We start from the raw sequence: 57,671 nt of genomic DNA on the forward strand, positions 1-57,671 counted from the left end.
TCATGCTGGTGGGTTCATGGTACATAACACACATCGTGTCAACCCGAAGGGAACGACGCGATTGATATTTCAAGGCTGAAATCACGGATCGGGCTTCTGATTTACGCAATCACAAACCCATATCTTGCCGAAAGGCACGGAACGAGACGTTCCCGACAGCCCATTTTCTTACGGTGACCGACCCTTCGGGCGGCCACACCAACATCACAGAGTCAGGTTGTGCACATGAGCAAGATCATCATCACGGTAATCGGAAAAGACCGGCCCGGCATCGTCTCATCGGTGGCCCGGGTTCTTCTGCAGCTGGACTGCAACATAGAAAATGTCAGCCAGACCATCCTTCAGTCCGAATTTGCGGGTCTTTACATTGTCTCCATGCCGGCGGGTACCGATCTGGAAGCCGTCACCGAGGCATTCAACGGCGCCTTTCAGGAAGATGGCCTCCAGGTCCACATCAGCCCTCTGGACGTTAACGCCCCCCAGGTCGAGTGTGAAGGCGAGCACTTCATCATCACCACCATCGGCCCGGACAGCAAGGGGCTGGTGTACGACATCTCCAATGTCATCGCTGAAGCGGGCGTCAACATCATCAACCTGACGGCCGTGTTCGAAGGCGGGGACAACCCGGAGCGAAACATCATGGTCTATGAGATCCTGGTCCCTGATACCGTGGACCGGCACATTCTCTCCGCCACCCTCAAAGAGAAGGCCGCCAGCCTCAACCTGGCCCTCACCTTCCAGCACAAGAACATCTTCGACACGGTGAACCGCATTTGAGTGTGAACCACCGCCGTCTTTACCAATGAAGCAAAAAAACATGTCAGGAACAGACCATGCTTAGCGATAACGAACTGATATCCACCGTGGAGATGCTCAAATACGAGCACCTCGACGTCCGTACCGTGACCCTCGGGATCAACCTCTTTGACTGCGCCAGCCACGACCTGGAGACCTTCAAGTCCAACCTGCGTAAAAAAATCACCCGCCTTGCCGGCCCCCTTGTGGCCACCTGCAACGCCATCGGAGACAAATACGGCATCGAGGTGGTGAACAAACGTATCTCCATCAGCCCCATCGCCGTAGTGGCCGCCCCCTTCAACGCCGACCAGATGGTTGAGATCGCCAAGACCTTGAACGACATTGCCGTGGAAGTGGGCGTGGACTTCATCGGCGGCTTCTCCGCCCTGGTAGAAAAAGGCATGGCCAACGGAGACCGGGCTCTCATCGAAGCCATCCCCGAGGCCCTCACCCAGACCGAGCGCATCTGTGCCTCGGTGAACGTGGGCTCCACCCGGGCAGGCATCAACATGGACGCCGTGCTCCTCATGGCCCAGGCCATCAAGCGCGGGGCCGCCCTCACCGCCGACAAAGACGGCCTTGCCGTGGCCAAACTCTGCGTCTTCTGCAACATCCCCCAGGACGTGCCCTTCATGGCCGGGGCCTACCTCGGCACCGGCGAAGCCGACGCCGTCATCAACGTGGGGGTCAGCGGCCCCGGCGTGGTGAAGCGTGCCATCGACCGAGCCGTGGAAGCCAAACCCAACCTGGGCTTGGGCGACATCGCCGAGATCATCAAACGCACGGCCTGCAAGGTCACCCGCGTGGGCGAGCTCATCGGCCGCGAAGTGGCCCAGACCCTCGACATCCCCTTCGGCGTGGTGGACCTCTCCCTGGCCCCCACCCCCACCGTGGGAGACAGCGTGGGCGAAATTTTCCAGAGCCTGGGCCTCATCAGCATCGGCGCACCGGGCAGCACCGCCGCCCTTGCCATGCTCAACGACGCCGTGAAAAAAGGCGGCGCCTTTGCAAGCTCCCACGTGGGCGGCCTCTCCGGCGCCTTTATCCCTGTGAGCGAGGACCTGAACATCGAAGAGGCCTGCCAGAAGGGCTTCCTCAACATCGAAAAGCTCGAAGCCATGACCTGCGTCTGCTCCGTGGGCCTGGACATGGTGGCCATCCCTGGTGCCACCTCCGAGGAGACCATCGCTGGGATCATCGCCGACGAGATGGCCATCGGCATGATCAACAACAAGACCACCGCCTGCCGCCTCATCCCCGTGCCCGGCAAAGTGGCCGGAGAGAGCGCCCACTACGGGGGCCTCCTGGGTCACGCCACCATCATCGACGTGAAAAACTGCCAGGGCCGCAACGACTTTGTTCTCCACGGGGGTCGCATCCCGGCGCCCATCCACAGCCTGAAAAACTAAGGGATGGTATAAAAATTTGGCCTCCGGCGGCCCTGCCGGAGGCCAAACGTTTAATCCGTCTTCGCCTGCAAAGACGGTTGCCCCATGTCATACATCACGCGAATGCCCCGAGAACGATGGCATAATGGCTGCCTCCATGCATTCGCCATAGGGTTTCCAGGTGCCCCCACCTGGCCGCCGGAGGCTGCTTTTTCGTCAATCGGTGCGCACGGCGCCCCCTACCATTCCCCCGCAGCAACCCTGGCTACTGATCCGTAGAGTGCGCCCCCTGCACCGCCTTCGCCGCGCAAATCCCCGGCACCCTCTCCCCCAAATAAAAAACGGGCACCCCGAAGGGTACCCGTTTGTTTGTTTCACAGTCGTTCGAGTGGTTCTATGCCGTATAATTGGCCCACTTCGAATCGATCATGCCCTGCATCTCTTCGATCACCGCATCGGAGAGGGAGCTGAAGCGACGCTGGGTCTGGAAGTACTCGGTGACGGGGGTACGTTCTTTGCCCACGCGCTTGGCGGACTCACCGGTAAGGGAGAACTCGCCCTTGACGATCTCGTAGAGGTCGAACAGGCCGGTGGTGACCCCCAGCTTGCCGATCTTCACGGTGTTGCGGGTGGGAAAGCCCCAGCCCGAGGGGCATGGGGTGTGGACGTGGATGTAGCGGGTCCCGCCCTTCATGGAGGCGGCCTTTTTCACCTTGTCGTAGAGATCCAGGGGGTAGGCGGCCGAGGCCGTGGCCACGTAATCGATCCCATGGGCAGCGATGATGCTCGGCACGTCTTTTTTGTGCTGGAGCTTGCCCTTGATGGGGGTGGTGGTGGTCATGACGCCCTTGGGGGTGGTGCCGGAACGCTGCACACCGGTGTTCATGTAGGCTTCGTTGTCGTAGCAGATGTAGATGATGTCCTCACCGCGCTCGCAGGCGCCGGAGAGGGCCTGGATGCCGATGTCCCCGGTGCCGCCGTCGCCGGCAAAGGCCACAACATTCAAATGATCACGCCCGGTGGCGCGCAGGGCTGCCCGCACGCCGGTGGCGGCCGCGGCCGTGGAGGCAAAGGTGACGTTCACGCAAGGAAGCTTGGTGGAGGCCACGGGGTAGAGCCCCTGGAGAACAGTCAGACAGCTGGGGGGAACGGCCAACACCGTATCCTTGCCCAGGGCTTTCAGGGCGGTGCGGTACACGATGCCCAGGCCGCAGCCGGAGCAGGCGCGGTTGCCCGGATTCATGATCTCTTCATCCGTCAGGCTCAAAATCGTTGTTTTCTTCTCTTTATCCATGGCAGCCACCCTCTACAGCTTCAGGCCGATCCACCGGGGTTCATCCCCGACGGCGGCTTCTTTGTTGATGGATTCGGTCAGGGCGTCGTACAGGTGCTGGGTCTTGATCTCCCGGCCCCCAAGGCCCACGATGTAGTTGTGCACGAACGGCCGGGTCTCAGCGCTGTAGAGCGCGGACTTGACGTCTGCATAGAGAGCGCCCTGGTTGCCGTAGGAGAGAGCCTTTTCAAGCACGATGACGCCCTTAAACGCGGAAAGGGCCTCGCGCACGGCGGCGTCGGGGAAGGGCCGGTAGACCTTCAGGCCCATGACACCCACCTTGATTCCCTCCTCCCGCATGGCATCCACTACGTCGCGGAGCTGGTAGGAGAGAGATCCCATGCAGAAAGCCACGTAGTCGGCATCCTCACAGCGGTAGGGCTCCAGGAAGGGCTCGCCGCCACGGCCGAAGATCTCGCCGAACTCCCCGTCGATCTTTTCGATCTCGGAAAGGGCCGCGCGCAGGTCCGTGTGCAGGGTCTTGCGGATCTCCATGTAACCGGGGGCCGTGTTGCCGTGGAGGTCGGGCCGCACGTCCGGCAGGGTCACGGTGTTGAAGTTCCGGGGCTTTTCCGGGTTCAGGAAATGGGTGGGCTCAAAGCCGGGCAGAAAGGCGTCCACCTTCTCCTGCTCGGGCACGTCAAAGGGCATGTAGGTATGGGACAGAAGGTAGCCGTCGTAGCACACCATAACGGGGATGCTCACGGTTTCGGCCAGTTTGAAGGCCTTAAGCACCGTGTCGTGAATCTGCTGGTGGTCGGCGCAGTAGAGCTGAATCCAGCCCAGGTCCCGCTGGCTCACCGTGTCCTGATGGTCGTTCCAAACGGTCCAGGGCGCGCCCACGCCGCGGTTGGCCACACACATGACGATGGGAAGACGGGCCCCTGCCGCCCAGTGGAGCTGCTCGTTCATGTAGAGCAGGCCGTTGGCGCTGGTGGCGGTAAAGGAGCGGGCCCCTGCGGTAGAGGAGGCGATGCACACGGCCATGGCGCTGTGCTCGCTCTCCACGGGGATGTATTCGGCAGGGAGGTCACCGGACTCGACGAACTCGGACAATTTTTCCGTCAGAGGGGTCTGCGGCGTGATGGGGTAGGCGGCGATTACCTGGGTCCTCGCCAGTTTGACCCCAGTTGCGGCAGCCACGTTGCCTGATTCAATCACATGCATGGTCTATTTCTCCTCCTTGGTAAAGCTCGCCTCGGGCACCATGGAGATGGCCCCGGCGGGACACTCCTCGGCGCAGATGCCGCACCCCTTGCAGTAGGTATAATCAATGGTGGGCGGAATGGTCTTGGTGACCACCGCGTCAGGGCAGTAGAGCCAGCAGTTGAAACACGACGGCTTCCCGGTTTTGGCGGGGATGCACTTCTCCGTATCGATGACGGGACGAACCACCCGCCAGGATCCGGTGTTGCCCCCGTCCCCGGGGCCCGGTTCACTGACAGAGATCATGTTGCAGAATGCGTCTTTGGACATCAGGCACCTCCGATGACTGTGCGATCATAAGTAAGGGCGGCCGCCCGGGCGTTCTCCTCGGGCTTCATGACGGAAAACTCGTTGAGGATGGCTTCCCTCAAAAGGTCACGGCTCACCAGACCGGTGGCCTTGGCAAAGGCACCGATGATCCCGGTGTTGACGATGCCGGGGGCCAGGCCGGCCTCCAGGGCATGGGATGTCACATCGGAGATGGAGAGTTTGTGGGCGCCGAAGTCGTAGGTGTCTATGGCTTTCGGGGTGTTGAGGATAATCTGCCCCCCGTCCTTCAGGCCATGGGTGACGTCCACTTCATCAAGGAGGGTGTGGTCCAGAACCACAACCATATCGGGGGTTTCAATGGGAGAGAGATCGTAGATTTTCTCCCGGGAGATCTTCAGGGACGTGAAAACGGGGGCTCCCCTGCGCTCCGTTCCGAAGGTGGGGGCCATAACCACACCTTTGTAGCCTGCCTTGAACACGGCGTTGGCCACAACCTTGGCGGCTGTGATGGCACCCTGACCTCCCCGGCCGTGCCAACGGATTTCAATGATGTCCTGTCTCATGTTTCACCACTTTCAGCACGTGATGTGCCTTGATCATGCCTGGCACCTGCCCGATAGCGCCCGGGAAGGTGCAGAATATCCAAAGATATCCGACCCGGAATCATTCCGGGCCAGGGAGATACGATACCACCTGCGCCGTCCTTCCGTCTACCCTCGGAAAAGCGTGCTGAATCAGGGAGCTGCCGTATCCTTTCACATTGCTTGGGCTGCCTTTCACTTGACGTTAACGTCAAGATCAATCAAGAAGCAATATCGCAAACCAAATTCCCTTGTCAAGCCCCTTTGCGCAAGTTGGTCCGTCCCAGGCCGAAAACTTTGTTAATATGCGTTTTTCAAGGACATTGGGCACATTCTTCTTGATTTACCCCTCGGATACCGCTATCTAAATTTTAAAACCTGTGCGCACTTGCCGCTCAAGGCGTCACCATGCCGAGACCGATTCGACACCCAGCCGTTTGGTCCTCTACCCCGGCCCATGGCCAGAGCCTGTCCGTTCTGCGCATCCGAAAACATATTGAGGCACCCGGCAAAGACATTGCGTGACGAGCCGTCCCTGAAAATCATCAATTTTCAAGGACATGATTCAAAATCCGATACGGCTTACCTGTCACTGCAACCCTTGCCCTGCCCCCGACACACGGTTCACTCTGCATGGCGTTTCGCCATACTGATATATCAACCTTCAATGGCCGCGCATGTCACAGCCATTGCCATGACTTTTTTGAGGTCTTCCATGGATATCACCATCAACAAAATCGACACGCCCAAGGCACACCCCGATGAATCCAACCTGGGATTCGGGACCATCTTCACCGACCACATGTTCTGCATGGACTACACCGAAGGCATCGGATGGCACGACGCCCGCATCGTACCCTACGGTCCCTTTGAAGTGAGCCCCGCCACCATGGTCCTCCACTACGGCCAGACCATCTTCGAAGGCCTGAAGGTCTACAAGAAGGAAGACGGCTCCGCCCAGCTCTTCCGTCCCCGTGACAACTTCGAGCGCCTCAACCGTTCCGCCCACGCCCTCTGCATCCCCGAGATCAACGTGGACGACTGCCTGGAGGCCCTCCAGGCCCTCCTCAGCATGGAAAAGGGCTGGATCCCTTCTGCTCCCGGCACCTCGCTGTATGTCCGTCCCTTCATCATCGCCATGGACCCCTACATCGGCTTGAAGTCCTCCCCCACCCACCGGTTCATGATCATCCTCTCCCCGGTGGGCGCGTACTACCCCGAAGGGTTCAATCCGGTAAAAATCTGGGTCTCCCCGGAACACGTCCGTGCCGTCCGCGGCGGCCTCGGCGCAGCCAAAACCGGCGCCAACTACGCGGCCAGCCTCTACGCCACCGAGATCGCCCAGGCCGAAGGCTACACCCAGGTTCTCTGGCTCGACGGCGTGGAGCGCAAATACGTCGAAGAGGTGGGCTCCATGAACATCTTCTTTGTCATCGACGACGAGATCGTCACCCCCGAGCTCAACGGCAGCATCCTGGCAGGCATCACCCGGGACTCCGTGCTCAAGCTGGCCCGCCACCAGGGCAAAAAAGTCGCGGAAAAACGCATCTCCATTGACGAGGTGTTCAAGGCCCACGAAGAAGGCCGCCTCCAGGAGGTCTTCGGCTCCGGTACCGCAGCGGTCATCTCCCCGGTCAACAAGATCAAGTACGGTGACCGCGAAATCACCGTGGGCGACGGCGGCGCAGGACCCATCTCCTCCGGCATCTTCAACGACCTCATGGACATCCAGTTCGGTCGTTCCGAAGATCCCCTGAACTGGATCGTTCCCGTGGCATAGCCCCCCCTGACTGAGGCAGACGCCACCCATACGACATAAAAAAGACGGTATCCGATGATTCGGATACCGCCTTTTTTTTTGGGCAACGATTCAATTGCCTCCGGCGGCCCTGCCGGGGGCTAAACGTTTAAAAAGTTTAACAAACAGCTTTAAAAATCAGGCCAATCAAAGGCGAATGTAATTTTCCCCGAGGAACGAGAGGGAAAGCGCATTCGCATTAAGGTTTCCAGGTGCCCCCACCTGGCCGCCGGAGGCAGTGCGGTTACATCGATAATGGACACGTGGCAACAACGTATCCTGTGACTTCGAAGCGTGTGAGCCAGCCCGCACAAACTATTAGCGTTTCTGTCGGGCGAAGCCCGAGCCGAAGGCCATTGCACTTTGCCCTGAGGAACGAAGGGCAAAGTGCAATGGCAATACGCTTTCGAGGTGGCTCACCTCGCCGCCGGAGGCCTGCTTTTTCCACTCACTTTAACCATGGAAGGCTGTTGTTTTGAGTGCGTTACGCAAACAGTTCCACCAGGGTGCTGCTCCCGACATCCACGAGGCCCTTGTCTGTAAGCTTCAGGGCCGGGCTCACCGGCAGGGTAAGGGTGGCAAAGGACATCAGCGGGTTGGGATGGACAAAGCCGAGTTCTTCCATGGCCTGCTGGATCCGGGCGACCCGTGCGGCAATCTCGGGCATGGGGTCTTCGGAGAGGAGACCTGCCACGGGAAGGGCCAGGGAGGCCACCACCTCCCCTTTTCGCACCACGCAGATCCCGCCCTGGTTGCGGACCACCCAGGATGCGGCCATCTTCATGTCCGAGGCCCGGTCCCCGGCCACCAGCAGGTTGTGGCTGTCGTGGGCATAGGAGGTGGCCACGGCGCCCCCTTGAAAGATGCACCCGGTCATGATCCCCTTGCCTGCCCCGGCCTTTCCGGTGTGGCGCTCAATGACAAGGGCCAGGTTGCAGGGCGCCTCTTCCCAACACACCCTGCCCTCTTCCACAGGTAGCGTGAGTCGCCCTTCACGGGTGTAGGTGGTGAGATTGTTCTTCTCCATGGTGCGGCAGAAAACCGCCCCTACGCCCTCCGGGGCCTCCAGCTCAAACAGGGTGTCCGGGAGTTCCTCGGGCAGGCGGATGCTTTGGTAGAAATCCTCGGGAAAGGTTTCACCACAGCCAACCTCTGCCGTTTGGCACCAGGACACGGGGACTCCGCCTTTAAAGACCTCCTCCACGGTAAAATCTGCTGACCGGTCGGCCAGGAGCACGGCATCGGCGACCTTGCCCGGTGCAATGGCTCCCCTGTCCCGGAACCCCATGCGGCGGGCCGGGGACCAGGTGGCGGCGATGACGGCTTTTTCCAGGGGCATGCCCGCCTCAAGGGCCTTTCTCACCACATGGTCGAGGTGCCCTTTTTCCACCAGAACGTTGGGGGGCACATCATCGGTGACAAAGCAGAAAAGACCGTCGGTATCGTGGGCCAGAAGACAGTCGACAATCTCCGGGGTCACAGCTTTTTCCTGGATTTCCACAAACATGCCGTTTGCCAGACGCTGCTCCAGCCCCTCGGGGTCCTGGAGGCAATGGTCCGAGTCCACGCCCATGTAGAGCACCTTGGCAAGGTCCAGCCCCTTGTAGGAGGGGCAGTGCCCCTCCACGGCGGCAAAGGGCTGCTCCCTTCGCATGTAGTCGATGAACTCTGCGGCACGGGACGGGCCCATGGCAATGAGCTCCGGGCAGTTCATCACTTCCCCCAGGCAGATGACCTTCGGTTCGTCCCGAAAAAGCCGGTCCAGCTCCTCCAGGCCCACCACGCCCCCGGAGGTCTCCAGATCAGATGAGGTGGCGGGTACGGAGCTGGGAACCCCGTAGTAAACATCCGCCGCCACCCCTTCAGAGGCGCGGATCATCTCCTGGATGCCCCGAATCCCGAAGACGTTGGCGATCTCATGGGGCTCGGATACCACGGTGGTCACCCCCCGCTCCGCAACGGCCCGGGCAAAGGGCACCGGGGTGCACAGGGTGCTTTCGATGTGCAGGTGGATGTCGATGAGTCCCGGAATCAGGGGCTTTCCTCCACAGTCCCGAATCTCTTCAGGCTCAAAGCCCATGCCCTCCACCTTGCCGACATACAAAAAGCGCCCCCGGTGAATCACCACGTCGCAGCGGTCCCACCGCTTGAGAAAAACGTTGAACACCAGGGCATCTTTTAACAGGGCATCCACAACCATGGTGTCCGCCTCCTTTTTCTTATCATTTTCAACGATTCAGCCCCACATGTCTCCTGCGGCCCTGCCGGGGGCCAACCTTTTGAAAAGTTTAGCAAACAGGTCTTAAACCATCATTTCAAGGCTCCGCCGGAGGCGCGCTGAATGGTTACATCATTTTCATATCAGTGAGTTGCGATGATCCTGAAATAGTAGATCATGAGAAGGGCGATGGCGTAAACCGACCAGTGGGCATCCCGGGCCGCTCCTGTGACAAGCTTCAAAAAGGCATACACCACCAGGGCCGCTGCGATGCCGTTGCCCGCGTTAAATGAGAAAATGGTCACCGTCACGCAGACAAAGGCGGGGATGTACTCCGTCATGTCGCTGTAGTCGATTTTTCGCATGGAGCCCAGCATGGAGATACCGATATACATCAGCACCGGAGAGGTGGCGCAGGACGGAATCATCAGGGCAATGGGCGAAAAAAAGAGGGTCAGCAGGAAAAAGAAGGAGGCGGTCACGGTGGTCAGGCCGGTTCGACCCCCTGCCTCCACCCCGGCGGAGGACTCCAGATAGGTGGTGAGCACCGGGCAGGAAAAAAAGGACCCGAAGGCGGTGGCGCCGGAGTCCACATAAAAACATTTGTCGATACCCGGCATGTCCCCTTTCTCGTCCAAGTACCCGGCCTGTGCCCCCACGGCAAGGAGGGTCCCCAGGGTGGAGAAGAAATCAGGGATGAAGAACGCCAGGAGATAGGGAAGATACTTCGGGCTCAGGGCCCCTGTGATGTCGAGGTTGAACATCATGGAATCGATGCCCGACGGCATGGACACTAGGCTCTCAGGAAGCCGGGTCACCCCGAAGGGGATGCCCGCCAGGGTGGTGAGGAGCACGGCAAAGATGATGCCCCCCTTGACCTTGCGGGCAGTAAAGAAAAGCACCAGGAAAAAACCCAAAATAGACAGGAGGGCCTTGGCCGAGGTGAGGTCGCCAAAGACCAGGACGTTCTTGCCCGGATTGGCCACGATGATCCCCGCATGCTTGAACCCCAAAAGCGCGATGAACAGGCCAATCCCTGCCCCCACGGCCACCTTCACACTCGGAGGAATCACCGTCACGATAAACTCCCGGACTCCGAAGACCGAAACGAGGATAAAGATCACCCCGCTGATAAAGACGATGCCCGATGCGATGCTTAAAGGGACGCCCCCTTTGAGCAGGGTAAAGGAGAAAATGGCCACGCTGCCAAGCCCCGGCCCCAGCATAAAGGGCCGGTTCGTGTAGAGCCCCATGACAAGAGAGGCCAGCACCGTCATCACCACGGTGACCGTAAAGGCCTCCCCCTTGGGCACCCCGCCCGAGCTGAGCATGCCGGGCACCACCGCGATGATGTACGCCATGGTCGCAAAGGTGGTAAACCCTGCGATGAGTTCTGTTTTCAGATCAGTCCCGAAGTCGGAACACTTAAAAAAGGCGCTGAGCCGCCCTTGGCCTACTCCTTGTCCATCCATCCTCACTGTCCCCTTTTCAAACAAAAAATCCTGTCACGTAAAACAAATGAAAAAACGGCCCCTTTGCGCCGAATCCCTCTCGGCAGGGCCGCTGGATACACCTCATATGGTTTTTCAAAAAAACAAGCCTTCTATGGTTAAAGTGAGCTCAAAAAGCGTGCCTCCGGCGGCCAGGGAATAAATCCCCTGGACCCCAGGTTGCGAAAGCCCTCCCCCTTCGTTCCTCAGGGGAAGAGCTTCCGCGAAGATTTTCGTGAAATTGAGCACAACCTGTTTGTCAAACCCGGCTTTATAAATCAGGCTAAAAGTTTGGCCCCCGGCAGGGCCGCCGGAGGCGTCTTTAACCCGGCTGCCTCCGACGGCGAGGTGAGCCACCTCGAAAGCATATAGCTGGTGGATTGTACAAACTATCCCACAAGCCTTGGAGGGCCAGGATGCGTTTTCGTAACCCGTTGATAATCAGATTTAACCAGCCAGGTGGAGGCACAAAGAGGCTACCTAACCCAAAGTCCGGACCGACGCCCGCTCTGCCAGGGTGCTGCGGATCATCACCTTGTGGCAGGTGGAGGTCACCTCCCCTGCGGCCACGTTGAGCAGGAGCTCGGCCGCGCTCTTTCCGGCATCGGCCATGTGCAGGTCCACGGTGGTCAGGGCCGGGTAGAGAAAAGGCGAGAAGGTGACGTTGTTGCGCCCGATGACGGAGATATCCTCGGGGATGCGGAGCCCGGCCTCCTGAACGGCGGCATAGGCTCCCATGGCCATCTGGTCCGACATGCAGCAGATGGCCGTGGGCGTCGGCCCGGTGGTCAGACGCTCTTTTATCGCCAGGTAGGCGGATTCGGCCTGGTAATCCCCGTAGCAGATATTCTCCCCGCGCACCTCGATGTCCGCCTCGCGGCAGCACGCGTTGTAGGCATCGATCACTCCCAGGGCGTTGACGTCGTTCTCGCGGCCCAGGAGCAGAACGATCTCCCGGTGCCCCTGATCGATCAGGAAAGAAGCCCCAGAGGCTTTGTCCAGGTCCTGGAGGATGACCTGATGAACGGGCAGGTCCAGCTCCGGGATGTTGATGGTGACAAAGGGCTTGCCGCTGTTTTGGAGGGTGGAGATGTTGCGGTGCACCTGCTCGGTGGAGCAAAAGCCTGTGCTGAAGAGAAAATACCCGTCGCATCCCGCGCTGTTTTGAAGCTGGTCTTTCACGATCTCCTCGGAGGAGGCTCCGTTAACGGGCAGAAAGAGCATGCTGTATCCCCTTTCCGAGAGGACCTGTTGAATGCCCGCCAGGATGGCGTTGGTAAACTCATTGACGAACAGGGGAAGCGAAGTGGGAATAATCACACCGGTGATCTTGGATTCGTGTCGCCCCAGGCTGCTGGCAAAGATGTTTTTGCGATAATTGAGCTCGTCCACCACCTTGTCGATACGCTCCTTGGTGGAGGCACTGACCCGCGTCGTCTCTTTGTTGTTCAGGTAAAGGGAGACCGAGGCAATGGACACCCCGACCCGTTTGGCGATCTCTTTGATGGTTGCTGCCATGGTGATTCCCCCGATAGGTTAAACGTTCAACCTCACCTACTATGAAGCTTCCGTGCCTGTCAATATCTTCCTGGGAGACAGATCACCGGGGCCGTGACGGCCACTGTTCAAGATGGGGGGGAGAACCCGGGAAAAAACCGGGCTGTGACGGCAGCACGGAGGCGATTAGCGTTCCGGTCAGCGCCGTTTGGGATACAGGAAGGCAAAAAGGGGGGGGGAAGGTGACAATCAGGCCAGGTGAGCTGCCAGGCGTCTTCCCAGGCCAAGGAGGGTGAGCGTCGGAGGAAGTCCCCAGGCCTCCGGCACCACAGAGCAGTCGCAGACGTAGAGGTTTTCCTTCTCTGTTTTCAGGTCGGAGTCCACCATGTGGTTGATCTTAACGGTCCCTCCGGGATGGGCGGCTACCTTCCAGCCCGTATAGACACCCTTGGCTCCGGCCTGCCTCAAAATGGCCTTTGCCCGGGACACTCCCGTCTTCATCTTCAGGTGGTCCCCGGGGCCTATGCTCTTCCGAATGCCCCCTTTCCAGGTAAGCCGCCCCCCGAGCTCATCTTTGATCTTGATCATCACCATGAGGGTATCGGGCCGGGAGAGCATACGGTGAAATTTCAATTTCGGAGCGATCTGGGCGGCAAAGACCGGGGTCGGAAAGTGAAGGTCCACCATGAGATACCCCTCATCTTCCATATGGACACCCGCGGCCATCTGGGTCTCGCCCTTGCTGCCCAGGCCGCCCACAGAACCGAACACCATCACCAGGGGATCAAAGAAAAAATCGTACCCTGCGCTGTAGAGCCCGCTGTGCCGAAGGATATGCGCCGATCCGATGCCCCCCGCGGAGAGGACCACCTTGTCGGCGTAAGCCGAATGGGTTTGAAAGCCTTTTTTGTATATCACGCCGATGGCGGTGTCCCCTTCAAAGATAACCTTCTCCACCTTGGCCCCGTTGACCAGGGTCGCCCCTTGTTCAACGGCTTCATCCACGTAATCGCGGGTAGTCCACTTGGCCCCGTGGGGGCAGCCGTAGGTACATTTCAGGCAGTCGGACCGACAGGCGTCCTGATCGATGAGCTTATTGAATTTGTTCCACTCATAGCCCAGGTTCCGGGCGCTCTCCATCAGCCTCAGGGAACCGGGACCCATGAGCTCGTCTTTCAGGGGGGCGATGGGGAGTTCCCGCTTCAGCGCGTCCACCTCCCCTCGGATATCAATTCCATAGGACTCAAGCATCTCAAAGGGCGGGTCAAAGGCGGTGGCGCTGTAAAACATGGAACTTCCGCCGGTACATATGCCCCGGACCATACCAAGGAGGGTCTTGTTGCTGAACAGGATATTTCTGCCTGGAATACCCGCATTTTTCACCAGTTGAGAGAAGGTCCCCTTGACGGGTTTGTAATCACCCCATTCCAGGATCAGCACATCCTTCCCCTGTGCCGTCAGCTCCCTGGCGACGGTGGCTCCACCCGGGCCGGTTCCCACGACAATCACATCGGCCTGTGTCTTCATGGTTTCCATAACGCCTCCCTGTTAAAATTGTCGACAATCCACAACCGTCATTGATACATAGAGACAAGACACCTGTCAACACCCATCAACATTGTTTATCTTACAGCCTTTCAAGGGTTTACAGAGCCTTCAACAACTATCAGCCCACCCTCCGAAAACAACGCCGCCGCCCACCCTTTCGACCAGCCAAGGATACGCGGCGTGTTCTCAACATCTCAACCGTGACGCCGATGACGCCCCGAAGGATGCCAGGGCGTAAGCCTTTTCCGACGCCACATAGGCCTCCATGGCCTGGACGCCCCTCTCCACATCCCGCGCTTCGAGGCTCTCCACAATGGTTTTGAAATAGGACAGCTTCGCAAGGTATCGTTTACGGTCCACCACCAGGGAGAGGTATTGCAACCGCTGGGCGTTGGGCATCAACCCCTGGAGGATCCTTGCAAGAACCGGGTTTTCAACGGTCTCCAGACCGACGGCGGCAAAACTGAAAATCGCATCATAGACGCCGCCGGCATCCCCCTTTTCAGCCGCGGCCGCCATCTGTTCGTAGGCGTGGACCAACTGCATGCGGTGAGACTCACCGCACCGTTCGATTCAGCGGCGCACCACCAGGCCGTACAGGACCTGAAGGACATCGGCGTGCCCTTCGATCACCGCCTCGGTCACCCGGCTCACCCGCGCCCCGCACCGAGGCACGATCTCCACCAGCCCCCGTTTCTCAAGAATGCGAATAGCTTCCCGGATGGGAGAACGACTCACCCCCAGTTCACCGGCGATGGCCTGTTCACGGACCCACTCCCCAGGCGCCAGCTCCAGGCGCACGATCTTCTCAGTAAGGTAAGTGGCGATGCGATCGGACAAATTTTCAGGTTTCCCGGCTTCCATGGCCCTCCACTGGAATGGTTGACGTGGTGTGGTGCAAAAGATCGTGCCGGCACATTGGGCCTTACAGGCGACCTTCCCTCTTGAGCTCTTCATACCAGAGGGGATGATGTTCCCGAACCGCGTCTGCGCTCATCAAACCGTCCCTGAAAATCGCCCGCAGCCCGTGCCGGTTCATGGGAATCAGGGACAGATAGATATGAACGGGCAGCAACAGGGAGATAAAAACAAAGGAGACGGCATGGACAAACCGGGCCTGTTCCTGAAATGCCTGGGAAAAGAGATCCCGGAACATCAGAACCATCCCGCTTCCGGTAATGGCCGCAACCGCAAGGATCATGAGCCAGGCAAACCCCTTCTGGCCTGTGTTGAACTTGCCGAACCGACCATGTTCCAGGCGCACATAGGTCGTCCACAGCTCCTTCAGCCCCCGGAAGAGCGCACGGGGGCCCCAGCTCTGCTCCGGCCAGATCTTCCATCTTCGCACGGAAGCCAGCATGGTGAGGCAGAAAGGCAGGGCCGTCATGACAAAGAAGAGCGCGGTAACCCGGTGAAGGATCCTGGCCACCTGCAGGCCTCCGGCCAGACGATCCGCAGGGGTTTCCCCAAGGGCGGGACCTCCTGCCCCGGCAAAGCTGATGGCATCGTGGGGTGCGGAAAACATCGACGCCAGGAAGCTGAAGTTCGTTGAAAAAACGGGGAGCCCCGTGATGAAAAACAGCACCATAAAATGGATGATGTGTTTGTGAAACCACCGCTGCATGCCACTAAACGCCGTAATATACGTCTCGGTATTACTCTCCATGCTCCTCCTCCCGTACCTTCTTTTTCCGTGCGCTGAGCCAGTGCAGGGAGTGAAGGGCCGCACCGGCGCCGATACCGGCCAGCCCCATGGTCCCCAGGGTCTTGCTGCCCTGCCTGGCGGCCATGGTTCGCTTCACGGGGTTCTCCGGCAACAGGTACGCCTCGGCCAGAGCCTTCGGCGCCAGGGTCAGCCAGCCGGTGCGCCCCACGGTGGCGTTGACCGCCTCCTTGCCGTAGAGCATGTATTCCCCGCCCAGCCTCTCGGCATAGCGGGCCAGGCGCTTTTCCCCTTCGGCGATCACCTCCGCTTCCGACCCGGAAACAAGGGCCCCGGCCGGACAGGCGGAGACACAAACCTGCTGCCTGCCGGATTCCACGCGGTCGTAGCATCCGATGCACTTTTTTGCCGTGTTGGAGACAGGATCGTAGCGGGGCACATCATAGGGGCAGACATCGATGCAGGTCCGGCAGCCGATGCAGGCGGAGGCGTTGATCACAACCTGGCCACCCGGGCGACGCTCAATGGCCCCGGAGGGGCAATTGGCAAGACAGGGGGCATGCTCGCAGTGACGACAATGATGAAAGGCCACCACCACCCGGGCCTTGGGATACGCCCCCACCTCCCGCCGGACCGGTGTGAAGTAAAAAGTCTCGGGAAGCAGGGCGTTTGAGGAGCGTTCGATGTGGATGCCCTCATCCCGGGCCATGCGCATGCGGTTTTCCGCCGAGCATGCGCTCATGCAGGCAAAGCAATTCAGGCAGCTGAGGGTGTCGTACAGCATCAGGTGACGCATCAGGAAGCCCTCCGTAATTTAAGGATCACATCCTGGGGAAGATGTCCGGCAACCCCCGGAGAAAACTGAAGCCGTCCGAAATGATTGATATTCAGACCGTCATGGCGAGCAAACCGAAGTTTTTCAGGTGTCTGCATGCACCCCCTGCCGAAGCCGTGGTAGTAGAAGAGCACATCGGGATGAACCGTACGGCTCAGGGAGACCACGGCCCGCTGACGCTCTTCGGGGTAGTCCTCCAGCCACACCTCCACGGTGTCCCCTTCGGACACGCCCAGGTTCCGGGCCCGGGCTACGTTGATGAAGACATTTGCATAGCCCATGTCGCCATGGAGGGGAACCAGCACCGGGTTGTTGCGGGTCTGTCCCCCGCAGAACGACCCCAGGGGAGAAAAGCCCGAGGCCGGAATGAACTCGTCGGTTCCCAGGGCCTTTTTCTTCCCGTACCAGCGGCAGGTCAGGTGAGGAAACAACGGGGAAGCGTGATCTCTTGCCCCGTAGTCCGGATGCTCCGTGGCCAGGCGGTGATGAATACCGGCCAGCCAGAAGCTGTAGACCTCGTGTTTTCCCGTGGGGCTCTTGGGGGAATGGTCCGCCATGGTGCGCGCCCCGCCCCAGCTCCCCGTTTCCAGAAGGGCCTCCACGGTATCTGGCAGGGTCGCGGCCTCGTCCGGAGTAAGCCCTGAGATGCCCTTGAACTGACTGCGCCACAGGGGCATGAGCCCCTCTTTCTCCAGATGGAGAAAATAGGCATCGTACTCTTCAGGCTCCAGAACCCGTTTGGCGAGCTGGCAGAGGATCCGGTACCCATCCCGGCTTCCCAGCACCGGGTCCACCGCCTTTCGATTCACCCCGATGACCGGAATCAGGGATTTGTAGCCGGTATAGAGGGGCTGGTCCTGCTCCAGAAAGGTGCAGCCCGGCAAGATCACGTCGGCAAACATGATGCTGTCCTGCCAGAACGGGGAGACCGCCACGATGGTCTCCACCTCCATCATCATCTTCACCACATCCGCACCGCCGGCCGTGCCTCCCACCAGGTCCTGGCCCCAGAAAAAAAGAAGCTCCGGGACCATGGGTTTCTTCTCAAGGAAGGCTTTGACCACGGTGGAGCGGCCCTCCACAGGGCTTGCCGCCCAGCGCCCCGGGTCATGGGCGTTGTGCCAGGCAAGGATGCTCGTGCCGCCGGGCTCCGGCGGGTCCACCGGAAGTCCTCCGAGTCCGGCGTTGCGATTCCTCTGGATTCCCCCCTCCTGCCCATAGAGCCCGAGCAGCAGGTTGAGCATCTGGATGGCCACCTGGGCCCTGAAATCCGTGGTGTGCCGGGTGAAGCGATACCCGATCTCCACAAAGGCCTTTGGAGCCGCGGCGTGGAGCCTGTCCGCCACAGACTCCATGGTTTCTGGGGAGATCCCGCATACGGCGGCCATCTCCTCGGGACTGTTTGCCAGGGCACTCTCCTGAAGAAGCGCCAACGCTGGCCGAACGGTTTTCCCCTCCCAGGCATAGGTCCCCCCATAAGCCGGAACGCGGGCTTCCCGGGCAGGCCTCACCCTGTTCTCCGCCGTATCGAACACCAGGTAATCCCCCGGGGAATCGCCTTCGCCTTCAAAAAGAGGAAGCAGGGTTTCCGGGTCAATGAGGGCATCTGCGTTGGTTTTACTTAGAAACCCCGCATCCACATACCCTTTTTTAAAGACAAAATGGATCACCCCGAGCAAAAACGAATAGTCGGTCCCCGGCCGGATGGGAAGCCACTCGGCCGTCGCCTGGGCCATCTCATTGGGATGCCGGGGATCCACAACGGTCAGGGGCAGCCCGTGCCTCAACCCGTCCCCGAACTGAGCGCCCCACCCGTGGGCGATGATGGCGCCCCCTAAGTTCTTGCCGATGACCAGGCCGTAGTCTGCGTGTTCAAAATCGCTGGAGTGGGAACCCGGCCCCCCGAAATTCAAAATGGCCCTGGAACTGCTGGACACCACGCTGAAGCAGGTGTCCCCGTACCCCACGATGTTGGGGCTCCCGAACACGTTAAAAAAGAGTTCATCGTATTTCGCCGCCGAAGTAAAGCGGGAGAAAAGAACCGCCCTGTCCGCTTTTCCAGCATCTCTCAGAGCCTTCATTTTCCCGGCCACCAGGTCCAGGGCTTCGTCCCAGCTCGCTTTCCTGAATTCGCCCTTGCCTCGCTCTCCGGTTCGGATCAGGGGGGTCTTGATGCGATCCTCGCTGTACAGGGCGCTCACCGCAGCCCGTGCACGCCCGCAAGTCCCCCAATTTTCATGGACCCTGCTCGCCTCCAGGCGAACCACCTTGCCCTCTTTGACCCAGGCGGTTGCCGGGCAGTGCTGAGCGCACATCTGACAGAGCACCGGAACGCCCTTTTCCCGTGCGTATTCGGAATCCGGCACATGCAGTGGCGTGGCCGCCGCCTCCTGCCCTGCCGCCAGTAATGCCCCGGTGGCCCCCAGGGCCGAAGAGACTTTGAAGAAATCCCTTCTGGACAGCTTCGTTCGTTTATCCATGTGTCTTGGTATCCTCAATAAATGGAGTGCTGAAGCGGCATACTCAAAGCAACACAAACCCCAAGCAACGGCACGCCGCCCTCTGTAATCGAAGGCCACCCACATTGACTTGTTCATTTCCTAACGAGGGATACAGCTGAAAAGAGGCCTCCCGGGTTACACATCGCAAAAAATCGCGAGAAGCAATAGACAGATATTTTTTACTGAGAAAAGCAGAATATGAAGTTTATTTTGTAACTATTCAGCTGTAGGTTCGCCGACAGGGGTTAATCAGCTTCAAAAAAGGAGGGTAATTCACCCTGAAGCAACAGGCGCAATGCGTCGCTTGCATGCACGTTGTTTTTCTTGCATGTAGAAAGGTAGCTGCGTATTCGGCAGAAGATCTTGGCCCCTTCCATAGATCGGAAGCACCCAGAAATTTTCTGATGGACTTTCGTCATCCGGATGTCGTTTTCACCCTGATTATTAGTGAAAGGAACCAGCGGGTCGTCCATGAAACGAAGGGTTTCGTTCTCGAAGTCTTCCATCCGTTCGAGAAGGTTTCTCGCTTTTGATCGTTTCATCCGCCCGCGTTGTCCCTTCTTCCTTTTCGTTTCATCCGGGGGCGGGCATTCGAGATTTCCTTTTTCCAGGATGCTCAGGTAGCGCTTTCGAAAGCCCCCGGCAATATCCGATGGAAGCTTGCCGCTGTGTTCGTTCACAACCTTGTTGATCTCAAGGAGCAAGAACTTCATGTCTTTGGCCCACTGCTGACTGTCCTGCTCCCAAGCCCGCTCCAGCTCTCTTAAGTGATGAGCGTTGCACAATGCGTGCAGGCAGTCGTAATTGAAGTAGGGTTTCCAGTGATCGTGGCACAACACGCCTTTGAAGCTTGGGATAATTCCCATTTCATCGATAGCCTCTCTGCCACGCTTTTCGTGCGGGTAAAAGTAAGTGAAAAGATCGTTCGACAGACAGTGCAGCCAAAATCGACTACCGTTCATGTTGATGCCGGTTTCATCTGCGTGGCAGACGGACGAGCCGGACAATCTGGCTTTGACGATTTCTTCAAACGCCTCAAGCGCGTTAAACGCTTCTTTGTTGAAGTTGAAAATCGACCCTGCGCTGATTGGGATACCGGCCTGATCCCGAAAGTGCTCGCAGATTCTTTCGTAGGGGACCAGCTGATGCTGGGAAAGATAGATCGCGTGAGCCTTGAGACCCGTGCCATATTGGACGCGTCGATCTACTCCTTTCGGGAAAGGAGCAACATATCGATTGCCGAAGGCATCCTCAAGAATCTCGGATCGATACTCAGTAACGTATTGAGCAACCTTCAAATCAATGACCTGCCGGGTCTCGTAACCTACGTGGCGATAGTCACCCGGTGGCAGTTCGGTCATATTGAGTTTCAACGGCAATACGAGATCTGCCTTGTCTACGGGCTCAAGAGTTTTTCCCTCGTGGCCATTTTGGCCCCCGGGCTTTTTTCCTTCGGTGTTTTGCTTTTTCTCCTTCTTCCTGTTGGGATCGGTAGAAGGCGGTTTGCTGCTGTTTTTGCTATTGAGATTTAGACGGTTCGCCAAAAGGGTGATGATTGTAAGCAGCAATTCGATCACAGCTGCAACTGCGGGCGAGAGGTCCTCGTCCTGCTGAATCAGTTTCCTTGCGTTGTCTGTCGCCGCTTGAATATCAATGCTTTCGATCTTCACCCTGTCTCCTCATCTTTTTTTGACGAGGATAGTATACCACAGGTTTTGAAAACGGAATTTTGGCTCCTGAGCTTTCGAATTTCAGGCTTTAAAAATTTGAGGGTGCCGGGTCGTATAGCCCTTCATATAAGATGAATTATGGTCCTCATAGCCAGGCCTGAGCACCGGAATAACGGAGTAAGAGATCCGCAGGTCAAAATGAAAAATTTGATCAAAAATCCTGTCAAGAAAAAAATGCAGTTCAATACATTTTATGTGTGAGCTGAATAGTTACTTTATTTTTTATCTACTCAGGGGCAAAAAAGCAACACCCTTCTTCCGGTGCCATTGAAGCGCGGCCCTCTTTACGAGAGTGACAAGGGAACAGGTAGAAAGAAGAAATAACAAGAAAGGATGGTCATGGAGGGAATGAATACACTCGGCCCGCCGGTGAGCGGGTAGCAAAAAAAAACGCCCCGTCGTCCTTTGGTCCCCTTAACGGATTCAACAGGGAGCCAAAGCATGGCGGGGCGCTGAAATAAAGGCCCTTTTCGCGGAAACGGCAGAAAGGGGCCAATGACTGTTACTTGTCGCTGTTCCCGTCCCAGATCCCCGGTTCCAGCTGGTCACGAAGCTCGGGGTACTCGTTGGCATCAAAGGTAGGCAGCTTGCCATCTTTAAGCTGCTTGTTGTAATCCCTGGCCAGCTTCACCACCACGCCGGAGAGAAGCACAATGGCCACCAGGTTGGTCAGGGCCATGAACCCCATGGAGAGGTCTGCCATGGACCAGACGATGGGCAGCTCGGCCACGGCGCCGAACATCACCATGCCCAGGACGAGAAACCGGAACACCGTCAGGCCGCCGGGGTGATTTCGCTCAAGGAAGATGAGGTTGGTCTCGGCATAGGAGTAGTTGGCGATGACCGAGGTAAAGGCAAAGAAAAAGATCGCCACGGCCACAAAAGCGTTGCCCCAGTCCCCAACACCGGAGGAGAGGGCTTTCTGGGTCAGTTCGATGCCGCTCATGCCGGAGTTGCTCTCCAGGGCACCGGAGACGAGAATCACGGCGGCCGTTGCGGTACAGATCACCAGGGTGTCGGCAAACACGCCCAGCATCTGGACATATCCCTGGGAGGCGGGGTGGGGAGGATAAGGCGTGGCCGAAGCAGCTGCGTTAGGAGCGGAACCCAGGCCCGCTTCGTTGGAAAACAGGCCGCGCTTGATGCCGTTCATCATGGCCTGGGCCACGGTGTACCCCAGGGCACCGGAGACCGCCTTGTCCCATCCGAAGGCACTGTTGATAATCAGAGAAATCACATCCGGAAGCTTTTCGATCTGGGAGCCCACCACAAACAGGGCGAGGATCAAATAGGCAAGGGCCATGAAGGGCACGATGAGTTCGGCCACCCGTGCAATGGTGCGAAGACCGCCGAAGATGACGATGCCGGAGAGGACCACGAGGATTCCCCCCATGACCGCAGGGGACACCCCGAAGGCCACATCCATGGCCTGGGCAATGGAGTTGGCCTGAACCGCGTTGAACACCAGGCCGAAGGAGATGATGAGGAAAATGGAGAAGAGCACACCCATCCAGCGCATGCCCAGGCCTTTTTCCATGTAGTAGGCAGGACCGCCGCGGTAGTTACCGGCGTCGTCTCGGGTCTTGTAAAGCTGTGCCAGGGTGCTCTCGGCAAAGGCGCTGGACATGCCCACCAGGGCCACCAGCCACATCCAGAAGATGGCACCGGGCCCCCCAAGGGTCAGGGCCACGGCCACGCCGGCCAGGTTGCCGGTGCCGACACGGGCGGCCAGGCTTGTACACAGGGCCTGAAAGGATGAAATCCCGGCGCTGTCCGCCTGACGGCTCTTTTTCAGCACGGAGAACATGTGCCCGAAGTGGCGAAACTGGATGAATCCCAGGCGAAGGGTGAAGTAAATCCCCACGCCGATCAGAAGATAAATGAGGACCGAGCCCCAGATCAAGCCGTTCAGGTTGTTGATGATAGTGTTTAACACGCGTTGCTCCTTGTGAGTTTAACAGGGACCGGCTTCCCGTCGATGGCATGGACAAACAAAAAAAACGCACGAGCCCGGGCCTTGACGTCCAAGCCGCCCCGTTCGTGCGTGTATGTGTGTGGGTAATGCCGTTCCCGCTCATTCATACGTTCATAATTTCGGCCCGGAATATAGTACGATTCACCCTAAATTGCAATCACGTAAAAGGGATGGAAATCCCTCACCAAAGCAGGTCTAAGCCAAGGTTCCCCCCGTGCTGTCGAGACCGGTGGAATGGCCCTGCCCTCAGACATGAAAAACCCTCGCCCCCCGGATTATTCACGGTGTTAACCCCATGGATACCCGAGGCAATGCCTCCATGCACAGCACCTGTCCTTCCCTATTGCGTGACCGCCTTCAAGGCACGGCCACGGCGTATTTTACTGACACATCTAAAAAAGCCATACCCTCTATTAGAAAAATGGAATATAATAAAAGTTTTCGCACTAAAACCCGACATAGACAAAGAGGAACACCGATGCTGGACATGTGGAACGAATCATTACCGTATATCATTCGAATCCTGACGGCCGCCGCCCTGGGGGGGCTGCTCGGACTGGAACGAGACATCCACGGTCGGGAGGCGGGCCTTCGGACCCACCTGCTGGTCTGCGCCGGGTCTGCGGTGTTCATGACGCTCTCCACGGCGGTTTCCACCTTCGGTGTGCTGAAGCCCGAGGCCTTTCAGGGGGTCACGGATCCCGGGCGCATCGCCGCACAAATTGTCACGGGTATCGGCTTCCTGGGAGCCGGGGCCATCATCAAAGACGGCCTCTCCGTCCGGGGGCTCACCACAGCGGCCTGCCTCTGGATCACCTGCGCCATCGGCATGGCGGCAGGGGCCGGGCTGTATATCCTCTCCGTGGCCACCACCATCATCGCCCTCTTCTCCCTGTCGGTACTCAATTACGTGGAGCAGTTTTATAAAAAGGATGTCTACCGCAACCTGACCCTCTCCCTTCCCGAAGGGGAAAAACCGGAGCGGGCCATCGAGGTGATGAAGAAAAACGGGCTCCGAATCATCTCCACGGAACTTCTGAAAGACTACGACACGGGCGTCACCCGCCTCACCCTGGGGCTCCAGCTCTCATCCCGGGGGAACGTGGACAAGCGCTCCTACGATATCATCGACGCCCTGGAGGAGAGCCCCATCATGCTCAACTCCATCAAGTGGTACAAAATTTAACACACCATAGACCAAGCGAGGTGACCATGGCCCCAGAAGACCTGTTCGCCGCCCCAACCCTTGCCGATGTGCTCCGGGAAATGGACATTGAATTTCTCGTTGCAGGGGAATACGGCATCACCGTGGACGACGCCGCAAATTTCATCGGCAACGACCACTTCCTCTTTCTGGATGTACGAACCCGGGAGGAGAAAGACCACCTGGCCTTCTCCTTTGCCCGGCACATCCCTTTGCATGAGCTTCCCGACCGTGTGGGCGAACTCCCCCGGGACAAGTTCATCATCACCTTCTGCGTCTCCGGGTTTCGGGCCGCCATGGCCTACGCCTTCCTCCGAACCCAGGACTTCGACGAGATCAAGGCCCTCAAAGGACGCCTGGACGAGCTGGCCGGAGCCATGACCCCAGGCCGGTTCTACCGCCTGGGGCCATGATGCCAGCTGTGCTCGGGACCTACTCCCTGTAATACGCCTTGTACTCTTCCGTGGGCTCGATCTCCTTAAAGAGGTAAAGAACATTTCCGATGGGGTCGGCCACGGAAAACCCGCGGTCGCCCCAGGGGTGATCTTCCAGGGGGCTCAGGACGGCAAGGCCCTCCCCTGTCAATCGCGCATGCTCGGCGTCCACATCCTCCACCATGAAGTTCAGGACCACCCCGGCTCCGCCAAAAACAGGCCTGTCGTCCCGGGGCTCCATAAACTGAACTGTGGGGCCATCCGACCCAAAGCGAAGGCTCAGGTACCAGCCGCAATCAAAGGCGATGGAAGCGGCAAAGTGTTTTCGATAAAACGCGCGGCATGCGTCAACATCCGGCGTACAGAAACAGGTGGATAACGCCTGTGGATTCATCTTGTCTCCTTAATAACTGTATAGATAGTCCATGCGCCAAGGTGATACGTCACCACCACGGCAAAGGAACCGATTGCACAGAAAAAACCGGTCAGGCCACAGCTCGGCCACATCCGAAACCGGCAGCCAGAACACCGGCATTGCCCAGGATCAACGCGGAAAAAGCGAGCAGGCCGGGGCCAAACCCGCCATGGTCCGAAGCCGTGCCCAGCAGCATCGGCCCCGTAAAAAATCCCGCCCCCCAGGCCAGGTAAAACGCCCCGGAGACGGTGCCCCTGCGGGAGATAGGAACCGACTCACTCAAAGCGGCCATGGCCGATACGCAGAAAACACCCAACCCGAACCCGGCCATGGTAAGGGAACTTAAAAGGGCCGGGCCGCTGGCCCAGACGGCAAGGGGCAGGCAACTCCCCGCCAGGATAAGCCCCAGAATCATGGTCGCCACGCGTCCGGCTTTGTCGGACAAGGCGCCGCCCATAAGCTGGGCCAGCCCCACGGCAACATAAAACAGGACGAAAAAAAGCGACACAGCATTCTCCCCACCCCCACGGCCCGCCACAAGAGACATGGGAATCACGGTGAGAAACACGCCGTAACCGCATCCGTAGAGAACAACGCCGAAAAAAACAGCCCGCGTCTCCCGGGTGGCCACAAGGGCCCACGCCGATGTCAGATGCCAGCCCCCGCTTCGGGGACTCCCGGTCCCTTCGTTTTTCCCCACGCCCAAAAGCACCACGATCCCACCCGAAAAACCGGTTGCCGCAAGCAACCAAAAGGCGCCGGTGCCCCCCCAGCTGTCACACAAAAAAAGGCCCAGGAGCCCTCCTGCGGTCAGCCCCAGGTGCATGGATGCGTTGTACAGGCCCAGGATCTTCCCCCGGCCTTCGGTCCAATCCATGGAGAGCAGCGCCGGGGCCAGGGCCCAGACAGGCACCTCCCCCACCCCCTGGAGAAACCGTCCCAGATAAAGAATACTCGGGGTTTCGGCCAGGCCATAAGCCAGGGCCGCAAAACCGCAGACCGCGTACCCGGCCACCAGAAACCATGTGCAGCCATAGCGGTCGGCAAGGGTCCCCATGGGGACCTGAAGCAACACAAAGGGAAGAGCAAAACACGAGGCAAGGCACCCCACGTCGGAATACGATCCGGACAGGGCAGCCATTCGGGCGGGAAGCAATGAAACGGTGAGACCGACGCCCACCATCAGAAAAAACACAGAGACATTCAACGAAACAGCCGATTGAAATCGAGCCATACCATCCTCCTTATCCGCTGACATATCAGCAGAAAGTCCACACTCAGAGCGGACGGATGGCCGGGGGCCCGGATTTCACGCACGGCCCCCGTTCTCTTAATCACACCCGGATACCGGGCAAATCAGGAGCCATCGCCACTCACTCTACAGAGAACGCCAAAAAATTCAGGCTGTCTGCGGAGGAGGCGGAGAGAGAAATCGTATGGTATGTAAAGGCATGTGTCTCCTACCCCGGATATTTCATGAGAAAACAGCCACCCAAAAGGAAAGCAATATGATTTCGGATGGCTACAGTAAAAATGTCAGCTATTTTGAAAATGCAAAATGTAAATCAACGTTTGCTGTTTGATTTTCTCACCCTTCGGGCGAGCCGAGTGCACCCATCTTCTGCGTTATCAGAGCTTTTATAAAACCACGACTTCTGCAGCTCTGATGCCTTGAATATGGGTGCACTCGACTCGTGAAATATCCGGGCTACACTGGTAACGGTTTTACAGGGTATTCTTCTTGATTTTGAAACGCGTGTCAATACCGCGTGCGGCAAGACCACCTACGGGTCCGGAGATCAGTAGTCATACCACCCCTTGCCGGCCTTGCGCCCCACGCGCCCGGCGTCGAGATGTTCGCGGAAAATCCCGGGGGTCTTGAACCGGTCGCCGTAGGTATCGGTGAGAATGGTATGGACCTTGTCGAGAAGATCCAGGCTGATGTTGTCGCTCAGGCGAAAGGGACCCACGGGGTGACCGAGGCCGAGACGGCATGCGGTGTCGATGTCCTCTTTGGTGGCGACCCCCTCGTCCAGGAGCCTGTAGGCCTCGTTCATCAGCGCCAGGAGGATGCGGTTCACCACAAACCCCTCCACATTTTTCACCTTCACCGGCTCCTTGCCGATGGCCCGGCAGAATCCCATGGCAAACTCTGCGGTTGCCGTGGAGGTGACGAGCCCGGGGATCACTTCCACCAGCTTCATCACCGAGGCCGGAGAAAAGAAGTGGAGCCCCACGAACCGATCGGGGCGGGCCGCGGCGGCCAGTTTCGTAATGGAGATGGATGAGGTGTTGGAGGCAAAGACGCACTCGGGCTTGCACAGAACGTCCAGCTCTTCAAAGAGGGCCCGCTTGGTTTCAGGCACTTCCAGGATTGCCTCGATCACAAGGTCCACCTCGTCGAACCCGTCATACATGTCCGTGGCTTCGATGCGGGCAAGGGTATTCTCTTTTTCCGTCCCATCCAGCCTGCCCTTGTCCACCGCACGTGACAGGATCTTGCCTGCAACCGCCTTGCCCCTGTCCGCCAGGTCCTGGCTCACCTCTTTTAAAATGACATCCATGCCGCTTTGCGCGCAACACAGGGCAATCTCAGCCCCCATCATCCCCGCTCCCACAATCCCGACTCGCGTCACCTTGCTCATGGTCTCTATCCTTTCGGAAATCCGGTCTGTTCACAAAAAAACCAACCTTCTGGCCAAAGCTAAACTTCACGTTAACGTAAGCCGACAAACCCGATCACGTCAAGACATATTGTACTCTTTTCAAAACATCGTTATCAGACAAGGAGCGGTCGGTCCCCCACCGTTCCATGCCGGGCACAACAGGGCATCCATGTTCCCTCGCCCATCCCCCCGGAACAGCACCGTATTTTTTCATCACGACGCCCCTTGACCCAACGCGCGAAGTGTCGTAAACCCTCGTCATGAACGCCCGCACGGGGGACGGCATTGTCATGTCCCCCTTGGCGCCGGACCAGCCAATGGTTCCATGCGGGCCGGTATGATCCCTTTCCCCATGCAGGTATTGCCCATGCAACCCACCCTCGGTCTCAAGCTCATCCTCACCCCCGGCATCATCGCAGCCGTTACTTACGCGGGAAAACGCTGGGGTGCCCTGGTTGCCGGATGGCTCTCCGCCTTCCCGGTGATCTCCGGCCCCATCCTGCTCTTCCTTGCCCTGGAGCACGGCCCGGCCTTTGCCGGAAACGCAGCCACCGGAACCCTGTCCGGGGTCCTGGCCTTTGTCGCCTTTTACCTGGCCTACGCCTGGAGCGCCACGCGGTTCAACTGGCCGGTTGCCCTGGGGCTTGCCCTTCTGGCCTACACCCTGTCGGCCCTTCTCCTGCTGGCCTGGTTCCCTCCCCTTCGCATCGGCCTTCCCCTTATTCTGGCCGTGCTGTGGTTCTCCCCGAGGCTGTTTCCGGCCACATCCCCCGGGGCACCGACTTCGGTCTCCCACCCCCATGAGCTCGCCTACAGGATGATCGCCGCCGTGATCCTGGTGCTGGCCGTCACCTGGGCCTCAGCCACCATCGGCCCCCGGGCAAGCGGCATTGCCGCCACCTTTCCGGTAATGGGCTCCATCCTGACCGTCTTCTCCCACCGGAAGCAGGGCACGGGGTACGTGGTAAAACTCCTTCGGGGCATGGTCTTCGGTCTCTACTCCTTTGCCGCCTTCTGCATGGCCCTGAACCGAACGCTCACGGCCCTTCCCATGGCTGAGGCCTTTCTCCTCTCCCTGGCCATGGCCGTGCTGGCCCAGGCCATCGCCTGGCGCCTGCTGAAGCCATGAAAAAACGGCCCCCGGCGGCAAGGTAAAAACCCCGTCATATCCCGAATCCCTCAGTAAAATCGAAACCCTGGATGACCCGAACACGGTACACAGAGTGCACCCCACGGCGCTATCGGCCCTTGAAACGGCGTCCTCAAGAACACCCTGATGACCGAAACGATGACCAAGGCCCCCCATTCCCCATTCCCCATTCCCTATCCCCTATCCCCTATCCCCTATTCCCTATTCCCTATCCCCTATTCCCTATCCCCCATTCCCTATCCCCTATTCCCTATCCCCTATTCCCTATCCCCCATTCCCTATCCCCTACTCCCTATTCACTATCCCCTATTCCCTATTCACTATCCCCTATTCACTATCCCCTATTCACTATTCACTGTTCACTGTTCACTGTTTTCCCCGCTTTCCCAACCCCTACCCCGCCTCCCTCAACGTCATGTTCTTCTCCACCCTCACCACCCGGTTGGTGGCGTCCAGGCAGACCCAATCCCCGGTGCGGATCACGGCCATGGGGTCGATGTCCAGGCGATCCATCATGGGGATGTTGTTCATGACGGCGCTGATGGCGACAACAGGCTCTGCCTCCCGTACGATCATCCCCAGGGGCCCTGTTTTGAACAGGCAGGCGTAAAACCCGATGAGGGCTCCTGTGGTGGAGCCCCTCCCCGATGGAAACACAAGGATCTTGCCGGAAATGTTGGCTCCGGCCTGGTCGTGCAGGTCGTTGAGCCTGCCGGTGGTAAGGTCGAAGTCCCCCAGAAAGGAGAAGGGCATACTCAGGACCAGTGCCTCCCCTTCCACGCATCCCTCTTTGATGGTGTGTCCTTTGATGTTCATCGTTCCTCCCATGTTCCGGTAAGGGCCGCATCGATACATTGACCGGTGCTGCCGTAGTACGTATCCATCACCTTTCCCCCGGCCACCTCGCCGGCCCCCCCGCGAAGCAGGTAATGGGCACAACGGGCTGAGTTGGTCGCCACGCGGGATACAGGCGCCTTCATGTGGGCAAAGGGAAACACAGCGATGCACGAATCGGTGATGACGAGGCCTCCGGCCTTTTCGATGGTGTCCACATACCCCATGCGACGGCACAGCTCCAGCACGCCCTCGTTGGTGGCCAGGACCAGCCGCACCCCGTCGGACACCCGTTTCCCGTCCAGTCGCATGGCAATATCCCTGATTTCGCGCATGGTCAGATGGGGACACCCCAGGGCCACCACCTCCACATCCGAGGCTGTGTAATGACAGAGCTGGGCCGCCGCATCTTTCAGCTCAAAGGGAGAAAGGCTCAACGTCATATCGGGCTTGCGGTTGCCCAGGGTCGCCTCAAGGCTCGGGGCCTCCGGCGTGATCCCGGTCAAATGGCAGAGGCTCACCGCCCCGGAGACAGGCATGGGAGAGAGCAGGTATTTCAATTTTTCAAAGGGAACGGTGGGCGGCAGCCCGTCCACCACCACATTCCGTGTTTCGGCCAGTGCGCCGACGTGATAGCCGATGGCACCGAGCTCGGCTTCCGAGAGCTTTGCCGTATCCACTTTCTGGAACTTCACCACCACCTCGGCATAGCGCTCGTCCTTTCGTATGCGCCCGAACTCGGGGGTTCGGCCGGTGATGGCCGAACAGGTCATGGCAATGCCTGAATCCCGGTTTCCCCGGGCCCCGAACAGGGAGTTGTTGATGATGATGCCGGAAGACCCCGCCCAGGAAAAAACGTTGTCCTTTTTCAGCATGTTCCCCATGAGGTAGGGGGCGCAGCTCAAGGTCATAAAGCATCCCAGCCCCTTGTAAAGTTCCACGGCCTTTGCCGTGTCCTGAATCACCGGGCCCGCCGAGTCTTCCCGAAGCCCGAGCTCCGTCACCCATCGGGCGGCAAGGGGAGACAGGGAGTGAATGGTGGACAGGGTGGGCACAACATCCACCCCTTCCATGAGCTCCTGAAGCATGTGCACGGGATCCGGCAGAATATGGGCGCTGTCCACCCGAACCAGCCGCTGGGCGTCAAAGGCCTCCCCGTATTCAACCAGAAACGCCAGGGCCTTCTGGACTCCGGGGCCGAACTCGCCCCCCAGCATCTTTCTCTCTTCTTCCGTTAAAAGCATAAAAACCTCGAATTCAGGTATCACAGAACGTTTCAGGTGTGTGCCCGTGCGGATTGGTACGTTTCAGCCCCGCATCGCACAGGCACGCGGTCCGCCCGAGACCGGTCATGCGGCCCTCGGAGGGATACAGAGAAGCTTCTTTTCAGGTGCCACGTCCCGGATATCCAGGCCCAAACCTTCCACCAGGCTGTCCACGGTCACATCCATCCCGTTGCTGAAAAAATGGGGGTAATGCTTTTTCACGGAATCGAGAAGATCGTACACGGGGAGGTCGGGAAAGCTTCCGTAATAATGGATGTACTCCATGTGCTTCTCTCCCGAGAGGGTATAGGCCGGGTAGGTCGTGTCATGGATGCCATCGAACTCCGGGATGTAGTACCCGGATTTTTCGCACAGCCCCAGATCAAAGGAGGGCGTGGCCTTGACCCATTTGCCTTCCAGAAAGATCTCGGCAAACCCGTGAAAAGCAAACACGTCGGTCTGGAGCAGTTCGGTGATTTTCGCGGGGGTCTGGTGGTTGATGAGGTCGGCAAACCCCATGCGGGCGGGAATCCCCACGGACCTGGCCGCAGCGCACAGGACCAGTCCCTTGGACACGCAGTACCCGCTCGCTTTTTTCAGGATATTGCTGGCCTTCATGTACAGGGGATTGATCTCGTAGCCGAACAGGTCGTACTTGATATCGTCCCGGACAGCGTAAAACAGACGAATCGCCTTCTCTTGGTCGGTATAGGCTCCCCGGCACGCTTCCCGGGCGTAGTCCGCAATCTCAACGCAGTCAGAGTCAATGAAAAAGGTGGGCTTCAGGTACAGTGAAAACTCTTCGGGTTCTGTCATGGTATCGGTCTCCTGTGATTTGAATGAAGGCTGCGCAGTCTCCCGGGCTGTCCGGTCCGGGAGCTGCAGGGAGTCAGAGCGGGTGCGCTACAGCAACATCGCGATTCACCGGGCAAAGGGGCCACCGGGACAGAGGTCCCAGGCGGCCCTTTGCCCCCATCAATCCATCTTCATGTACGTGCCGATCATGCCTGAAATCCCCTTGGCAAGGGGACGGAGCTGAGACACATCCACCTTGTCCAGGGTGTCGTCGGAGGTAAGAAGGTAATAGGGCTGACCGATCCAGTGAATGAAGTCGACCCCCGTATACATATGGTAATGACCGGCCTCACCCGGGGGCACGGGTCCCAGGAGGGTGGAGGGAATCAGCAGGGTCCGCTCCGGTTCGGTGCGCTTCATCATCCGCGATGCCGTGGCAATGGCTTCGTAGTTTTCGTTAACAAAGACGATGGAGAGAGCCTGCTCTCCGTCGAACACCCCGTTGCCCTGCCCGTCGTCCACGTAGTTCCGGGCCGCCAGGTGCTCCAGGTTGATGTCCAGAACGGCGTTTTTCAACAGGTCCTCCGCATGTGTATGGGCAAAGGTTCGGGACCCCTTGCCCCCGTAGAAATGCCCCGTGGTGGTGATAAAGAGCAGGGTCTTTTCACGCTGGTCCGGGGGAACCTGGGCCCAGGTCTCTGCCATGGCAAGGACCATGCCCACGCCGGTGCCGTCCTCGGTGGCCCCTTTGAAGGCCGAGTCGTGGTGGGTGCTGATGATGATGGTCTCCTCGGATTGCCCCGGCAGGATCCCGTAGATATTGCGGCCGTGGCCCGGCTCCAGGATTCCGGTGATGGTCAGGGTGGCGTCCCCACCGGCCTGGGCAAGGGCCTTGATGCGGTCGTTCTTGTAATGGGAGACATACATGCAGGGCATGGCCTTCATCTTGCCCGCATAGGGGCCCCAGTGGGTGTTGATGTCAAAGGGATGGTCCTTGAGCACCAGCACGAGTCCTGCGGCCCCCCGGTCGCTGGCGAGCCAGTAGACCGAGTTGGGATTGTTCTCCTCTGTATACTCCGCCGGAAAGTTGCTTCGCACAAAGGTCAGGTCCTGGGTGGTCAGCAGGTTGAAAGACCCGGTGGGATCCGAGGTGTAATACCCGTCGTCATAGAGCATCTGGATGAGCCCCACGGGAAAGGAGGGGAAGGGGCACTGGGCCACCACGATCTTGCCCTGGATGTTGCCCAGCTTGTCGAACTCTTCCCGGGTGCCCTCACCGGCCCAGACCATGGAGCCCGTCACGGACCCACCGTTGGGCTTCTCCCCGTAGACCATGCCCGTGTTCACCGTATAGAAGGCGGGAAACTCCGTCATCACACCGTCCTCTTCCACCTGGAGATTCCAGGACTCGGCCTTGTAGACATCGCACTCAACCTCTTCGACACCCACATTTGCCGCCCCCAGAATCGCCGACATTTCGCCGATGATGTACTCTTCGGCGATCCGGGCCTCCGGGGAGCCGATCCTGCGATGCTCGGTGGCACACACCTGCTCGACATAGGAAAAAATTTCGTCTCCGGAAGGAAGGTAGGGGTCGGTGTCGATGGGCTCGGGCAGGGTCTCTTCCACTTCGGAGGCCGCTTTCTTGATACGCATGAAGTGAGGAATGTCCATGATCACCCGGGTGAGCAGCTCCACGGTGGTCTCCTCGCCGCTAGGCATGAAGAGGGCAGCCCACCCGTTGGCGGGCTCACTGGCCGGGCTGTGGAAGATGTAGCGCCAGGCGATGATTTTGTACCAGTAGTACTTCCCCACGTCGGCCTTCGTGTCGTCAAAGGTCGCCTCCTTCAATACAGGGCTGATGGGGTAATAAGGCCCTGCCACGTTACGGGCCCTGAACACGCTGTACCCGGTGGCGCGGGCAACGGGGTCCCACTGAAGCCTTACCCTGTTTTCAAAGCGCCCGGAGCTGGCCACGACATTGGCAGGCGAGGCCACTTTGCTCAGGGACTCCAGGCATTCCTGAACAACCTCGGTTCCGGCATCGTCGGCGAAAACCGGCGATACAAAGAAAACGAACAGGGCCAGCGCAAGATGCCACAGGACATTCTTCTTCATGCATTCCTCCTTGGAATTCACAGTATAGTAGGTTGATATTCCTTAAAAAAACGATTCGAACAAAAAGGCTGGGGTCGTTGCCACCGAGCACATCAGCCCCGGATGTTCTGCTCAAGCTGTATCAAGGGATAGAAAAACATCAGTTCGGCACCTGCTGCCCCGGGCGATAAGCATGAGTGGTTTCGCATTCCGAACACTGCTTGGATTACTGCACAGAGTATGCCACCTGTCGCATGCAACAACTCAACCGCGGCAAGTAAGGAGAAAAGGGAAACATTGTTCGCACTCAAACAAAAAAAGGGCGGGGAATATTTCCCCACCCTTTCTCTACAAACCGTCAATTATCTAATTTTATTATCTTTAAATCACAAAGAGGAGACATTCCGTAAATTGGGGAATTATTCCTCATCCACGGGAGCTATCTTGAATTTCTTAATCTTGGACGCCAGGGTTTTTCGATCGATCTTAAGGACCTGGGCCACCCGGCTCCGGTTCCACTGGTACCGGTTCAGGTGACTCTGAATGATCTCTTTTTCAAACCGCTCCACCTGGGAAGCCAGGGTACAGGAATCACCACCCGATACGGTATCGACCCTGGCCCTTCCGGGGGCTATGGATGTCTCTCCTCCGGGCATACCCGTAAAGTCGACCTTGTTCAGGGCAAGAAACCGGTTGAGGACATTCTGAAGTTCCCGCACGTTGCCCGGCCAGGTATAGGCCATGAACGACCGCCTGACCTTGGAGGAGATCCGGGGCAGGGGCTTGTCCGTCCCCGCTTTCATGAAAAAATGGTCGATGAGAAGGGGGATATCCTCGGCCCGGTGACGCAACGGAGGCAGGCGGATGGGAATGACATGGATGCGAAAAAAGAAATCTTCCCGCATTTTCCGGGTGCGAACCAGCTCTGTAAGGTCCCGGTTGGTGGCGGCCACAATGGAAAAGGAGGCGTGCTTTACCCGGTTGCTCCCGATGGGCGTGTAGCCGCCCCCTTCAAGGGCCCTCAACAGCTTGACCTGCATGTTGAGGCCGATCTCACCCACCTCGTCGAGGAAAAGAGTCCCGCCGTCGGCCAGGTCCAGGAACCCCGCCTTGTCGCATATGGCCCCGGTAAAGGCCCCCTTCTTGTACCCGAAAAACTCGCTTTCGATGATGCTCTCCGGTATGGCTCCGCAGTTCACCGGTACAAAGGGTTTGTCGGCCCTGGGGCTCATGTCGTGGATCGCCCGGGCCGCAAGCTCCTTTCCCGTGCCCGACTCCCCTGAAATCACCACGTTGGCAGGGGACGACGCCGCCTGGATGATCAACTCGTAGACCCGCTGCATGGCCTCGCTCTTACCGATAATGTTGCCGAACCGCTCGCTCTTCTGGATGGACCGCTTCAGGTAGATATTTTCCACGCTCAGCTGCTGCTCCCTCTCCTTCAGGGCGACTTCGGCCTGCTTTCGCTGGGTGACGTCCCGGGCGACACATTGGAGGAGAATCACCTTTCCCCCCTCGGAGATGGGGTTGCAGGAGACCTCCACGTAAAAATCGGGCCGGTCCTTGGCCCGGAACCGGAAGTCGTACGTGGTGGTGCTGGGGTTCCCCGAAAAGGCCTGCTCCAGAAGCACGATGGCTGTATCGAGTTCCTGGGAATTGTCCAGATATCGGGAGATATGGGTATGGGTCATCTCCTCCGGCGAATACCCGCTGAATTCCGAGACCACCGGGCTGATATAGTCGATGCGCAAATCCGGCGTCAGGCCGAAGACCACGTCCTTGATCTCCTCGGTGAGCATGCGGTATTTGATCTCGCTGCGCCGCAAGGCCTCCTCGGCCTGTTTCCTCTCCGTAATGTCCCTGGAGGCCCCGGTAATTCCAACAGGGTGGCCGTACTCCGTCAGGATCAGCTTGGTGATGGTTTCGATCCACCGGCTGGTGCCGTCCTTGTGCCGGCATTTGTATTCGGTGGTCAGGGGCACATGGGCGTTGTACTCGCCCAGAAGTCCGTCCTTGAGCATCTGCTTTGCCCGGAGATAGGATTCTTCGGAGAAAAATTCCTGGAGCTTCAACAGCTTGAATTCCTCCTGGGTGTACCCCGTGACCCGCTTCACCGAAGGGCTCACATAGGTCACGGCAAGATCAAGGTCGGTGATAAAGACGACATCCGTGGAGTTCTCCGCGATCAATCGGAAAATTTCGTCCATGTTTCGTGCCGGAGGGGTGGCGGGCGCCTCGGTCATGCAGCCCTTGATGGCCACAAGGCTCCTGCCCGTGCCGGGAATCATGGAGACCTTGACGGTGCGCTCACGAATCGCACCCTTGCTGTCGATGAGGCGGCACGGGTAGGCCTCCGGCACACCGCCCTGCTGCTCACGACGCATCCTGTGATACCGTTTCAGGGTTTCCATGTCCTCCCGGTGAATGAACTGCGAAAGCCCCCCCGCTCCGGCCGCCTCGGCTTCGCTGTACCCGGAGGCCTCCTCGAAAATCCGGTTGACCCTGAGGATCCGCATCTCTTCGTCCAGAACCACCACGGCCTCGCCCTGCTTCTCGAACTGTGTCTCAAGGGACTCGGTGCGCTGCCTCAAGGCCACCCCCATGTTGTTCTGGCGGGTCATGTCAAAGGCGGTGCACGTCACCGCCCTCACCTCGCCGTCCCCCCCGCAGATGGGCGATGATGAGACATCCGCCCAGAACACATCACCACCCTTGCAGATGAACCGGCGGGTCATCCGAAGGGAGGCCAGCTCACCGCGAACCAGTGACATAAAGTTCTTCGCCACCTCCTCATAGTCATCCGGTGCGATGATGTCCCGGATGGAAAGGTTCCTGAGTTCGTCGTCAGCGTAGCCGGAGACTTTTTTCAACGACTCGTTGTATTCGAGAAAGGTCCCGTCACAGGAGAGGATTCCGATGATGATCGGGGTGACGTTGAAAACGGACTTGAATAGTGAGTACTCCTTCATGGCTCCCTTTCGCACATGGTGTTCAAAGTGATACGACTGCACTTCCGGAGTTCGCGCATCGGCCCCGACGAAAAATGATCATGATATGGATACGACGGCTCATTCAAGCCTGGTGACTCATAGAAAAAATGCTGCGTGTGCTGGTATGACGTGTCTTCGATGATATGCCGGGCCACCTGGCGAAGGGCCCGGGCCCGTTTTTTTGTACGACTGTACTATTTTTTACATCTATCTCGCTAAAGGGGGGAACGTGGTCCCCTCAAAGGGGCCTCAAAAAAACGCTGTTTTTCCTACTATACACCGGTAAATTTACTTTCTGCAAGAAGATTGACACAATTCCTCACACGGAAACACCGCAAGGCATAAACAGAGCTGACTTTACGCACGACCCTGTGTTTAATAAACCGCCATGTAGACGTCATCAACAGTACTACTTTTTCGATTTTCCTCTTCAGCCGACCTCATGGTGAAGGGCCATGCCCTGCCCGGATATTTCATAAAAAAACAAACAGCCAAAATGAAAGCTACATGATTTCAGAATGCTATAGAAAAAAATGTCAGCCATTTTGAGAATGCAAAATGTAAGTCAGGGTGTGTTGTTTGATTTTCTCACCCTTCGGGGGAGCCGAGCTACCCGACCCGTCGCCTTCCCCACACAGCCTGCAGGGGATCTGCCTCCCGCTTTTGCGGGAAATAGGGATCCGACACCGGCCTTGGCCAACCCCGGCGGCTTTCCGTGTGATACTCGGTAAACGCCTCTGCGGCACGAAAATATTCAAGGACAAGCCCCATACGCTCAAAGGGATGAATCTCGGGCCAGGGCTGGGTGGCCTTGGGAGGAAACCAGCGATCGGAAAAGGTCAGGGCAAAGAGCCCGCCGGGCCGGAGCACCCGGGCAACCTCTTTGAAAAGAGCCACGGGATGGATGGCATACTCCACGGAAGCAGTGCACACCACGGCATCAAAGGACGCGTCGTCATAGGGAAGCACGGGACGGGCGTTGAGGTCATGGACGGTGCGGATTCCAAGGGTGGCATTGCGATCGAGCTCCTCGCCGTTCATCCCCAGCCCCGTGACCCGACAGGCCCCTAAAGCGTCCGGCAAATGGGAGTCCCAGGAGGCCATGAGGTCCAGAACGTCCGAGCCGTCGGTGAGCAGGCAGCCGTAAAGGGCCCGCACCTGGCCCTCGGCCTCGGCGTCCAGATGCTGCACAAGGCGAGGCGAGGCATAAAATACGGCATCATCCGGCCCTTCCGGCCGTTGCAGCGGGGTTCCGTCCACGCAAAGGTCGGGAGCTTGAAAGAGCGCCTGCATACCGGGTCCGTCACCTGTGACGGATTCTGCTATCTCACGGCAACGCCCGGCCATGGACCGGTTCGACTCCTCGACGCAGTGAAGGCGAATGCCCAGGTCCAGGGGAAGCCCTGCCAGGGGGTGGTTCAGATCCAGGGTCACCCGCGTTTCGGTGACCTCCAGCACCTGCATGGGACGTATGTCCTGGGGAAAAACGCCCAGGGCCCCGGACGCCACACCCCGGGGCAGGAAAAATCCCGGAACGATCCCGAAGGGGAGCCCCTGGGGAGGAGGCGAGACCTGACGGCGTGGGATGGTCCTCACCAGCTCCCCTGATCTCAACGGAAGCAATTCACCGGGTTCAAAGGCATGGCGAAGGGTCTCTCCCACCTGCCAGCCCTTCATGCCACGGCGCAGAGCCGCCGGGATAATGTCCCGCCACACGTTCACCGCCGGAATAAACAGGCGCTCCGTGTGACAAGCGTCGTCGCTGACCCACTTCAGGATGACCTCCACATCCGCATCCCCTTCAAGGATTGGCTCGCCCATACCATGCCTCCCAAACAAGGAAAAGTTCAGTAAACCTTGAAATAATTATTCCAAGGCGCTATAGCCACCATGGATTCCAGTATATAGCCAATCGCCGGGAGAAGACACCCGGAACATAGCGATACCATAATAAATAAGGATCATCCCACGTGCCTCGCAGCACCTCAGGTGAAACCGGCGGGGCCACCCAATGCATGTCAGGAGGAATCATGAAGGAACTGTTCGACACCATTCGCCTTGGCAACCTTGAACTGAAAAACCGATGCATCCGCGCCGCCACCTGGGAGGGCATCGCCGACGAGAGCGGTCACATCAACGACAAGGTCATGGACCTCTACAGGGACCTCGCCAAAGGTGGGGCGTCAGCCATCATCACCGGCTACGCCTTTGTACTGAAAGATGAGCAGCCCAACCCCAAGATGTTCGGCGCTTACGACGACACCTTCGTGGACACGTACAAGCCCCTCACCGACATGGTGCACGACAACGGCAGCAAGGTCTTCCTCCAGCTTGTCTACGGCGGCTCTTTCACCTGGTTCGACACGGAAAACAGGGAGATCTGGGGACCGTCCGCCGTGACCAACAAAATCTCCGGTGTCACCCCCAAGGAGATGACGCCCCTGGACATCCAGACCCTCATCGAAGCCTTCGGCGACGCTGCCAGGCGCGCCATGGACAGCGGCTTCGACGGCGTGGAGATCCACGCCGGCCACGGCTACCTCCTCAACCAGTTCCTCTCCCCCTTCTTCAACCGGCGGGAGGATGTCTTCGGCGGAAGCAGCGAAAAAAGGGCCCGGGTCATCTTTGATGTCTTCGAGAACATCCGCAAGAAAACCGCCCCGGATTTCCCCGTGCTCATCAAACTCAACTGCTCGGATTTCATGGGCACCAAAGGGTTCACCTTTGAAGAGTGCCTGGCCCTGTGCAAAAAGCTGGACGCCATGGGCATCGACGGCATCGAGATCAGCGGCGGCCCCGTGTTCCGTGCCCCAAAAACAGAAAAAGAGACCACCTATGAGGTGACTCTTTCCGCAAACGATTCCTATTTCAGCGACTACGCCCGGGTCATTGCCGAAGCCGTGGACACCCCGGTGATCCTCGTGGGCGGCAACCGCTCCACGGCCACCATGGAACAGCTCCTGGCCGACACCGACATCGCCGCCTTCTCCTTCTCCCGACCCCTGCTCTGCGAGCCCGACCTCATCAACAAATGGCAGGCCGACAAAACCGTCAAACCCCGCTGCACCTCCTGCGGCCAGTGCTTCACCCTGGACGGCAACTCCTGCATCCAGAACCGGGAAAAGGCGGCGTAGCATCAAAGCAGCCTTCTATGGTTAAAATCGAGAGCAAAAACAAGCCTCCGGCGGCGAGGTGAGCCACCTCGAAAGCTTATTGCCATTGCGCTTTGCCCTTCGTGCCTCAGGGCAAAGCGCAATGGCCTTCGGCTCGGGCTGCGCCCGACATAAACGCTGATGGTTTGTGCAGGCTGGCTCACAAGCTTCGACGTCACAGGATACGTTGTCGCTACTTGCCCATTACCGATTTAACCGCACTGCCTTCTATGGTTAAAGTGCATGGAAAAGCCTACCTCCGGCGGCCAGGGGATTTTTGGCCTAAGTGGCCTCCATGAGATGGCCCGTCAAGTGCTTTGAAATATGTTTGTCAAACTTTTCAAAAGTTTGGCCCCCGGCAGGGCCGCCGGAGGCGTCTTTAACCTGGCTGCCCCGGAGCCATGGCCAGGCTCCGTGTGGCCACCTGCTGCCGGACGCCCTGGTCGTGGAAAATGCCCAGAAACGCGGTGCCGTTCTTCCTGGCCTCTTCCATGAGGTCACAGACGGTGCGTGTGTTGGCCGGGTCCAGGGATGCGGTGGGCTCGTCCAGAAGCATCACCGGGTAGGGCACGGCAAACCCGCGGGCGATGTTGATGCGCTGCTGCTCGCCCCCGGAAAAGGTGGTGGGGGACAGCTCCCAGAGCCGCTCCGGGATCCTAAGCCGTTCCAGCAGGGTCCGGGCCCTCTGCCCGGCAAGATCTGACGGCATGCCCCGCCCCAGCATGGGCTCCATCACCACGTCCAGGGCCGAGACCCTTGGAATCACCCGGAGAAACTGGCTCACATACCCGATGGTGGTGTTGCGCACCTCCACCACTTCCATGGGGGTAAGTCCCCCCATCTCAACGACCTGCTCCTGGTGGCGAACCCACACCCGTCCGGTCTCCATGCGGTAATTACCGTAGACCAGCTTCAACAACGTGCTCTTGCCTGCCCCGGACGGTCCCTCAAGGACCACGGCTTCCCCGGGCGCAAGGGAAAGGCTCACCTCATCGAGGACCGGGATCGTCACATTCCCCTGGGTGTGCAGGCAAAAGGTCTTCCTGATTTTCTCTATATTGACAACCCATTCCATAGATAAACTCCCTGTAATGTTCCTTCAGCATGTGCCTGCGCACCATGGGTGACGGGTACAACCCGGCAAGGCGTGCCCCCTTCAAAGCATTTTGCGAATGCGCTTTGCCCCTTGTCCCCTGGAGCGCCGCACTCCGGTACAGCTCGGGTAACGACGGACTAAAAAGCCGCAGCGGAGTGCGGCGCTCCATTTCGGCCGTTTTTTTCAAAGGCCGTGGTCAAACGACAGCCCAGGCCCAAGCCCCATACAAGAAAACAATTAAAACCCTATTTTTCAAACGTTTTACACATAGAAGTCACCGAGGGTATGCGGTAGGGTGCGCTTGCGCACCGCTGAAAAAGGGTACCGGTCTTAAAGGCAACTCAATGGGCCAAAACCGAAGAGACCAGCAGCTGGGTGTAGGGATGCTGGGGATCGTCCAGGATCTGGTCCGTGAGCCCCTCTTCCACCACGCGCCCGGCCCGCATCACCAGGAGGCGGTGCGCCAGGAGCCTGGCCACGGCCAGGTCGTGGGTCACGATGACCATGGAGAGCGAGAGCTGGGTCACGAGGTGCCGCATGATGTCAAGGACCCTGGCCTGCACCGAGACGTCCAGGCCGCTTGTGGGCTCGTCCATGAAGATGAGGCGCGGGTTGGTGATAAGGTTCCGGGCGATCTGAAGGCGCTGCTGCATGCCCCCGGAAAAGTGGGCGGGGATATCGTCCACGCGGTCCGCGCCGATCTCCACCCGCTCCAGCCACGCCATGGCCTTGCGACGGATCCCGCCGTAGTGGCGCTCTCCGTTGGCCATGAGGCGCTCGCCGATGTTGCCCCCGGCGCTGACGTGCATGCGCAGGCCGTCCCGCGGGTTCTGGTGCACGATGCCCATCTCCGTGCGAATCACCCGGCGCACCAGCTGCTCCGGGGAGCTGTTCATGTCCACCGCCCCGCAGGCGGCCTGGTAGACCACGGTGCCGGAGGTGGCCCGAAGCTGGCCGGACAGGCACCCCAAAAGGGTCGACTTGCCGGAGCCCGACTCCCCCACGATGCCCAGGACCTCCCCGGGGTGCATGGTAAAGCCGACGCCCTCGCACCCCAGCTGGGGCCCGTAGGTCTTGCACAGGTTCGTGACGGTCAGCAGTGCCTCATCGCCCATCTTGCCCCCCTTCCCTGCGTTGCCGGCAGTAATCGGTGTCCGAGCAGACATGCATGGCCCCTCCCTTATCGTCGGTAATGATCTCATCCAGATAGCTTTCCGTTGCCCCGCACAGGGCGCAGCTCATCTCCCAGGACTCCACCTCAAAGGGATAGTCCTCAAAGTCCAGGCTCCGAACCTCGGTGTACGGTGGCACGGCGTAGATCCGCTTCTCCCGCCCGGCTCCGAAGAGCTGGAGGGCGGGCATGCGGTCCATCTTGGGGTTGTCGAACTTGGGGATGGGGGACGGGCTCATGACATACCGGCCCGCCACCTGAACGGGGTAGTCAAAGCCCGTCATGATGCGGTCGTGCTTGGCGATGTCCTCGTAGAGCTTCACCTGCATGGCGCCATACTCCATAAGTGCGTGCATCTTTTCGGTTTCGGTGCGGCTCGGCTCGATGAAGACCAGGGGCTCGGGCAGGGGCACCTGGTACACCATGATCTGGCCTTCGGCAAGGGGCGTCTCCGGGATGCGGTGGCGCGTCTGGATCACCGTGGCCTCGTCCGTCCGGGTGGTGGTATCCACCCCCGCGGTCTTGGAAAAAAAGGAGCGGATACTCACCGCGTTGGTGGTGTCGTCTGCCCCCTGGTCAATGACCTTCAGGGTGTCGTCCGGGCCGATGATGGAGGCGGTGATCTGGATGCCGCCGGTGCCCCACCCGTAAGGCAGGGGGATCTCACGGCTCCCGAAGGGCACCTGAAAGCCCGGGATGGCCACCGCCTTCAGGAGGCTTCGGCGAATCATCCGCTTGGTCTGCTCATCCAGAAAGGCAAAGTTGTAGCCCTCCAGGGGGCCGTTTTGATCCGGCTCCGGTGCCGTGGTTTCAGTTGGGGATTGCATCGTGGATTCTGTGTCCTTCTCTGTGGTCTTTCCGAAGGTCTCGCAAGAGCACCAGCTCGGATTGAAAATCGACGTAATGGGGCAGTTTGAGGTGCTGCACAAACCCCGAGGCTTCCAGGCTGTCGCAGTGGCCGAGAACAAACTCCTCATCCTGGGCGGGGTATGCCACCGTCTCTCCCAGCTCCCGGCTGCAGAGGGTCCTGTCCACAATGGCCATGGCCATGGCCTTGCGCTCAGACCTTCCGAAGGTCAGGCCGTAGCCCTGGGTAAGGGTCGGGGCCTCCCCTTTCGTCGAGGGGCCGGGCGGGGTGATCATCACGCATTCGGTGACGGTGATCTCCCCGATCACCACGGGAAACCCCAGCTCTTCGGGCACCATCTCCAGGGCCACCTCCCCCATGCGGATCTCCCCTGCAAAGGGGTGGTCCGAGGAGCCGAAACCCCGCTGGGCTGAGTAGGCCATGGAGAGAAGAAAGCCTTCGTCTCCCCTACTCAGGGCCTGGAGCCGCACGGGCCGCTCTGCAGGAAACGCCAGGGGCTGGCGGGTCATGTCCCCGGGCTCTTCGTCTCCTTCCTCGTCACCGGCCATGAGCCCTTCGGCGGCCAGAAGGTCTGCCACCCGGGGGCAGGAAACGTCATCCACGGCAGGCTCCGGGGGCGCCTGGGCCACCCGGAGGGTCTTGGCTCCCTGGCGGGGCCGCTCCAGGGAAAAATCCAGCAGCCGGTGGGTGTAATCGTAGGTGGGCCCCAGCATCTGGCCCCCGGGCAGGTCCTTAAAGGTGGCCGAGATCCGCCGCCGCATATGCATGGCCGAGGTGTCCAGGGGCTGGGTAAAGCCGATGCGCGGCAAGGTGGTCCGGTACGCTCTCAACAGAAACACGGCCTCGGCCAGGTCCCCTTGCGCCTGTTTGACGGCAATGGCTGCCAGGCGCCTGTCGCAGAGCGAGCCTTCGTTCATCACCCGGTCCACGGCAAGGCCCATCTGCTCTTCGATCTGCTCGACGGTCAACTCCGGCACCGACACATCACCCCTGCGCTCCTCGGCCAACAGGGCGTGGGCTTGTTCGATGGCCTTCTCCCCTCCTTTTACCGCTACATACATGGCGTCTCTTCCCAGTCTGTTGTCCGCGGCATGGCCGCGATACGGTTGTTGCAGGCAAAAAGGATATCCACCCCCATGGGAAACAGGGCCCGGGCGTTTTTCCGACTGCTCCAGAAATGGTCGGGCAGTCCCCCGGCGTCCAGATCGCAGGACCCGTCGATGCCCGGCCCCATAAGCCGTTTACCCGGGCGCGCTTCCAGGTGCTCCACCTGGAGGATCAGGGTGGTGGACTGATGGGGGCTCCCCTCGCTGCCCAGACAGAAGCTCTCCAGCCGGGGCATGGACTCCGGCCGGGTGACAAGGGCAAAGTCGGCGTCGGAGACCGAGGTGCCCATGGGAGACCCGCAGTGAAAGGTCACCCACTGAAGGGCCGACGCCCCCCTGGGAAGATCCGTCCACAACGAGGTTTCAAAATCCAGCAGGGTCAGGGCCAGGGCCGTGGTGGCCTCGTCCAGCCCCTCCACGGGGACCCACTCGTCCAGCTCGATGATGCGGCCCGGATGGGCCATGGCATCCAAAACCTGCCGGAAGACCTTCTGGGTACCGAGGGCCGGGTTGGCAAACCCTTCGGCGATCTCGTTTAAATTCATGGCTGTCTGCATCTATTCTCCCCTTACCATGGTGAAAAAATCGACACGGGTGGCGTTCGTCTTTTCCGACGTTCGCCGCCTCTCCTCTGCCAGCTCACCGGCCAGGGGTTCCACCACCCTGGCCATCACCTCGCTATGGGCCCTGCTGTCCTGCAGCAAGGCGTCAAGAACCGCAGCGAGCTCCGCGTGACGCCCCCGGGTGCCCCTGACGTAGGCACACCCGCTGAAGCCGGTCTCGGTCTGCACCGCGCATCGGGTGACGGGCACCTCCCCGAAGTTGAAGGGACGCCCCTGCCCCCCGGTGCGGGCCCGCACCATCACCATGGCCGTCTCCGGGGGACGCAGGAAGGTGTATGCCGGTTTGCCCGGCACCTCCTGCCAGGCCGCCTCCAGGGACGTCAGGGGAGCCCGGGCCAGGACCCCCATCCACTGCTGCCGCTCTTGTTGTTCCTGTGTGCTCTGCATCATCAGATAAATCTGCTCCTCAGCTTGCCGCAGGCGTAGTCCAGGAGGCTGACGCTGACGATGACCATGATCATCATGGTGGCCACCTCCCGGTACTCAAACCCGTTGATCTTGTCGAACATAAGAAACCCGATGCCCCCGGCCCCGCAAAAGCCCAGAATGGTTGCGCTGCGCACGTTGGACTCGAACCGCAGGAGGCTGTAGCTCACCACCAGGGGCATCACCTGGGGCAGCACGGAAAAGGAGATCACCTGCAGGTTCCCCGCCCCGCTTGCCACCAGGGCCTCCATCTGGCCGGGGTCGATGGCCTCGATGGCCTCGCTCACCACCTTGCCCAGGATGCCGAAGGTGTGCACCGCAAGGGCCAAAACCCCGGCAAAGGGCCCCAGACCGATGACCGCCACAAAAATCAGGGCCATGACGAACTCGTTAAAGCCCCGGCAGAAGTCCAGGAAGCGCCGCACACCGACGTGGCAGACCCAGCGAAGGGCCCGGTGCCGCCGCCCCTCCCCCTGGACCAGCAGGGCCAGGGTGTTTTCGGCGGCGCACATGGCCGCCGGAATGGCCAGCACCACGGCAAAGAGGGTTCCCCACACGGCCATGGCGATGGTCTCCACCAGTCCGTGGCCGTACTCCGAAAGGGCCGAAGGCGAGGTCTCCGGCGGGAAAAAGCCCCCCTTCTTGTCCCGGAGGATCTGCCGGTATTCCCGCTCCACAAAGGCCTCGCGCTCGGCTTCGGGTTTCCTGGATAGGAGCTCGTCGGCCAGGGCCTCGGTCTCCTTGTGCATGGCCATGCCCAGGGGCATCGCCTTTCCTGCGCGGGCCAGCCTTTTTTTCAGCTCCTCTCCGGCCTCTTCCATGGCAACGATCTTCAAAAGGTTCTCCGCCTGGATCCTGGCGTCCTTTCGGTCGAACTCGGTGAGCTCGCGGCCGAAGAGATAGGTGGCGGCGTTCTCACGTTTCTCGATAAAAGCCATGGGGTCGATGCCCACGAACCGGTAGGAGCTGATGAGCACCACAGCCGCCACAAGGGCGAAAAGCCCCCGGGTCACTGTCTGAAAAGGCGTCTTGACCGGTTTCAGGCTCAGTCGTGTAATGACCTGGGTTCCGCTCATTTGGCCGCCATCTTCTTTTTGAGGTATTTCAGGTAGCGAATGGTGTCGTAGGTGCTGTCGTCGGCAAACCCGTACCCACCGTTCTGGAGATGGGCCATGCCCTCTGTGTCCCCGTTGAAGGAGAGAAGGGCCCCGGCAAAGGCGGCTTTCAGGCTTTCGGGCAGGTCCTTGCGGGCGGCCATGGGGGCCCCGGGGATCAGCTCCGAGGTCCAGAGGACCCGAAAGTCATCCAGGGTGGCCTGGCCCTTCTGGATCATCCGGTCCAGGTCGATGTTGTTGGTGGCGGCCACCTCCACGGTTCCGTTTTTCACCGAAAGGATGGATGCCCCGTGGGACCCGGAGAACTTCACCTGGCGAAAGTAAGCTTCGGGCTTCACCCTCAGGTCCCGGGCAAAGAGGATGTTGGGCACCAGGTAGCCGGAGGTGGAGTTGGGATCGGTAAAGGCAAACACCTTTCCCTTGATCTGGGAAAGGGTCTTGATGGGCGAGTCTTTGCGGGTGATGATCACCCCGTAGTACCCGGGTTCCCCCGCTTTGTTCAGCTCCAGGGCGATGGCCTGGGCGTCGGCCTTCTTGGCAGCCTCCACATAGCTCTTGGGACCGAAGTAGGCAAAATCGAGGTGTTTGTGTGCCATAGCTGTAATCACGCCGGAGTAATCACTGGCGCTGATGATCTCCACCTCCACGCCCAGGCTCTTCTTCACGTGATCGGCCAGGGGCTGAAACCGCGACTCCACAGCCGAGCCCCCTTCCGTGGGGATAAAACCGATACGGATCTTTTGGGGCCACTGGGCCTGGGAAGCCGACGCCGTCCCCGAAAGGATCAGGCCGATACACATCACACACACCGCGGTCAATCGTCTTGCGTTGTCAAACATGGGATCTCCTTTGTGCTGTTCGTTATGTTACGGAAAAATCGTATCGATACCATTGGCCTCCGGCAGGGCCGCCGGAGGCTGCCTTTTTCAATTCAGGCGCAGGCCGCCAGGGTGGGATCATCGGAGCGCGGGCCGTAGACGTCCCGGATGATCGTGTCGGTGAGGGCCTCCGGCGGGCCGTCAAAGACCACGCCCCCTGCGGAGATGCCGATGATGCGTTTGGCGTAGCGCCTGGCAAAGTCGATGTGATGAAGATTCACCACCACGGGGATGCCCTGCTCCTCATGGATTCGCCGAAGCAGCCCCATGATGACCTCCGAGCTTTTGGGGTCGAGGCTGGCGATGGGTTCGTCGGCAAGAAAGAGGGCCGGGTTCTGGGCCAGGGTCCGGGCGATGGCTACCCGTTGCTGCTGGCCGCCGGAAAGGGAATCGGCGCGCTGGTAAGCCAGATTTCCGATGCCCACCTGATTGAGGAGGCTGAAGGCCAGCTCCTGCTCCGCCTCGGAGAAGAGCCTCAGCAGTGACCCTGTGTGGGAGAGCAGCGTGGTGCAGAACCGGAGCCGCCCCACCAACACGTTTTCCAGGACCGTGAGCCGCCGGACCAGGTTGAACTGCTGAAAGATCATGCCCACCTGCTGGCGGACCCGTCGAAGCTGGCGTCCGGTGGCCCGGGTGATCTCCTCCCCGTTCAGGAACATGTCGCCGCTGGAGGGGTTCACCAGGCGGTTGAGGCACCTCAGAAGGGTTGACTTTCCCGCCCCGGAGGAGCCGATGATGACGATAAAATCGTCCTTTCGCACGGCAAGGGAGATCCCCCGAATCGCTTCGGTGCCGTTGGGGTACACCTTGCCCAGGTTCCGGGTCTCCAGCACGGTGTCGGCCAGGGTTGGATCAAGCGGCCGGATGGTGTCGCTCATGGCGCTGCCCTCCTTTGGCGGTTTCCGTGACGCAGGCAGGGGTTCCCTGCCCGTCCCCTGTGCCCGGGGCTGCGTAGTGCACCATGCGGCCCCCCACCCAGCTCTGGGTGATCCGCGCCCAGGGCTCGCTGCGATCCACAACCAGCAGATCCGCCTTTTCCCCGGGGGCCAGGGTTCCCAGCCCCTTACGGATAAAGCGCCCCGGCCCGGAAGTCACAAGGGAAAGGGCATAATCCGGGGAGGTGTCCAGGGTCTTCATGGCCGTAAAGGGGGCCTGGAGCATGCACTCGGGGTAGTAGTCGCTGAGCAGGCCGTGGCAGAGCCCTCGGGAGACGGTCTCCGCCGCCTTGAGGTGCCCGCCGGAAGAGCGCCCCCTCACCAGGTTGGGCGCACCCATGAACACCCGCATCCCCTCTTTCACGGCCCGTTTTGCCGCATCCACGGAGAGGGGAAACTCACTGGCCGTTGCGCCCAGGGCCTTGACCAGACCGACCTTCTCGGGGGTGTCGTCGTCGTGGCTCAAAAAGGGAAGCCCTTCGGCCGAAACCCGCCGGGCAAAGGAAGAGAGGGCATTCCACCCGGCCTCCCGGCACGCTGTTTTGCGATGGGCCATGCCCACGATCTCCTCATAGGCATCCCCACCGGCTCCGGCGTAGTAATCCACAAAAGCGCCCAGGGTGGTGAACTGTCCCTGGCCCGGGGTGTGGTCCATGACCGAGACCATGTCGATGAGGCCCTCGTCCAGAAGCCGGGTAAGGACCTTGCATCCCTCTTCGGCCCCCACCTCGTACCTGGCATGGACCAGGTGACGGACCATGGCCCCGGAGGAGCGGTCAAAGGCTTTGACCATGCGAATGATGCGCTCCACCTCCCCCGGGGACCTTAAGCCCAGCTCGTTGTCTGCAAAGCTGAGGGCATGGCAGTAGGTGGTGATACCGCAGGAGGCGATGCGCCGGTCCAGGTTGCGAAGGGCAAACTCAAAATCAAAATAGACCCCGGGGCGCATCTCGATGCTCTGCTCCAGGGCGTCGGAGTGGAGGTCCACCAGGCCCGGCATGATCAGCCGTCCCCCGGCGTCCAGGGTCACGGTCCCCCGGGGAGGCTGATCCCCTTCGGTCACCTCGAGCACCCCCTTTTCGCTGAAAAGAACCGACCCACGCTCCAGCAGGCGCTCTCCGTCAAACACCGCACCACCGGTGAGGCATATCGTGCTGTCCATAATCTGCTCCTGTTGTGATCTCCGTTTCCGGCAGGATGGCGGAAGAGGTCAGCGCCCCGTCGCATCCGGCCGTTCGTCTTCAACTGTCATAAGGAAAATAGAGGGGAAATGTTGGGAAATGACCGCGAAACGGTTAGCACTGTGTTAAACGCAATATCGCCGTGGGCGATATATAAGGAGAGGATCGGAAAAAAGGCTATGCCCTTACCTTGTGATGGCAGCCGGGCACAAAGTGCGTGAGGAGATCGATGAAGTGTGAGACCGAGGCCTCAAGGGATTCGTTGTTGCAGAGGGTGTAGAGGTTGGGATGCCGCACCGGGGCAAGGGTGTCCGAGTGGCTGAGCCTGGCTTCAATCTGGGCTTCGGTTTCCCGGTTTCTGCGCAGGAGCCTTTTTTTGAGGATCTCGCGATCCGCCTCGATATGGATCACCACCATCTCGGGGTAGCGCCGGGCAGCCTCGCCAAGGTAACCCCGGGAGCCATTAACCACCACGCTCACGCCCCGGTCAAGCCAGCCGTCGATTTCGGCGCCGATGCCGTAGCCGTTGCCGTGGCTCTCCCAGGACAGGGCAAACAGCCCGAGCTCCCGCCTCTGGCAGAACTCTTCACGGGACAGGGCCACATGGTTCTCGCCCCCCGCATCTGCAGGGCGGGTAATGTATCGGTGGGCAAACAGCACCGGTGCCGAGCCGTTGAGCTCAGAGCGTGCCGCGGTGCACAGGGTATCTTTTCCGGCGCCTGACGCGCCGGTGACGTAAAAAAGTGTTCCGTTTTCCATGGGAAGGTATCCTCTGTTCGGGGTCAAGGCCCGAATGAACGGACCGGGATCTGCATGGATCAGCATGGGCTCCCATGGTGAGGTTTATATTACAATCGGGTGATAAAATCATGTTGCAATGGGCTCATTCGTTTCAATCGTCCTTCAACGGATGTATAATTCGGCACGACCTGCCCGGACGGGCCATGGCAGCCATCACTGTTCAGCCCGCCTTCGGCCTGGCAGAAAACCCAACCCAACAAATGGAAAAAAGAGACCATGACGCATATCATCAAGGCCACCCTCCTCTTCGACGGCAAGGGAGGCACCGCCACCGACCGATACATCACCATTGAAAACGACCGCATCGCAAGCATCTCTGAAACCGCCACCCGCTGGGACTCGGCAGGGATCGTGACCCCCGCCTTCATCGACCCCCACTCCCACATCGGCATGGAACGCGAAGGGGAGCCCTCCCGGGAGGGGGAGGCCAACGACGAAATCGGCCAGATCCTGCCCCTGGTGGACCCGGTGGACAGCCTCTACTTCGACGACCGCGCTTTCTCCGATGCCGTGGACTTCGGGGTCCTGTACAGCTGCGTGGTGCCGGGAAGCGGCAACCTCATCGGCGGCAAGGCCAGGGTGATCCGAAACTTTGCCCGGTACCGGGACGAGGCCGTGATCAAAGACTACGGCTACAAGATGGCCCTGGGCTACAACCCCCGCTCCACCACGAACTGGAAAGGGGATCGCCCCACCACCCGCATGGGAATCTACGCCATGCTCGAAAAGCGCTTTGACGAGGTGCTCCTTAAAAAGGAGAAGGCCGCCCTTGCAAAGGAGAAAAAACTCAACGAGCTTTCGGACAAGCAGGCCAAGGGCGAGATCAACGAAACCGACCACGCCTTTGAGGCCGATGTCATCGAACGCGAATACCTTCTCTCCTTCGATCCCGAAGACAGCGCCCTGCTGGAGCTTCTCAGCGGCGAAAAAATCGCAAAAGTCCACGTACACAAGGAAGACGACATCCTCTACCTCATCAAGCTCGTGGAAAAATACGGTCTCTCCGTCACCTGCGATCATGCCTGCGATGTCTTCCACACAGAGATCTTCAACAAGCTCGCCGAACGGGAGATCCCCGTGGTTTACGGCCCCATCGGCTCCGTGGGCTACAAGGTGGAGCTCAAACACGCCGTTTACAAAAACACGGCCAAGCTCATGGCATCCGAAGCCTTTTACACCCTCATGAGCGACCACCCCGTAACCCTTTCAGCCTCCCTCCGGGACGGGCTGAAGTTCTTCCTGATGCACGGCATGGACGAAGCCGAGGCCATCAGCCTTATCACCGGCAAAAGCGCGGCCGTCCTGGGCATCGACGACCAGCTCGGCACCATCGAAGAGGGAAAGCTCGCGAGCCTCCTGGTCTGGGAAAAGCACCCCTTCCATTTAGGTGCGGTTCCTTCCGAAGTGTTTGCGGAAGGGAAGAAAATCAGATAGAAAGCCCCGCCCCTTTGCCCCGGACTGCCCATTACAGGCGCAGTCCGGGGCCCTCTCCCTGCCGCGAAACACCCCGCCCACACCAGTCTATCAGCAATACCCGACACGCCATCCAGCCAGCCCGTTAGATATCAGGACATGGGCCGTACGAGGCGCCGCCGCGCCGGAAAAACCCGTCAAAATACCCCATGACACAAACTAATTTCCAGACAATCCCCAAACCATGGCAAACCCGGAACCATCAATAATAAATTGAAATAAAAATCGATTTAAAAGATGATCATTGTCTTTTTTTGGAAACATACGGAAAAAATCATAACAACTCAAAATATCTTTTAATCACACCTCCGCCACAAGCGATTGCTCTTGAAAAAACCGTTGAAGCAATTTGACACAGGCTTTCGCCGCCTCTATGGTAGGCATCGTTTTGAACACAACCGAGGGTGAACCACATGACAAAAATTGAAGTGAGGGACCTGGTCAAGATTTTCGGTCCCTCCCCGCGACGGGCATTGTCCATGCTCCGGGACGGGTCTGACAAAGAAGAGATATTGGAAAAAACCGGCCACGGTGTCGGCGTGGGCGGGGTAACCTTCGACGTCAAGGCCGGAGAGATCATCGTCATCATGGGTCTTTCAGGGAGCGGAAAGTCCACCCTGGTGCGCTGCCTGAACCGGCTCATCGAGCCCACGGCGGGATCCATCCTCGTGGACGGGGTCGACATCGCCAAGGTAAGCCATGGGGAACTCCTGGATATCCGGCAGAAAAAATTCGGCATGGTCTTCCAGAATTTTGCCCTGTTTCCCCACCGCACCGTGGCGGAAAACGCCGCCTTCGGGCTTGAAATCCAGGGCGTGGAACGGGAGGCCAGGCTGGAGAAGGCCCACGAAGTCCTGGGCCAGGTGGGCCTGTCCGGCTGGGAGCAGAGCTACCCGGATCAGCTCTCCGGCGGCATGCAGCAGCGGGTGGGCCTTGCCCGCGCCCTGGCCGTAGACCCGGATATCCTGCTCATGGACGAGGCCTTCAGCGCCCTGGACCCCCTCATCCGAAGAGACATGCAGGACGAGCTCCTGGACCTTCAGGACCGGCTCCAGAAGACCATCGTCTTCATCAGCCACGATCTGGACGAAGCCTTGAAAATCGGCGATCGCATCGTGCTCATGAAAGACGGCAAGGTGGTCCAGGTGGGCACACCGGACGAAATCCTCATGGAACCGGCCACCCGCTACGTGGAAAAATTCGTGGAAGACGTGGACATCTCCAAAGTCCTCACGGCCGAATCCGTGATGAAGCGCCCCTTTGCCGTGGGCCATGTGCGCAACGACGGGCCCAGAGCAGCCCTTCGCAAGATGAAAAACGAAGGGATTTCCAGCCTCTTCGTCACCAAGCGGGACCACTCCCTTCTGGGAATCATCTCGGCGGCCGACGCCAAAGAAGCCGCAGAGCGAGGCGACGACAACCTGGAGACCATTTTGCAGCAGGACGTCACCACCGTCCCCCCGGAGACCCCGGCCTCCGAGCTGTTTGAGATCCTCAAGGATCTCCCCTACCCCCTGGCCGTGGTCACGGAGACCCGGAAACTGGCGGGCGTCATTGTCCGCGGGACCCTGCTGGCCGCCCTGGCCGAAGGAGGACGCAGTGCTTGACCTGGACATCCCGAGGCTCCCCATCGGAAAGGCCATCGAAGCTGTCATCGATTTTCTCGTGGCCCATTGTTCCGGTGCCACCAATGTCTTCTCGGATATCATGGAGGCGTTCATCGACTTCATGGTGGACGGCATGCTCTTTTTGCCCCCCTGGCTCTTTATCCTGGGAATCGGGGCCCTGGCCTTTGCCATCACACGCAAGGCATCGGTGTCGGCCCTGGCCATCCTGGGGCTGTTCCTCATCGTGAACATGGGCCTGTGGAAGGCCACGGTAAGCACCCTGGCCCTGGTGCTCATCGCCACCCTGGTCTCCATCCTCATCGCCATCCCCACGGGGATCCTGGCGGCCTTGAACCGCACCGCCTATCGCATGGTCATGCCCGTTCTGGACTTTATGCAGACCATGCCGGCCTTCGTCTACCTGATCCCGGCCATCCCCTTTTTCGGGCTGGGCAAGGTGTCGGCCATCTTCTCCACCGTGATCTTCTCGGTGCCACCGGCCATCCGCCTCACCTGCCTGGGCATCCGCCAGGTTCCGGCAGAGCTCATCGAAGCAGCGGACGCCTTTGGCTCCTCACCGCGCCAGAAGCTCTTCAAGATCCAGCTCCCCCTGGCCACCCCCACCATCATGGCCGGGGTGAACCAGACGGTGATGCTGGCCCTCTCCATGGTGGTGGTGGCCGCCATGATCGGCGCCAAGGGCTTGGGGGGCGAGGTATGGAAAGCCATCCAGCGGCTCCAGCCCGGCAAGGGCTTTGAAGCCGGAATCGGAATTGTCATCGTTGCCATGCTCCTGGACCGCATACTTCAGCAGCTGGGAGCCAAGAATGGAAAACCTGAAGGAGGAAATGCATGATTCGCCGTATCGCGTCCCTTTGTCTCGCCCTGGCTGTTGCCGCTCTCATCGCAACCCCGGCCGCGGCCAAGGAAAAAATCAAAATCGTTTACGTGGAGTGGGCCTGTGCCACAGCCAGCTCCAACGTCATGAAAGCTGTCATCGAAGAGAACTTTGGCTACGACGTGGAACTTACCCCGGTCTCGGCCCCGGCCATGTACGCGGCCCTGGCCTCCGGTGATCAGGACGCCATGACCACCTCGTGGCTCCCCGTGACCCACAAGGACATGGTCGAACGCTACAAGGGCAAGATCGAAGACCTGGGTCCCAACTTCGAAGGGGCCAAGATCGGTCTCATTGTCCCCACTTACGTGACCATCGACACCATTGCAGAGCTCAACACCAATGCCAAGGCCTTTGACGGAGAGATCATCGGCATCGACCCCGGCGCCGGCATCATGCCCAAGACCGAGGAGGCCATGGACCACTACAACCTCGACAAAATCGAGCTTATCTCCTCCAGCGGCGCGGGCATGACCGCCACCCTGGCCAACCGCTACCGCCAGAAGAAATGGGTGGCTGTCACCGGCTGGGTGCCCCACTGGAAGTTCGCCAAATTCGACCTGAAATTTCTTGAGGACCCGGACAAGGTGTACGGCGAGGCCGAGACCATCAACACCTTTGCCCGCAAGGGGCTCAAGGCGGACCATCCCAAGGTCTACCACGTGCTGGACGCCTTCTCCTGGACCGCCGCCGAGATCGGTGAGGTGATGGCCATGAACACCGTGGACGGCTCCGACGTGTATGAAAACGCCAAAAAATGGGTCGCCGAGCATCCGGACAGGGTAAAGTCCTGGCTTCCCTAACCCCGGATAGTTCATAAAAAGCGCCTACCTGAAAGCAATACGTTTCCATGTCAGGCGTTTTCTTCCCACACCCACCCAGGAGACAAGGATAAAAAGCCCCCTCGTGATTCAGGCAGAATCACCAAGGGGGCTTTTTTCACATACCTTATAACGAATTCACATAGGCCTCTTCATCGAATTCCGCGCGTCTGTTCGGGCACTCCCTTCGGCACAAGATGCAGTTGTGAAACTCTTCCTCACTCACAAACATGAACCCGGAAACACTCCGAACAGGCAGGATCATCCCGGAATCGAGGATATGTATGCCCATCTCACGAGGACTGTCCCCCAGCAGGGCATCGATCTTTTTCATCTCCAGGGTGCTCCAATCCTGAATGGAGCCGGGGTTGATATGGGAGATGCCATGCACCCCGTACACTGACTTCACCTTGTCCCTCATGGTGTCCCTGGCCTGGGCAAGGGCGAGAAACTCCACCTTTTCCGACACGTATTTGTCAAACAAATCGGTCATCCCCCCGGTGTGCTCACTCACCTCTTCACCGCATGTGGCAAAGTAGGGAAACACCCTGTCACTATCCTTCAGGGTGTGCGCAAGGATCTTGCTTGTGAACTCAACCCCGTTTAACGTGACGTATCCATCGCCAACCTCTTCCACGCGGCATTCCGAAAAAACATACTTGGACTTGACGTAACGGGATGTCTCCCGGGCCACTGCAAGGGCCTTTTCGATGACCACATCGCCCCTGAGCATCAAGCTTTTGACAAGAATCGCCTCGTCCAAGGCAAACACGCCGCTTCCACTGCATACACCTGACATCTTTCACTCCATTTCACGTAAACATCCGGCTTACCAATGTCTCCCTCGGAGGGTACCACGAGTTTGCCAGCGTTTGTAAGGGAAAAAGGCTCACCTCGGTCTATGACGATGAAGCCCTCGACGCCAGGCCCCGGCCTTCCCCACCCCTGTGGTACTCCGTTGCCATCTTCCCCAAAATGGCCGCCACAAGAATCAGCCCCATGCCGCAAAGCACCCGGCCAGACACCCGCTCACCGTGGATCAACGCCACCAGGAGCACGGCCAGGGGCGGGGTGAGGTAGCTCAAAAAACCAATCACAGAAAGATTCCCCGTTGCCACGGCCCGATTCCACAGGAAAAAAGAGAGGCCCAGAGGCACAAGGCCCACGTAAACCGCCGAGACAAGGGCCCGCCCCCCTGGTGCCGGATGGGGACCGGTAACGAGATAAAAAACCGCGGAGATCACGGCGGCGTACACCGTAAAAGCGGTCATGGGACTGCGACGAGTGTTCAGCCGGGGCAGGGCCACGGAAAAACTGCTCCAGATCAGCCCGCAGAGCAGGGCCTGGAGGTAGCCTTTCATGTAGGCGGCATCAAAGGAAAGATCCGCGTTGGAGGAGATCACAAGCCCTGCCCCCACCATGCCCATGAGCGCCGTTGCGACAATGCTCCCTTTGAGTTTTTTAAAGGCCAGCACCGAGGAGAAGACCACGATCCAGAAGGACCATGTGGTGGCCAGGATGGCGGCCTCGGCCAGCGGGGCGTTGTCCATGGCCATGTAGTAGACCCAGTGGTAGCCGAAGATCCCGGCCATGCCCCAGAGGCTGGCGGGAAACCCCGGAAGGTAAAGCCGCACAGAACGGGTCGTCACCACATCCTGAACATAGAGATAGAGAGCCGCCGACGTAAAGCTGTAGAACAGGAGAGACTCGGTGGAGAGGCCGTCAAGGCCCGCCCCCACGGCAGCCGGGAGACTCGCCCAGCATAAAATCGCCCCAAGGGCGTACAGATAAGGAACCACAACCACACTCCCGGACGCGGCGTGCGCGCCTTTAAAAGGTTTTCATCTGAACCGGTTCGAACCGGTATCATCCATGGGAGACGAGGGTAGCCCAACGGGATGAGGCTATCTTGAACAAAATTGACATGGAATAAAGGGGCGAAGGGCTAAAGGCTATAGGTTTTAGGGGGATGGGGGAGGAATCAGGATGAGTGCTGGTAGGCGCCGGGGGGAAGGCCGTAGCGGGACCGGAAGGCTCGGGTAAGGTGGCTTTGATCGGAAAAACCGGAGGCCAGGGCGCTGTTGGCGATGGACTCTCCCCGTTCCAGCATGCGGCGGGCGTTTTCCAGGCGAAGCTGGGTCAGGTAGGCATGGGGCGTCATGCCCAGGGTTTTCCGGAAAAGGCGGATCAGGTGGTAGGGGGTGCACCCGGCATGCCCGGCAAGGGTCTCCAAGGTCAGGGGCGTATCGAGATTCTCCCGGAGGCAGTCCAGGACCCGGTCGATACGGACATCTCGTGCCTCCGGTGCCTTAGGTAAAGTCCCCAGTCGGCCGTGACGCCTGAAGAGGTCGCCGAAGACCCGGGTCACCCGGGTGGAGAGCTCTAAATCGGGCGTCTCGCCGAGCATCAGCTCATGGAGCCGGGCCAGCTCTGTCCAGAGGGACCTGTCTGTTATGGGCCCGCCAGTCAGGCCAAGCCCCTCGGCCCCGGAGAGGCCAAACTGTTCGCCCATGGCCTGGAACACCCCGGCCTCCACGTAAAAGCTGCGCAGGTGCCGGGCCGTCTCCGAGCAGGGACGGTTGCCATGGACCGCCCCGGGCTCGATGACGCTTATGCTGCCCGGTGTCAGGATGTCCGTGGAGCCGCCAAGGCTGTAGTGCTCCCCCCCGGCCGTGTTCAGCCACACCACATACCGGTCGTGGATATGGGGCCGAAACTCGAAGGGGTCGGTGCAGGAGAGCACCTTGACGCCCGGGATGCGTTCCGGTCTGTAGACCATGGCCATGGCAAGAGGCTCCTTTGCAAGGCAGGGGTTGGGTCAGAGACGAGGCATCAGGCG

Annotated in this window: 50 protein-coding genes (1 of these 50 only partly in view); 11 read left to right on the plus strand and 39 right to left on the minus strand. The window is 59.4% G+C overall.

From position 1 onward, the window contains the following. Positions 1–225 precede the first annotated feature (225 nt). Both ACOYW0_RS01180 and ACOYW0_RS01185 read left to right on the plus strand, forming a co-directional pair. Entirely contained in the window at positions 226–777 is a 552-nt protein-coding gene (locus ACOYW0_RS01180; RefSeq protein ID WP_482416765.1) for a glycine cleavage system transcriptional repressor, read from the plus strand. Between the two features lie 56 nt (positions 778–833). Further along, entirely contained in the window at positions 834–2,207 is a 1,374-nt protein-coding gene (locus ACOYW0_RS01185; protein WP_180140854.1) for a PFL family protein, read from the plus strand. A gap of 373 nt (positions 2,208–2,580) precedes the next feature. On the opposite strand, the gene ACOYW0_RS01190 is transcribed toward ACOYW0_RS01185, so the two are convergent. Genes ACOYW0_RS01190 through ACOYW0_RS01205 form a run of 4 tightly spaced genes read right to left on the minus strand, consistent with a single transcriptional unit; the run spans position 2,581 to position 5,558 of the window. Continuing rightward, positions 2,581–3,480 (minus strand): thiamine pyrophosphate-dependent enzyme, encoded by a 900-nt coding sequence (locus ACOYW0_RS01190; protein ID WP_482416766.1) that lies wholly within the window; start codon positions 3,478–3,480, stop codon positions 2,581–2,583. Positions 3,481–3,492: 12 nt separating this feature from the next. Further along, positions 3,493–4,686, minus strand: a complete 1,194-nt coding sequence (locus ACOYW0_RS01195) for a pyruvate ferredoxin oxidoreductase (RefSeq protein WP_482416767.1) — start codon at positions 4,684–4,686, stop codon at positions 3,493–3,495. Between the two features lie 3 nt (positions 4,687–4,689). Next, positions 4,690–4,995: a 4Fe-4S binding protein gene (locus tag ACOYW0_RS01200; RefSeq protein WP_218951021.1), complete on the minus strand. Its 306-nt coding sequence runs from the start codon at positions 4,993–4,995 to the stop codon at positions 4,690–4,692. Then, positions 4,995–5,558 (minus strand): 2-oxoacid:acceptor oxidoreductase family protein, encoded by a 564-nt coding sequence (locus ACOYW0_RS01205; protein WP_482416768.1) that lies wholly within the window; start codon positions 5,556–5,558, stop codon positions 4,995–4,997. The genes ACOYW0_RS01200 and ACOYW0_RS01205 overlap by 1 nt, the downstream gene beginning before the upstream one ends. Positions 5,559–6,291: 733 nt before the next feature. On the opposite strand from ACOYW0_RS01205, the gene ACOYW0_RS01210 reads away from it, so the two are divergent. Further along, the gene (locus tag ACOYW0_RS01210; RefSeq protein ID WP_482416769.1) at positions 6,292–7,356 is read left to right on the plus strand and encodes a branched-chain amino acid aminotransferase; all 1,065 of its coding nucleotides are present in this window, start codon (positions 6,292–6,294) and stop codon (positions 7,354–7,356) included. 502 nt (positions 7,357–7,858) lie between these two features. Here the strand turns inward: ACOYW0_RS01210 and ACOYW0_RS01215 are convergent. From ACOYW0_RS01215 to ACOYW0_RS01265, 11 genes are all read right to left on the minus strand, one after another. After that, positions 7,859–9,574, minus strand: coding sequence for an adenine deaminase C-terminal domain-containing protein (locus ACOYW0_RS01215; protein WP_482416770.1), 1,716 nt, complete (start codon positions 9,572–9,574; stop codon positions 7,859–7,861). 161 nt (positions 9,575–9,735) lie between these two features. Beyond that, positions 9,736–11,064, minus strand: coding sequence for an NCS2 family permease (locus ACOYW0_RS01220; protein ID WP_482416771.1), 1,329 nt, complete (start codon positions 11,062–11,064; stop codon positions 9,736–9,738). Positions 11,065–11,562: 498 nt separating this feature from the next. Continuing rightward, a complete protein-coding gene (locus tag ACOYW0_RS01225; protein WP_482416772.1) occupies positions 11,563–12,600 on the minus strand; it encodes a LacI family DNA-binding transcriptional regulator in 1,038 nt (345 codons plus the stop codon). Positions 12,601–12,828: 228 nt separating this feature from the next. Further along, the gene (locus ACOYW0_RS01230) at positions 12,829–14,115 is read right to left on the minus strand and encodes a GMC family oxidoreductase N-terminal domain-containing protein (protein ID WP_482416773.1); all 1,287 of its coding nucleotides are present in this window, start codon (positions 14,113–14,115) and stop codon (positions 12,829–12,831) included. A gap of 198 nt (positions 14,116–14,313) precedes the next feature. After that, complete coding sequence (locus ACOYW0_RS01235; RefSeq protein ID WP_482418812.1) at positions 14,314–14,700, minus strand: FCD domain-containing protein; 387 nt, start codon at positions 14,698–14,700, stop codon at positions 14,314–14,316. Continuing rightward, complete coding sequence (locus ACOYW0_RS01240) at positions 14,701–14,991, minus strand: GntR family transcriptional regulator (protein WP_482416774.1); 291 nt, start codon at positions 14,989–14,991, stop codon at positions 14,701–14,703. It abuts the gene before it with no gap. 61 nt (positions 14,992–15,052) lie between these two features. Further along, entirely contained in the window at positions 15,053–15,793 is a 741-nt protein-coding gene (locus ACOYW0_RS01245) for a cytochrome b/b6 domain-containing protein (RefSeq protein WP_482416775.1), read from the minus strand. Continuing rightward, on the minus strand, positions 15,783–16,586 hold the full coding sequence (locus ACOYW0_RS01250; RefSeq protein WP_482416776.1) for a 4Fe-4S dicluster domain-containing protein: 804 nt from the start codon (positions 16,584–16,586) through the stop codon (positions 15,783–15,785). Before ACOYW0_RS01250 ends, ACOYW0_RS01245 begins: the two co-directional genes overlap by 11 nt. Further along, complete coding sequence (locus tag ACOYW0_RS01255) at positions 16,586–19,105, minus strand: molybdopterin-containing oxidoreductase family protein (RefSeq protein ID WP_482416777.1); 2,520 nt, start codon at positions 19,103–19,105, stop codon at positions 16,586–16,588. The genes ACOYW0_RS01250 and ACOYW0_RS01255 overlap by 1 nt, the downstream gene beginning before the upstream one ends. 266 nt (positions 19,106–19,371) lie before the next feature. Then, positions 19,372–20,796: an IS66 family transposase gene (tnpC, locus tag ACOYW0_RS01260; RefSeq protein WP_482416778.1), complete on the minus strand. Its 1,425-nt coding sequence runs from the start codon at positions 20,794–20,796 to the stop codon at positions 19,372–19,374. A 562-nt stretch (positions 20,797–21,358) separates the two neighbouring features. After that, positions 21,359–22,792 carry an alanine/glycine:cation symporter family protein gene (locus ACOYW0_RS01265; protein WP_482416779.1) on the minus strand — a complete coding sequence of 478 codons (1,434 nt, stop codon included), beginning with the start codon at positions 22,790–22,792 and terminating at the stop codon, positions 21,359–21,361. A 517-nt stretch (positions 22,793–23,309) separates the two neighbouring features. On the opposite strand from ACOYW0_RS01265, the gene ACOYW0_RS01270 reads away from it, so the two are divergent. After that, a complete protein-coding gene (locus ACOYW0_RS01270) occupies positions 23,310–24,017 on the plus strand; it encodes an MgtC/SapB family protein (RefSeq protein WP_482416780.1) in 708 nt (235 codons plus the stop codon). A gap of 26 nt (positions 24,018–24,043) precedes the next feature. After that, the gene (locus ACOYW0_RS01275) at positions 24,044–24,448 is read left to right on the plus strand and encodes a rhodanese-like domain-containing protein (RefSeq protein WP_482416781.1); all 405 of its coding nucleotides are present in this window, start codon (positions 24,044–24,046) and stop codon (positions 24,446–24,448) included. Positions 24,449–24,467: 19 nt separating this feature from the next. Here ACOYW0_RS01275 and ACOYW0_RS01280 read toward each other — a convergent pair whose 3' ends face one another. The 3 genes from ACOYW0_RS01280 to ACOYW0_RS01290 all read right to left on the minus strand — a co-directional run bounded on the left by ACOYW0_RS01280 (position 24,468) and on the right by ACOYW0_RS01290 (position 27,529). After that, positions 24,468–24,863, minus strand: a complete 396-nt coding sequence (locus ACOYW0_RS01280) for a VOC family protein (RefSeq protein WP_482416782.1) — start codon at positions 24,861–24,863, stop codon at positions 24,468–24,470. A gap of 91 nt (positions 24,864–24,954) precedes the next feature. After that, positions 24,955–26,118: an MFS transporter gene (locus ACOYW0_RS01285; protein ID WP_482416783.1), complete on the minus strand. Its 1,164-nt coding sequence runs from the start codon at positions 26,116–26,118 to the stop codon at positions 24,955–24,957. A 565-nt stretch (positions 26,119–26,683) separates the two neighbouring features. After that, complete coding sequence (locus ACOYW0_RS01290) at positions 26,684–27,529, minus strand: 3-hydroxyacyl-CoA dehydrogenase family protein (protein WP_482416784.1); 846 nt, start codon at positions 27,527–27,529, stop codon at positions 26,684–26,686. Positions 27,530–27,917: 388 nt separating this feature from the next. Here ACOYW0_RS01290 and ACOYW0_RS01295 point away from each other — a divergent pair, with 388 nt between their 5' ends. Then, the gene (locus tag ACOYW0_RS01295; protein ID WP_482416785.1) at positions 27,918–28,679 is read left to right on the plus strand and encodes a hypothetical protein; all 762 of its coding nucleotides are present in this window, start codon (positions 27,918–27,920) and stop codon (positions 28,677–28,679) included. Between the two features lie 414 nt (positions 28,680–29,093). Here the strand turns inward: ACOYW0_RS01295 and ACOYW0_RS01300 are convergent, their stop codons facing one another. The 6 genes from ACOYW0_RS01300 to ACOYW0_RS01325 all read right to left on the minus strand — a co-directional run bounded on the left by ACOYW0_RS01300 (position 29,094) and on the right by ACOYW0_RS01325 (position 38,502). Then, positions 29,094–29,516: an aconitase X swivel domain-containing protein gene (locus tag ACOYW0_RS01300; RefSeq protein ID WP_482416786.1), complete on the minus strand. Its 423-nt coding sequence runs from the start codon at positions 29,514–29,516 to the stop codon at positions 29,094–29,096. Continuing rightward, positions 29,513–30,778: an aconitase X gene (locus ACOYW0_RS01305; protein ID WP_482416787.1), complete on the minus strand. Its 1,266-nt coding sequence runs from the start codon at positions 30,776–30,778 to the stop codon at positions 29,513–29,515. Before ACOYW0_RS01305 ends, ACOYW0_RS01300 begins: the two co-directional genes overlap by 4 nt. A 105-nt stretch (positions 30,779–30,883) precedes the next feature. Beyond that, positions 30,884–31,615, minus strand: a complete 732-nt coding sequence (locus tag ACOYW0_RS01310; protein ID WP_482416788.1) for a transglutaminase-like domain-containing protein — start codon at positions 31,613–31,615, stop codon at positions 30,884–30,886. Between the two features lie 159 nt (positions 31,616–31,774). Continuing rightward, positions 31,775–33,712: a M28 family peptidase gene (locus ACOYW0_RS01315; RefSeq protein ID WP_482416789.1), complete on the minus strand. Its 1,938-nt coding sequence runs from the start codon at positions 33,710–33,712 to the stop codon at positions 31,775–31,777. 398 nt (positions 33,713–34,110) lie between these two features. Further along, complete coding sequence (locus ACOYW0_RS01320) at positions 34,111–36,660, minus strand: PAS domain S-box protein (RefSeq protein WP_482416790.1); 2,550 nt, start codon at positions 36,658–36,660, stop codon at positions 34,111–34,113. A gap of 630 nt (positions 36,661–37,290) precedes the next feature. Continuing rightward, complete coding sequence (locus ACOYW0_RS01325) at positions 37,291–38,502, minus strand: methyltransferase domain-containing protein (protein ID WP_482416791.1); 1,212 nt, start codon at positions 38,500–38,502, stop codon at positions 37,291–37,293. Positions 38,503–38,711: 209 nt separating this feature from the next. Here ACOYW0_RS01325 and ACOYW0_RS01330 point away from each other — a divergent pair, with 209 nt between their 5' ends. Next, the gene (locus ACOYW0_RS01330) at positions 38,712–39,815 is read left to right on the plus strand and encodes an NADH:flavin oxidoreductase (protein WP_482416792.1); all 1,104 of its coding nucleotides are present in this window, start codon (positions 38,712–38,714) and stop codon (positions 39,813–39,815) included. 397 nt (positions 39,816–40,212) lie between these two features. Here ACOYW0_RS01330 and phnL read toward each other — a convergent pair whose 3' ends face one another. From phnL to phnN, 11 genes are all read right to left on the minus strand, one after another. After that, the gene (phnL, locus tag ACOYW0_RS01335) at positions 40,213–40,908 is read right to left on the minus strand and encodes a phosphonate C-P lyase system protein PhnL (RefSeq protein ID WP_482416793.1); all 696 of its coding nucleotides are present in this window, start codon (positions 40,906–40,908) and stop codon (positions 40,213–40,215) included. 362 nt (positions 40,909–41,270) lie between these two features. Continuing rightward, entirely contained in the window at positions 41,271–42,044 is a 774-nt protein-coding gene (phnK, locus tag ACOYW0_RS01340; RefSeq protein WP_482416794.1) for a phosphonate C-P lyase system protein PhnK, read from the minus strand. Next, entirely contained in the window at positions 42,034–42,927 is an 894-nt protein-coding gene (locus ACOYW0_RS01345; RefSeq protein ID WP_482416795.1) for an alpha-D-ribose 1-methylphosphonate 5-phosphate C-P-lyase PhnJ, read from the minus strand. The genes phnK and ACOYW0_RS01345 overlap by 11 nt, the downstream gene beginning before the upstream one ends. Next, positions 42,911–44,029: a carbon-phosphorus lyase complex subunit gene (locus ACOYW0_RS01350; protein WP_482416796.1), complete on the minus strand. Its 1,119-nt coding sequence runs from the start codon at positions 44,027–44,029 to the stop codon at positions 42,911–42,913. Before ACOYW0_RS01350 ends, ACOYW0_RS01345 begins: the two co-directional genes overlap by 17 nt. Beyond that, complete coding sequence (gene phnH / locus ACOYW0_RS01355) at positions 44,020–44,631, minus strand: phosphonate C-P lyase system protein PhnH (RefSeq protein WP_482416797.1); 612 nt, start codon at positions 44,629–44,631, stop codon at positions 44,020–44,022. The genes ACOYW0_RS01350 and phnH overlap by 10 nt, the downstream gene beginning before the upstream one ends. After that, on the minus strand, positions 44,632–45,087 hold the full coding sequence (gene phnG, locus ACOYW0_RS01360) for a phosphonate C-P lyase system protein PhnG (protein ID WP_482416798.1): 456 nt from the start codon (positions 45,085–45,087) through the stop codon (positions 44,632–44,634). It lies immediately after the preceding gene. Beyond that, a complete protein-coding gene (phnE, locus tag ACOYW0_RS01365) occupies positions 45,087–46,199 on the minus strand; it encodes a phosphonate ABC transporter, permease protein PhnE (protein WP_482416799.1) in 1,113 nt (370 codons plus the stop codon). Before phnE ends, phnG begins: the two co-directional genes overlap by 1 nt. Continuing rightward, positions 46,196–47,077, minus strand: a complete 882-nt coding sequence (phnD, locus tag ACOYW0_RS01370) for a phosphonate ABC transporter substrate-binding protein (protein ID WP_482416800.1) — start codon at positions 47,075–47,077, stop codon at positions 46,196–46,198. The genes phnE and phnD overlap by 4 nt, the downstream gene beginning before the upstream one ends. Positions 47,078–47,169: 92 nt before the next feature. Then, positions 47,170–47,994, minus strand: coding sequence for a phosphonate ABC transporter ATP-binding protein (gene phnC / locus ACOYW0_RS01375; RefSeq protein ID WP_482416801.1), 825 nt, complete (start codon positions 47,992–47,994; stop codon positions 47,170–47,172). Then, positions 47,969–49,213 carry an alpha-D-ribose 1-methylphosphonate 5-triphosphate diphosphatase gene (locus ACOYW0_RS01380; RefSeq protein WP_482416802.1) on the minus strand — a complete coding sequence of 415 codons (1,245 nt, stop codon included), beginning with the start codon at positions 49,211–49,213 and terminating at the stop codon, positions 47,969–47,971. The genes phnC and ACOYW0_RS01380 overlap by 26 nt, the downstream gene beginning before the upstream one ends. 196 nt (positions 49,214–49,409) lie before the next feature. Continuing rightward, positions 49,410–49,991, minus strand: coding sequence for a phosphonate metabolism protein/1,5-bisphosphokinase (PRPP-forming) PhnN (phnN, locus tag ACOYW0_RS01385; protein ID WP_482416803.1), 582 nt, complete (start codon positions 49,989–49,991; stop codon positions 49,410–49,412). A gap of 258 nt (positions 49,992–50,249) precedes the next feature. Between phnN and ACOYW0_RS01390 the strand changes: the two genes are divergently transcribed. The 4 genes from ACOYW0_RS01390 (at position 50,250) to ACOYW0_RS01405 (ending at position 54,814) form a co-directional block, all read left to right on the plus strand. Further along, positions 50,250–51,467 (plus strand): amidohydrolase family protein, encoded by a 1,218-nt coding sequence (locus ACOYW0_RS01390; RefSeq protein ID WP_482416804.1) that lies wholly within the window; start codon positions 50,250–50,252, stop codon positions 51,465–51,467. Positions 51,468–51,919: 452 nt separating this feature from the next. Continuing rightward, on the plus strand, positions 51,920–53,113 hold the full coding sequence (gene proV / locus ACOYW0_RS01395) for a glycine betaine/L-proline ABC transporter ATP-binding protein ProV (RefSeq protein ID WP_482416805.1): 1,194 nt from the start codon (positions 51,920–51,922) through the stop codon (positions 53,111–53,113). Next, positions 53,106–53,969: an ABC transporter permease gene (locus ACOYW0_RS01400; RefSeq protein ID WP_246317784.1), complete on the plus strand. Its 864-nt coding sequence runs from the start codon at positions 53,106–53,108 to the stop codon at positions 53,967–53,969. Before proV ends, ACOYW0_RS01400 begins: the two co-directional genes overlap by 8 nt. Next, a complete protein-coding gene (locus ACOYW0_RS01405) occupies positions 53,966–54,814 on the plus strand; it encodes a glycine betaine ABC transporter substrate-binding protein (RefSeq protein ID WP_482416806.1) in 849 nt (282 codons plus the stop codon). Before ACOYW0_RS01400 ends, ACOYW0_RS01405 begins: the two co-directional genes overlap by 4 nt. A gap of 145 nt (positions 54,815–54,959) precedes the next feature. Here ACOYW0_RS01405 and ACOYW0_RS01410 read toward each other — a convergent pair whose 3' ends face one another. From ACOYW0_RS01410 to ACOYW0_RS01425, 4 genes are all read right to left on the minus strand, one after another. Further along, on the minus strand, positions 54,960–55,631 hold the full coding sequence (locus ACOYW0_RS01410; protein ID WP_482416807.1) for a hypothetical protein: 672 nt from the start codon (positions 55,629–55,631) through the stop codon (positions 54,960–54,962). A gap of 100 nt (positions 55,632–55,731) precedes the next feature. After that, entirely contained in the window at positions 55,732–56,631 is a 900-nt protein-coding gene (locus tag ACOYW0_RS01415; protein ID WP_482416808.1) for a DMT family transporter, read from the minus strand. 182 nt (positions 56,632–56,813) lie between these two features. Next, a complete protein-coding gene (locus ACOYW0_RS01420; protein ID WP_482416809.1) occupies positions 56,814–57,617 on the minus strand; it encodes a helix-turn-helix domain-containing protein in 804 nt (267 codons plus the stop codon). A gap of 47 nt (positions 57,618–57,664) precedes the next feature. Then, positions 57,665–57,671, minus strand: partial view of an LOG family protein gene (locus ACOYW0_RS01425; protein ID WP_482416810.1) — the final stretch only. 593 nt of this gene lie beyond the right edge of the window; 7 of the gene's 600 nt are visible here — the last part of the coding sequence; its start codon lies beyond the right edge, outside the window — the gene reads right to left on this strand; the stop codon is at positions 57,665–57,667.

The sequence above is a fragment of the Desulfoluna sp. HI9BLuna genome, assembly GCF_056829775.1.

What these genes read in the sequence shown, in the direction of transcription:
- ACOYW0_RS01180 (WP_482416765.1), top strand. Translation starts at nt 226, where the DNA reads ATGAGCAAGATCATCATCACGGTAATCGGAAAAGACCGGCCCGGCATC.
- ACOYW0_RS01185 (WP_180140854.1), top strand. Translation starts at nt 834, where the DNA reads ATGCTTAGCGATAACGAACTGATATCCACCGTGGAGATGCTCAAATAC.
- ACOYW0_RS01190 (WP_482416766.1), bottom strand. Translation starts at nt 3,480, where the DNA reads ATGGATAAAGAGAAGAAAACAACGATTTTGAGCCTGACGGATGAAGAG.
- ACOYW0_RS01195 (WP_482416767.1), bottom strand. Translation starts at nt 4,686, where the DNA reads ATGCATGTGATTGAATCAGGCAACGTGGCTGCCGCAACTGGGGTCAAA.
- ACOYW0_RS01200 (WP_218951021.1), bottom strand. Translation starts at nt 4,995, where the DNA reads ATGTCCAAAGACGCATTCTGCAACATGATCTCTGTCAGTGAACCGGGC.
- ACOYW0_RS01205 (WP_482416768.1), bottom strand. Translation starts at nt 5,558, where the DNA reads ATGAGACAGGACATCATTGAAATCCGTTGGCACGGCCGGGGAGGTCAG.
- ACOYW0_RS01210 (WP_482416769.1), top strand. Translation starts at nt 6,292, where the DNA reads ATGGATATCACCATCAACAAAATCGACACGCCCAAGGCACACCCCGAT.
- ACOYW0_RS01215 (WP_482416770.1), bottom strand. Translation starts at nt 9,574, where the DNA reads ATGGTTGTGGATGCCCTGTTAAAAGATGCCCTGGTGTTCAACGTTTTT.
- ACOYW0_RS01220 (WP_482416771.1), bottom strand. Translation starts at nt 11,064, where the DNA reads ATGGATGGACAAGGAGTAGGCCAAGGGCGGCTCAGCGCCTTTTTTAAG.
- ACOYW0_RS01225 (WP_482416772.1), bottom strand. Translation starts at nt 12,600, where the DNA reads ATGGCAGCAACCATCAAAGAGATCGCCAAACGGGTCGGGGTGTCCATT.
- ACOYW0_RS01230 (WP_482416773.1), bottom strand. Translation starts at nt 14,115, where the DNA reads ATGGAAACCATGAAGACACAGGCCGATGTGATTGTCGTGGGAACCGGC.
- ACOYW0_RS01240 (WP_482416774.1), bottom strand. Translation starts at nt 14,991, where the DNA reads ATGGAAGCCGGGAAACCTGAAAATTTGTCCGATCGCATCGCCACTTAC.
- ACOYW0_RS01245 (WP_482416775.1), bottom strand. Translation starts at nt 15,793, where the DNA reads ATGGAGAGTAATACCGAGACGTATATTACGGCGTTTAGTGGCATGCAG.
- ACOYW0_RS01250 (WP_482416776.1), bottom strand. Translation starts at nt 16,586, where the DNA reads ATGCGTCACCTGATGCTGTACGACACCCTCAGCTGCCTGAATTGCTTT.
- ACOYW0_RS01255 (WP_482416777.1), bottom strand. Translation starts at nt 19,105, where the DNA reads ATGGATAAACGAACGAAGCTGTCCAGAAGGGATTTCTTCAAAGTCTCT.
- ACOYW0_RS01270 (WP_482416780.1), top strand. Translation starts at nt 23,310, where the DNA reads ATGCTGGACATGTGGAACGAATCATTACCGTATATCATTCGAATCCTG.
- ACOYW0_RS01275 (WP_482416781.1), top strand. Translation starts at nt 24,044, where the DNA reads ATGGCCCCAGAAGACCTGTTCGCCGCCCCAACCCTTGCCGATGTGCTC.
- ACOYW0_RS01280 (WP_482416782.1), bottom strand. Translation starts at nt 24,863, where the DNA reads ATGAATCCACAGGCGTTATCCACCTGTTTCTGTACGCCGGATGTTGAC.
- ACOYW0_RS01285 (WP_482416783.1), bottom strand. Translation starts at nt 26,118, where the DNA reads ATGGCTCGATTTCAATCGGCTGTTTCGTTGAATGTCTCTGTGTTTTTT.
- ACOYW0_RS01290 (WP_482416784.1), bottom strand. Translation starts at nt 27,529, where the DNA reads ATGAGCAAGGTGACGCGAGTCGGGATTGTGGGAGCGGGGATGATGGGG.
- ACOYW0_RS01295 (WP_482416785.1), top strand. Translation starts at nt 27,918, where the DNA reads ATGCAACCCACCCTCGGTCTCAAGCTCATCCTCACCCCCGGCATCATC.
- ACOYW0_RS01300 (WP_482416786.1), bottom strand. Translation starts at nt 29,516, where the DNA reads ATGAACATCAAAGGACACACCATCAAAGAGGGATGCGTGGAAGGGGAG.
- ACOYW0_RS01305 (WP_482416787.1), bottom strand. Translation starts at nt 30,778, where the DNA reads ATGCTTTTAACGGAAGAAGAGAGAAAGATGCTGGGGGGCGAGTTCGGC.
- ACOYW0_RS01310 (WP_482416788.1), bottom strand. Translation starts at nt 31,615, where the DNA reads ATGACAGAACCCGAAGAGTTTTCACTGTACCTGAAGCCCACCTTTTTC.
- ACOYW0_RS01315 (WP_482416789.1), bottom strand. Translation starts at nt 33,712, where the DNA reads ATGAAGAAGAATGTCCTGTGGCATCTTGCGCTGGCCCTGTTCGTTTTC.
- ACOYW0_RS01320 (WP_482416790.1), bottom strand. Translation starts at nt 36,660, where the DNA reads ATGAAGGAGTACTCACTATTCAAGTCCGTTTTCAACGTCACCCCGATC.
- ACOYW0_RS01325 (WP_482416791.1), bottom strand. Translation starts at nt 38,502, where the DNA reads ATGGGCGAGCCAATCCTTGAAGGGGATGCGGATGTGGAGGTCATCCTG.
- ACOYW0_RS01330 (WP_482416792.1), top strand. Translation starts at nt 38,712, where the DNA reads ATGAAGGAACTGTTCGACACCATTCGCCTTGGCAACCTTGAACTGAAA.
- phnL (WP_482416793.1), bottom strand. Translation starts at nt 40,908, where the DNA reads ATGGAATGGGTTGTCAATATAGAGAAAATCAGGAAGACCTTTTGCCTG.
- phnK (WP_482416794.1), bottom strand. Translation starts at nt 42,044, where the DNA reads ATGGGCGATGAGGCACTGCTGACCGTCACGAACCTGTGCAAGACCTAC.
- ACOYW0_RS01345 (WP_482416795.1), bottom strand. Translation starts at nt 42,927, where the DNA reads ATGCAATCCCCAACTGAAACCACGGCACCGGAGCCGGATCAAAACGGC.
- ACOYW0_RS01350 (WP_482416796.1), bottom strand. Translation starts at nt 44,029, where the DNA reads ATGTATGTAGCGGTAAAAGGAGGGGAGAAGGCCATCGAACAAGCCCAC.
- phnH (WP_482416797.1), bottom strand. Translation starts at nt 44,631, where the DNA reads ATGCAGACAGCCATGAATTTAAACGAGATCGCCGAAGGGTTTGCCAAC.
- phnG (WP_482416798.1), bottom strand. Translation starts at nt 45,087, where the DNA reads ATGATGCAGAGCACACAGGAACAACAAGAGCGGCAGCAGTGGATGGGG.
- phnE (WP_482416799.1), bottom strand. Translation starts at nt 46,199, where the DNA reads ATGAGCGGAACCCAGGTCATTACACGACTGAGCCTGAAACCGGTCAAG.
- phnD (WP_482416800.1), bottom strand. Translation starts at nt 47,077, where the DNA reads ATGTTTGACAACGCAAGACGATTGACCGCGGTGTGTGTGATGTGTATC.
- phnC (WP_482416801.1), bottom strand. Translation starts at nt 47,994, where the DNA reads ATGAGCGACACCATCCGGCCGCTTGATCCAACCCTGGCCGACACCGTG.
- ACOYW0_RS01380 (WP_482416802.1), bottom strand. Translation starts at nt 49,213, where the DNA reads ATGGACAGCACGATATGCCTCACCGGTGGTGCGGTGTTTGACGGAGAG.
- phnN (WP_482416803.1), bottom strand. Translation starts at nt 49,991, where the DNA reads ATGGAAAACGGAACACTTTTTTACGTCACCGGCGCGTCAGGCGCCGGA.
- ACOYW0_RS01390 (WP_482416804.1), top strand. Translation starts at nt 50,250, where the DNA reads ATGACGCATATCATCAAGGCCACCCTCCTCTTCGACGGCAAGGGAGGC.
- proV (WP_482416805.1), top strand. Translation starts at nt 51,920, where the DNA reads ATGACAAAAATTGAAGTGAGGGACCTGGTCAAGATTTTCGGTCCCTCC.
- ACOYW0_RS01405 (WP_482416806.1), top strand. Translation starts at nt 53,966, where the DNA reads ATGATTCGCCGTATCGCGTCCCTTTGTCTCGCCCTGGCTGTTGCCGCT.
- ACOYW0_RS01410 (WP_482416807.1), bottom strand. Translation starts at nt 55,631, where the DNA reads ATGTCAGGTGTATGCAGTGGAAGCGGCGTGTTTGCCTTGGACGAGGCG.
- ACOYW0_RS01420 (WP_482416809.1), bottom strand. Translation starts at nt 57,617, where the DNA reads ATGGCCATGGTCTACAGACCGGAACGCATCCCGGGCGTCAAGGTGCTC.